This is a genomic window from uncultured Piscinibacter sp. (assembly GCF_937952055.1).
Classification (GTDB): domain Bacteria; phylum Pseudomonadota; class Gammaproteobacteria; order Burkholderiales; family Burkholderiaceae_C; genus Piscinibacter.
This window is the reverse complement of sequence record NZ_CALFYO010000018.1, coordinates 1-57,524: the sequence shown is the minus strand read 5'-3', so window position 1 is coordinate 57,524 and position 57,524 is coordinate 1. Positions and strand designations below refer to the sequence as shown.

At 67.3% G+C, this 57,524-nt stretch carries 48 protein-coding genes and 4 tRNA genes (1 of these 52 running past the window's edge); 15 read left to right on the top strand and 37 right to left on the bottom strand.

Annotated features, from left to right (window positions below):
* The 4 genes from ndk to Q0599_RS07125 all read right to left on the bottom strand — a co-directional run.
* Positions 1-289 carry the 5' portion of a nucleoside-diphosphate kinase gene (gene ndk, locus Q0599_RS07140; protein WP_298827675.1) on the bottom strand. 137 nt of this gene lie to the left of the window's left edge, so 289 of the gene's 426 nt are visible here — the first part of the coding sequence; it begins with the start codon at positions 287-289; its stop codon lies beyond the left edge, outside the window.
* A gap of 81 nt (positions 290-370) precedes the next feature.
* Positions 371-2,299, bottom strand: coding sequence for a pseudouridine synthase (locus Q0599_RS07135; protein ID WP_298827672.1), 1,929 nt, complete (start codon positions 2,297-2,299; stop codon positions 371-373).
* On the bottom strand, positions 2,296-3,111 hold the full coding sequence (gene scpB, locus Q0599_RS07130) for an SMC-Scp complex subunit ScpB (RefSeq protein WP_298827826.1): 816 nt from the start codon (positions 3,109-3,111) through the stop codon (positions 2,296-2,298). Before scpB ends, Q0599_RS07135 begins: the two co-directional genes overlap by 4 nt.
* 268 nt (positions 3,112-3,379) lie before the next feature.
* Positions 3,380-4,339, bottom strand: a complete 960-nt coding sequence (locus tag Q0599_RS07125; protein WP_298827669.1) for an RluA family pseudouridine synthase — start codon at positions 4,337-4,339, stop codon at positions 3,380-3,382.
* Between the two features lie 38 nt (positions 4,340-4,377).
* On the opposite strand from Q0599_RS07125, the gene Q0599_RS07120 reads away from it, so the two are divergent.
* On the top strand, positions 4,378-5,175 hold the full coding sequence (locus tag Q0599_RS07120; protein WP_298827667.1) for an outer membrane protein assembly factor BamD: 798 nt from the start codon (positions 4,378-4,380) through the stop codon (positions 5,173-5,175).
* 22 nt (positions 5,176-5,197) lie between these two features.
* On the opposite strand, the gene Q0599_RS07115 is transcribed toward Q0599_RS07120, so the two are convergent.
* Both Q0599_RS07115 and Q0599_RS07110 read right to left on the bottom strand, forming a co-directional pair.
* Complete coding sequence (locus tag Q0599_RS07115) at positions 5,198-7,198, bottom strand: ATP-dependent DNA helicase (RefSeq protein ID WP_298827664.1); 2,001 nt, start codon at positions 7,196-7,198, stop codon at positions 5,198-5,200.
* Positions 7,195-7,398 (bottom strand): YdcH family protein, encoded by a 204-nt coding sequence (locus tag Q0599_RS07110; protein WP_298827661.1) that lies wholly within the window; start codon positions 7,396-7,398, stop codon positions 7,195-7,197. Before Q0599_RS07110 ends, Q0599_RS07115 begins: the two co-directional genes overlap by 4 nt.
* Before the next feature lie 66 nt (positions 7,399-7,464).
* Between Q0599_RS07110 and Q0599_RS07105 the strand changes: the two genes are divergently transcribed.
* Positions 7,465-8,232: a protein phosphatase 2C domain-containing protein gene (locus Q0599_RS07105; protein ID WP_298827658.1), complete on the top strand. Its 768-nt coding sequence runs from the start codon at positions 7,465-7,467 to the stop codon at positions 8,230-8,232.
* A gap of 6 nt (positions 8,233-8,238) precedes the next feature.
* Here Q0599_RS07105 and Q0599_RS07100 read toward each other — a convergent pair whose 3' ends face one another.
* The 9 genes from Q0599_RS07100 to Q0599_RS07060 form a co-directional block, all read right to left on the bottom strand.
* Entirely contained in the window at positions 8,239-8,838 is a 600-nt protein-coding gene (locus tag Q0599_RS07100; protein ID WP_298827656.1) for a hypothetical protein, read from the bottom strand.
* Complete coding sequence (gene zapE / locus Q0599_RS07095; protein WP_298827655.1) at positions 8,835-9,932, bottom strand: cell division protein ZapE; 1,098 nt, start codon at positions 9,930-9,932, stop codon at positions 8,835-8,837. Before zapE ends, Q0599_RS07100 begins: the two co-directional genes overlap by 4 nt.
* 9 nt (positions 9,933-9,941) lie before the next feature.
* Positions 9,942-11,372, bottom strand: a complete 1,431-nt coding sequence (gene lpdA, locus Q0599_RS07090; RefSeq protein ID WP_298827652.1) for a dihydrolipoyl dehydrogenase — start codon at positions 11,370-11,372, stop codon at positions 9,942-9,944.
* 10 nt (positions 11,373-11,382) lie between these two features.
* Complete coding sequence (gene odhB, locus Q0599_RS07085) at positions 11,383-12,642, bottom strand: 2-oxoglutarate dehydrogenase complex dihydrolipoyllysine-residue succinyltransferase (RefSeq protein WP_298827650.1); 1,260 nt, start codon at positions 12,640-12,642, stop codon at positions 11,383-11,385.
* A 95-nt stretch (positions 12,643-12,737) separates the two neighbouring features.
* Positions 12,738-15,596 carry a 2-oxoglutarate dehydrogenase E1 component gene (locus tag Q0599_RS07080; RefSeq protein ID WP_298827648.1) on the bottom strand — a complete coding sequence of 953 codons (2,859 nt, stop codon included), beginning with the start codon at positions 15,594-15,596 and terminating at the stop codon, positions 12,738-12,740.
* 303 nt (positions 15,597-15,899) lie between these two features.
* Positions 15,900-16,862: a nitronate monooxygenase family protein gene (locus Q0599_RS07075; RefSeq protein ID WP_298827646.1), complete on the bottom strand. Its 963-nt coding sequence runs from the start codon at positions 16,860-16,862 to the stop codon at positions 15,900-15,902.
* A 16-nt stretch (positions 16,863-16,878) separates the two neighbouring features.
* Positions 16,879-18,672 (bottom strand): acyl-CoA dehydrogenase, encoded by a 1,794-nt coding sequence (locus tag Q0599_RS07070; protein ID WP_298827644.1) that lies wholly within the window; start codon positions 18,670-18,672, stop codon positions 16,879-16,881.
* 86 nt (positions 18,673-18,758) lie between these two features.
* A complete protein-coding gene (locus Q0599_RS07065; RefSeq protein WP_298827642.1) occupies positions 18,759-19,688 on the bottom strand; it encodes an electron transfer flavoprotein subunit alpha/FixB family protein in 930 nt (309 codons plus the stop codon).
* Between the two features lie 2 nt (positions 19,689-19,690).
* A complete protein-coding gene (locus Q0599_RS07060) occupies positions 19,691-20,440 on the bottom strand; it encodes an electron transfer flavoprotein subunit beta/FixA family protein (protein ID WP_298827640.1) in 750 nt (249 codons plus the stop codon).
* Between the two features lie 149 nt (positions 20,441-20,589).
* On the opposite strand from Q0599_RS07060, the gene murI reads away from it, so the two are divergent.
* The gene (murI, locus tag Q0599_RS07055; RefSeq protein ID WP_298827638.1) at positions 20,590-21,444 is read left to right on the top strand and encodes a glutamate racemase; all 855 of its coding nucleotides are present in this window, start codon (positions 20,590-20,592) and stop codon (positions 21,442-21,444) included.
* Here the strand turns inward: murI and Q0599_RS07050 are convergent.
* The 11 genes from Q0599_RS07050 to Q0599_RS07000 all read right to left on the bottom strand — a co-directional run bounded on the left by Q0599_RS07050 (position 21,441) and on the right by Q0599_RS07000 (position 33,575).
* Positions 21,441-22,742 (bottom strand): MFS transporter, encoded by a 1,302-nt coding sequence (locus Q0599_RS07050; RefSeq protein ID WP_298827636.1) that lies wholly within the window; start codon positions 22,740-22,742, stop codon positions 21,441-21,443. The two genes, murI and Q0599_RS07050, sit on opposite strands and share 4 nt — an antisense overlap.
* Before the next feature lie 15 nt (positions 22,743-22,757).
* Positions 22,758-22,849 (bottom strand) — tRNA-Leu (locus Q0599_RS07045).
* A gap of 68 nt (positions 22,850-22,917) precedes the next feature.
* Positions 22,918-22,991, bottom strand: a tRNA-Cys gene (locus tag Q0599_RS07040).
* A gap of 67 nt (positions 22,992-23,058) precedes the next feature.
* A tRNA-Gly gene (locus tag Q0599_RS07035) sits at positions 23,059-23,134 on the bottom strand.
* 59 nt (positions 23,135-23,193) lie between these two features.
* Positions 23,194-25,608: an endopeptidase La gene (gene lon, locus Q0599_RS07030; RefSeq protein WP_298827634.1), complete on the bottom strand. Its 2,415-nt coding sequence runs from the start codon at positions 25,606-25,608 to the stop codon at positions 23,194-23,196.
* Between the two features lie 88 nt (positions 25,609-25,696).
* The gene (gene clpX, locus Q0599_RS07025; protein WP_298827632.1) at positions 25,697-26,965 is read right to left on the bottom strand and encodes an ATP-dependent Clp protease ATP-binding subunit ClpX; all 1,269 of its coding nucleotides are present in this window, start codon (positions 26,963-26,965) and stop codon (positions 25,697-25,699) included.
* Between the two features lie 118 nt (positions 26,966-27,083).
* Positions 27,084-27,692 carry an ATP-dependent Clp endopeptidase proteolytic subunit ClpP gene (gene clpP, locus Q0599_RS07020; protein ID WP_298827630.1) on the bottom strand — a complete coding sequence of 203 codons (609 nt, stop codon included), beginning with the start codon at positions 27,690-27,692 and terminating at the stop codon, positions 27,084-27,086.
* 149 nt (positions 27,693-27,841) lie between these two features.
* The gene (tig, locus tag Q0599_RS07015) at positions 27,842-29,149 is read right to left on the bottom strand and encodes a trigger factor (protein ID WP_298827628.1); all 1,308 of its coding nucleotides are present in this window, start codon (positions 29,147-29,149) and stop codon (positions 27,842-27,844) included.
* A gap of 29 nt (positions 29,150-29,178) precedes the next feature.
* A tRNA-Leu gene (locus tag Q0599_RS07010) sits at positions 29,179-29,265 on the bottom strand.
* Between the two features lie 33 nt (positions 29,266-29,298).
* Entirely contained in the window at positions 29,299-32,436 is a 3,138-nt protein-coding gene (locus Q0599_RS07005; protein ID WP_298827625.1) for an efflux RND transporter permease subunit, read from the bottom strand.
* Between the two features lie 11 nt (positions 32,437-32,447).
* Complete coding sequence (locus Q0599_RS07000; protein WP_298827624.1) at positions 32,448-33,575, bottom strand: efflux RND transporter periplasmic adaptor subunit; 1,128 nt, start codon at positions 33,573-33,575, stop codon at positions 32,448-32,450.
* 146 nt (positions 33,576-33,721) lie between these two features.
* Between Q0599_RS07000 and hpnC the strand changes: the two genes are divergently transcribed.
* The 4 genes from hpnC to Q0599_RS06980 all read left to right on the top strand — a co-directional run bounded on the left by hpnC (position 33,722) and on the right by Q0599_RS06980 (position 37,516).
* The gene (gene hpnC, locus Q0599_RS06995) at positions 33,722-34,576 is read left to right on the top strand and encodes a squalene synthase HpnC (RefSeq protein WP_298827621.1); all 855 of its coding nucleotides are present in this window, start codon (positions 33,722-33,724) and stop codon (positions 34,574-34,576) included.
* On the top strand, positions 34,573-35,409 hold the full coding sequence (hpnD, locus tag Q0599_RS06990) for a presqualene diphosphate synthase HpnD (protein ID WP_298827618.1): 837 nt from the start codon (positions 34,573-34,575) through the stop codon (positions 35,407-35,409). Before hpnC ends, hpnD begins: the two co-directional genes overlap by 4 nt.
* On the top strand, positions 35,410-36,678 hold the full coding sequence (gene hpnE / locus Q0599_RS06985; RefSeq protein ID WP_298827616.1) for a hydroxysqualene dehydroxylase HpnE: 1,269 nt from the start codon (positions 35,410-35,412) through the stop codon (positions 36,676-36,678). It begins immediately after the preceding gene.
* Positions 36,679-36,748: 70 nt separating this feature from the next.
* Complete coding sequence (locus tag Q0599_RS06980) at positions 36,749-37,516, top strand: IclR family transcriptional regulator (protein WP_298827613.1); 768 nt, start codon at positions 36,749-36,751, stop codon at positions 37,514-37,516.
* A gap of 23 nt (positions 37,517-37,539) precedes the next feature.
* Here Q0599_RS06980 and pbpG read toward each other — a convergent pair whose 3' ends face one another.
* From pbpG to Q0599_RS06945, 7 genes are all read right to left on the bottom strand, one after another.
* A complete protein-coding gene (gene pbpG / locus Q0599_RS06975; RefSeq protein WP_298827824.1) occupies positions 37,540-38,439 on the bottom strand; it encodes a D-alanyl-D-alanine endopeptidase in 900 nt (299 codons plus the stop codon).
* 238 nt (positions 38,440-38,677) lie between these two features.
* Positions 38,678-40,219 carry a 2-isopropylmalate synthase gene (locus Q0599_RS06970; protein WP_298827611.1) on the bottom strand — a complete coding sequence of 514 codons (1,542 nt, stop codon included), beginning with the start codon at positions 40,217-40,219 and terminating at the stop codon, positions 38,678-38,680.
* Positions 40,220-40,246: 27 nt separating this feature from the next.
* A complete protein-coding gene (leuA, locus tag Q0599_RS06965) occupies positions 40,247-41,932 on the bottom strand; it encodes a 2-isopropylmalate synthase (RefSeq protein ID WP_298827821.1) in 1,686 nt (561 codons plus the stop codon).
* A gap of 194 nt (positions 41,933-42,126) precedes the next feature.
* Positions 42,127-42,951: a CDP-diacylglycerol--serine O-phosphatidyltransferase gene (pssA, locus tag Q0599_RS06960; RefSeq protein ID WP_298827609.1), complete on the bottom strand. Its 825-nt coding sequence runs from the start codon at positions 42,949-42,951 to the stop codon at positions 42,127-42,129.
* Positions 42,952-43,038: 87 nt separating this feature from the next.
* Positions 43,039-44,055, bottom strand: a complete 1,017-nt coding sequence (gene ilvC, locus Q0599_RS06955) for a ketol-acid reductoisomerase (protein ID WP_298827606.1) — start codon at positions 44,053-44,055, stop codon at positions 43,039-43,041.
* Positions 44,056-44,095: 40 nt separating this feature from the next.
* Positions 44,096-44,587, bottom strand: coding sequence for an acetolactate synthase small subunit (gene ilvN, locus Q0599_RS06950; RefSeq protein WP_298827604.1), 492 nt, complete (start codon positions 44,585-44,587; stop codon positions 44,096-44,098).
* A 158-nt stretch (positions 44,588-44,745) separates the two neighbouring features.
* Positions 44,746-46,521 (bottom strand): acetolactate synthase 3 catalytic subunit, encoded by a 1,776-nt coding sequence (locus Q0599_RS06945; RefSeq protein WP_298827600.1) that lies wholly within the window; start codon positions 46,519-46,521, stop codon positions 44,746-44,748.
* A gap of 252 nt (positions 46,522-46,773) precedes the next feature.
* Between Q0599_RS06945 and Q0599_RS06940 the strand changes: the two genes are divergently transcribed.
* The 6 genes from Q0599_RS06940 to Q0599_RS06915 are packed head-to-tail and all read left to right on the top strand — an operon-like array spanning position 46,774 to position 50,101.
* Positions 46,774-47,340: an RNA polymerase sigma factor gene (locus Q0599_RS06940; RefSeq protein WP_298827597.1), complete on the top strand. Its 567-nt coding sequence runs from the start codon at positions 46,774-46,776 to the stop codon at positions 47,338-47,340.
* Positions 47,337-47,774 (top strand): DUF3619 family protein, encoded by a 438-nt coding sequence (locus Q0599_RS06935; protein WP_298827594.1) that lies wholly within the window; start codon positions 47,337-47,339, stop codon positions 47,772-47,774. The genes Q0599_RS06940 and Q0599_RS06935 overlap by 4 nt, the downstream gene beginning before the upstream one ends.
* A 9-nt stretch (positions 47,775-47,783) precedes the next feature.
* Complete coding sequence (locus Q0599_RS06930; RefSeq protein WP_298827591.1) at positions 47,784-48,587, top strand: DUF3106 domain-containing protein; 804 nt, start codon at positions 47,784-47,786, stop codon at positions 48,585-48,587.
* Entirely contained in the window at positions 48,584-49,108 is a 525-nt protein-coding gene (locus Q0599_RS06925) for an RDD family protein (protein ID WP_298827588.1), read from the top strand. Before Q0599_RS06930 ends, Q0599_RS06925 begins: the two co-directional genes overlap by 4 nt.
* Positions 49,109-49,130: 22 nt before the next feature.
* The gene (locus Q0599_RS06920; RefSeq protein WP_298827585.1) at positions 49,131-49,517 is read left to right on the top strand and encodes a diacylglycerol kinase; all 387 of its coding nucleotides are present in this window, start codon (positions 49,131-49,133) and stop codon (positions 49,515-49,517) included.
* Complete coding sequence (locus Q0599_RS06915) at positions 49,514-50,101, top strand: TIGR00730 family Rossman fold protein (protein ID WP_298827581.1); 588 nt, start codon at positions 49,514-49,516, stop codon at positions 50,099-50,101. The genes Q0599_RS06920 and Q0599_RS06915 overlap by 4 nt, the downstream gene beginning before the upstream one ends.
* Positions 50,102-50,113: 12 nt before the next feature.
* Here Q0599_RS06915 and Q0599_RS06910 read toward each other — a convergent pair whose 3' ends face one another.
* Together Q0599_RS06910 and Q0599_RS06905 are read right to left on the bottom strand one after the other, a co-directional pair.
* Positions 50,114-50,452 (bottom strand): P-II family nitrogen regulator, encoded by a 339-nt coding sequence (locus Q0599_RS06910; protein WP_298827579.1) that lies wholly within the window; start codon positions 50,450-50,452, stop codon positions 50,114-50,116.
* A 33-nt stretch (positions 50,453-50,485) separates the two neighbouring features.
* Positions 50,486-52,159, bottom strand: a complete 1,674-nt coding sequence (locus tag Q0599_RS06905) for an NAD+ synthase (protein ID WP_298827577.1) — start codon at positions 52,157-52,159, stop codon at positions 50,486-50,488.
* On the opposite strand from Q0599_RS06905, the gene Q0599_RS06900 reads away from it, so the two are divergent.
* Positions 52,160-53,356 (top strand): GNAT family N-acetyltransferase, encoded by a 1,197-nt coding sequence (locus Q0599_RS06900; RefSeq protein ID WP_298827575.1) that lies wholly within the window; start codon positions 52,160-52,162, stop codon positions 53,354-53,356.
* Here Q0599_RS06900 and Q0599_RS06895 read toward each other — a convergent pair.
* Positions 53,343-56,063 (bottom strand): pitrilysin family protein, encoded by a 2,721-nt coding sequence (locus Q0599_RS06895; protein WP_298827573.1) that lies wholly within the window; start codon positions 56,061-56,063, stop codon positions 53,343-53,345. The genes Q0599_RS06900 and Q0599_RS06895 overlap by 14 nt on opposite strands.
* An 88-nt stretch (positions 56,064-56,151) precedes the next feature.
* Positions 56,152-56,694 (bottom strand): inorganic diphosphatase, encoded by a 543-nt coding sequence (gene ppa / locus Q0599_RS06890; RefSeq protein ID WP_298827570.1) that lies wholly within the window; start codon positions 56,692-56,694, stop codon positions 56,152-56,154.
* A gap of 234 nt (positions 56,695-56,928) precedes the next feature.
* Here ppa and Q0599_RS06885 point away from each other — a divergent pair.
* Positions 56,929-57,524, top strand: a 596-nt coding sequence (locus Q0599_RS06885; RefSeq protein ID WP_298827567.1) for a sodium/proton-translocating pyrophosphatase, incomplete at its 3' end; no start/stop codon positions are given.

Below are 57,524 nucleotides of genomic sequence, written 5' to 3'. Positions count from 1 at the left end.
TCTTCGGGTCGGTGGCGCCCATCAGTTCGCGGTTCTTCGCGATCGCGTTGTCGCCTTCGAGCACTTGGATCATCACCGGGCCGGAGATCATGAAGTCCACCAGGTCCTTGAAGAACGGACGCGCCTTGTGCACCGCATAGAACTGCTCGGCCTCGCCGCGCGACAGGTGAACCATCTTGGCCGCCACGATCTTCAGGCCGGCGCCCTCGAAGCGTGCGTAGATCTGGCCGATCACATTCTTCGCCACGGCATCGGGCTTGATGATCGAGAGGGTGCGTTCGAGCGCCATGAATTCTTCTCCTGAATCAATAACTTGGCAAAGTTTTGGATTGTAGCCCGCGAACTGCGGTAGTCCGCTCTCGACGGGGATTCAGCGGCCTCGCCGTCCGCCCCCGCCCCCGCCCCCGCCGCCACCGCCACCGCCACCAAATCCTCCGAAGCCGCCGCCGCCGCCGCCTCGTCCGCCGCGACCGCCACGGCCCTTGCGGTGAAAGGCGTCTGCGCCGATGTACCCCACCGAGGTCTGCATCGGATCGGGCTGCTTCGGTCCGCCCTTCTTCGCGCCGCCCGTGGGCTGGCCGCTGCCACCGGGGCCGAAACCGCCACCGCCACGCCCGAAGCCGCGGCCGCCGACGCCGCTGCGCGGGTTCTGCACGAAGCGCTTGTCGAAGGTCTGCTCGAGCGGGTTGGGGATCTTCATCGGATCGATGTCGAACTCCTCGTCGTCGTCGAACTCGCTGCGTTCGCGATCCTCCACCTGCGGCTCCTGCCGCCCGCGCTGCGGCTGGCCGCGATTGCCACGCTCGTTCGGATGGCCGCCACGCTCGTTGCGCGGCTTGTTGTTGCCGCGCGCCTCGCGGCGATCGTCACCGCGCGGCTGCTCGCGGCCGGCGCCGCTGGCCAGACGACGAATCGCGCGCACGTCTTCCGGGCCAAGGTCCACCCACACGCCGCGCTTCAGACCGCGCGGCAACACGACGTTGCCGTAGCGGATGCGGATCAGGCGGCTGACGGTCAGCCCCACCGCATCGAACAACTTGCGCACCTCGCGGTTGCGCCCCTCGGTGATGACGACGCGGTACCAGTGATTCGCGCCCTCGCCGCCGCCATCCTCGATGGAGCGGAAGCTGGCCGTCTGGCCCTCCACGTCTACGCCCTCGAGCAGTTGCGCCTTGGCGTCGGCATCCAGCGTGCCGAGCACGCGCACGGCGTACTCGCGCTCCACGCCGAAGCGCGGGTGCATCAGCTGGTTGGCCAGCTCTCCCGAGGTGGTGAAGAGCAGCAGCCCCTCGGTGTTGATGTCGAGACGGCCCACCGACTGCCACTTGCCCTGCTGCAGCCGGGGCAGACGGCGGAACACCGTCGGCCGCTGCTGCGGGTCGTCGTGGGTGACGACTTCGCCGACCGGCTTGTGGTAGGCGATCACGCGTGCCGGCGGCGGTTGGATGCGCACCTTCACGGGCTTGCCGTCGAGCGCAATGCGGTCGCCGAAGGAGATGCGCTGGCCGATGTGCGCCGGCTCGCCATTCACCGTGATGCGACCGTCGGTGATCATCTGCTCCATGTCGCGGCGTGAACCGACGCCGGACTGGGCGAGCACCTTCTGCAGTTTGGGCGCGTCGGGCTCCGCGGCGAGCACGCGCTTGTGCGCTTCTGTCTCGCCGGGCTCCGCGCCGTCGATCGCTTCGGGCGCTTCGGTCGGTGCAGCCTCGGCGGTGGCCGCCGGAGTGGCCTCGCCCTCGGCATCGAAGGCCCCCGAGACGACCTCGGCGAACACCTCGCCGGTGCGTTCGACCGCAGCGGCCAGAGCGGCCTCCGGCGAGAGCGCCTCGCCGCCCTGCCCGTCGCCGCGGCGCCGGTCACGCCGGCCGCGGCGCCGGCCGCGCCGGCCGGATTCGTCGGATTCGCCGGCCTCCGCCTCGGAAGGCGGAGTCCCGCTGGATTCGGCGACCGCGCTGTCGGCGTCGACATCGCCGGCACGCTGTTCCGCCACCGATGCGGCCTCCACGGCAGGCACCGCCACGGGAGCAATCTCCGCCGCCACGGCCGCGCCAGGCGCCACCGCGGGGACACTCTCCGCCACCGGGGCCTCGCCAGACGCAGGCGTCGCCGCAGCGGCCTTGCGGCGCCGCGGCTTCGGGGCATCGACCGCAGCGGCCTCGCCGACGTCGCCGCTCTGCGCTTCCACGGTCTTCACCGATGCGCGACGCTTGCGCGCCGGCTTGGGCGTCTCCTGCTCGGGCGATGACGCAAGCAGTTCTTCGGGGGTGTCGGGCCTGGACTCGGGAGGAAGGTTCATGCTTGGGGTTCCAGCGGAGCGGCGTCGGCCGCAGTCTCGGGATCGGGATCGGGATCGGGATCGGGATGATTTCGGTCGACGGCGACGTCTTGCGCGACCGGAGTGCTCGGCGCGTCGAACGGGCCGGCCTCGCCGGTGGCGACGGACTCCAGCGCCTCGGCGACCACATGCGCTTCACCTTCGGCCGGCAGCGCGCCGACCCCCGGCAGGTCGGCCGGTCCGTCCAGCGGCAACGCACCCTGCGCCTCGATCAGCGATGCCTGGTCAGGCAATGCCTCGGCAAGCAACGCGCCAGCCGCTGCAGCGCCCTCGAGGGTCGGCAACTGCTCGAGACTGGCCAGGCCCAGGTCGTCGAGGAACTGCTTCGTCGTGGCCAGCAGGGCCGGGCGACCGGGCGCCTCGCGATATCCGATCGCCTCGACCCAGCCGCGGTCTTCGAGCTGCTTGATGATCTGGCTGGCCACCGTGACGCCGCGGATGTCCTCGATGTCGCCACGCGTGACCGGTTGCCGATAGGCAATGATGGCCAGCGTCTCCATCACCGCGCGCGAGTACTTGGGCGGCTTCTCGGGGTTGAGGCGGTCGAGATACTCGCGCATCTCGGGCCTGCTCTGAAAGCGCCAGCCGTGAGCCAGCGCCACCAGTTCGACACCGCGGCCTTTCCAGTCGCGCATCAGTTCGTCGAGCAGCGCGCGCAGCGTATCTGCTCCCAGTTCGTCGTTGAACAGGGTGCGCATGTCGCGCAGAGGCATGGGCTGGCTGGCGCAGATGAGCGCGGTCTCGAGGACGCGCTTCGCATCCTGTGTGTTCATGGATCCTGTCAAATCCTCGGCCGGTGCATCCGGCAGGTCTTCGGGCTCGTGTCGAGCGTCACCGCTCGGGCGGTGACACGTTGCATCTGGCAAGTGGGCCGCGCACACATCGCAGCGGCATGGGCTGAGGCGCCTCCGGGCGCATCAGAAGGCCTGGCAGCCGGACTCCCGATGGGGCCGCGCATCGCGGCGGCTCGGGCAATCGGGCTGGGGGTCGGATTGCATTGTACCCAAGCGGGCGCCGCAGGTGTCTCATTCGCGCCGCAAATCAGCCTGCGCCGGTCACCAGCCCCCAGGCCGCGGCCAGATCGGGCGGCGGCGGCGCCTCGAAGCGCAGGTCTTCGCCGCTGACCGGATGCACGAAGCCGAGCCGAAAGGCATGCAGGGCCTGGCGCGCCATGCCCAGGGCAGGCGCGCCGCCGTAGAGTGCGTCGGCAACCAGCGGATGCCCGCGCGAGGCGAGGTGCACGCGGATCTGGTGCGTGCGTCCGGTGTGCAATGTGCACCGTACCGCGCTGAAGCCTCCGCTGGCAGCGACGCGCTCGACGTCCGTGCGCGCCGGCTTGCCGCCAGCCACCACGGCCATGCGCACGCGCGACTGGGGATCGCGGCCGATCGGCGCTTCGATGCTGAAAGCGCCCGTCGACAGCTCGCCGTGGCACAACGCCATGTACTGCCGATGCACCGCACGCCCTGCGATGGCGCGAACGAGCGCCGTCATCACGACGAGGGTCTTGGCCACCACCATCAGCCCGGAGGTGTCCTTGTCGAGCCGGTGCACGATGCCAGCGCGCGGCAGCGCGCTGGCGCCGGCATGGTGCGCAAGCAGGCCGTTGAGCAGCGTGCCCGACCAGTTGCCCGCCGCAGGATGCACCACCATGCCGGCCGGCTTGTCGATGACGAGGAGGTGCTCGTCCTCGTGGACGATCGCCAGCGCCATCGCCTCGGGGCGGAACGCGCGGCTCTCCTCGGTGCCAATCAACTCGATCTCGATGCGCTGGCCGCAGCGCACACGCTGCGACGCGGCACGCGCCTGCACCCCGCCCACCCACACATGGCCGCGCTCGAGCAGACCCTGTAGGTGGCTGCGCGAGAACTCGGGGGCCATTGCCACCAACGCCTTGTCGAGTCTCTGGCCATGCCAATCGACCGGCGCGACGCCGGCGCGACGCTCGCTCTCGCCACCGTCGTCCAGGGTCTCTTCCCTATAATCGCGCTCTCTTGTCATGACCGACGGCGCGCGACGCGCGCGAGGTGCCTCAGCCCATGGATGTGAAGCGTTTGACCGGCCCGCTGGGCATGCGTGCGGCCATGCTGGCCGCAGCCCTCGTGATCGCGGGATGCGGCACCGCGCCGCAGGACGAGAGCGTCTCGTGGTCGCCGGAGAAATTGTATGCAGAGGCCAAGGACGAGATGGCTGCCGGCGCTTACGACAAGGCCGCCAAGCTGCTCGAGCGGCTCGAGGGCCGCGCCGCCGGCACGCCGCTCGCCCAGCAAGCGCAGATCGAGCGGGCTTACGTGCTGTGGCGCGGGGGTGAGCGCGCCGAGGCACTGTCGGTCCTCGAGCGCTTCATCAAGCTGAATCCGTCCAGCCCCGGCATCGACTACGCGCTGTACCTGCAGGGCATCATCAACTTCAACGACAACCTCGGCATCCTCGGCCGCCTGGCGTCGCAGGACCTGTCCGAGCGCGACCAGCAGGCCGCGCGGGATTCGTACCAGTCGTTCAAGCAGCTCGTCGACCAGTTCCCGCGCTCGATCTACGCCGAAGACGCGCAGGTCCGTATGAACTACATCGTCAACTCGCTGGCCGCCTACGAGGTGCACGTGGCGCGCTACTACTTCCGGCGCGGCGCCTACGTCGCGGCCGCGAACCGCGCGCAGCATGCGGTGCAGGAGTTCCAGTACTCGCCGGCCACCGAGGAGGCCCTGCACATCCTGGCGCAGAGCTACGACCGCCTCGGACTGACCGAGTTGCGCGACGACGCTCAACGCGTGCTGGCGAAGAACTTCCCCGACAGCCGCTTCGCCAGCGAGGCACGCGGCACGCCGCAACGCCAGTGACGGCGCCTCTGCTGGCGCACGCTCAGTACGGCAGTGCCTCGCCGGCCAGCGACTCGAGCCAGGCCAGCGCCTCGGCCTCGCTGGCCACGCGTGTCATCGGAGGCAGCGCCTCACGCAGGCGCCGCCCGTAGTTCATGCCCGCCATGCGCGGGTCGCACACCACCAGCAGGCCGTGATCCGTCTCGCTGCGGATCAGCCGTCCGGCGCCCTGCTTCAGCGACACCGCCGCCTCGGCGACAAAGTAGTCGGCAAAGGCGTTGCGGCCCTGGGCCTCGAGCCGCTTGACGCGCGCCTCGACCAGCGGGTCGTTCGGCGGCGGAAACGGCAGCTTGTCGATCAGCACGCACTGCAGCGCGTCGCCCGGCACGTCGATGCCTTCCCAGAAGCTCTGCGAACCCACCAGCACCGAACGCGGCTCGGCGAGAAACTGCTGCATCAGCTGGCGCTTCGGCGCCTCACCCTGCTGCAGCACGCGCAACGTGTCGCCTTGCGCCTCGAACTCGGCGCGCAGGCGCTCGGCGATCGCCTGCAGCGCACGCAGCGTGGTCGTCAGCACGAAGGTGCGGCCACCCAGCGCGCGAGCGCAGCGTGCTGCCATCGTCGCCACCGCCGACGGATGCGTCGCCTCGTTCGGCTTGGGGAAGCCTGCGGGAATGTACAGGCGTGCGTGGGCCGCGTAGTCGAACGGGCTGCCCACGCGCAGGGTGCGCGCCTCGTTCAGCCCGGCCTGCTCGGTGAACCAGCTCAGCGCGTCGTCATCGCCCAGCGTCGCCGAGGTGAAGATCCAGGCCCTGCCCGCGGCGGCCATCTGTTCGGCCAACGCCTCGCGGATGTCCAGCGGCGACTCCACCAGGCGCGCCTGATGCGGCGAGATGTCGATCCAGCGAACGCGGCCTTCCGCAGCTCCGGCGACGAAGCGATCCGCGAGCACGGCGAGCTGACCGGCGCGTTCGGCGAGCTTGCCCAGGTCGGGTGACAGCTCCGACACCGTATCCAGGGCTGCGCCGGCCGCATCGGCCGCAAGGCCCAGCGCCCGCAGGGCTTCGACGAAGTCAGCGCGCGTCGCGCGCTCTTCCCAGCGCAGCTTCAGGCTGCCGCGCAGTTCGCGCAGCGGCCCGGCAGCGGCCAGGCGAAGTTCGCGCGCCGCCTTCTCGATGCCCGACTGCAGCTCCTGCCATGGCGCGAGCCCGCGCGCCTGCTGCAGGCCCACGGCGAGAAGGTCGCGGGCAAGGTCCAGTGCCTGCGCCGTGGACAGCGTGGTGCCGAGGAACTGCACGCCGGCCTCGGCAAGCTGGTGCGCCTCGTCGAACACCGCCACCTCGACGCTGGGCAGCAGTTCGGCCACGCCGGTGTCTCGCAATGCCATGTCGGCAAAGAACAGATGGTGATTGACCACCACGACGTCGGCCGCCATCGCCTCGCGTCTCGCCTTCACCACGTGGCAGACGCGGAAGTCGGCGCATTCGCTGCCCAGGCAGTTGTCACGCGTCGAGGTGACGAGCGGAATCACGCTGCTTCGCTCGTCCAGGCCGTCGAGCTCGGCGAGGTCGCCGCTGGCGGTGGTCTGCGACCACTGCTCGACCTTGGCCAGCGTGCGCACCGCCCAGCGGTCAGGCAGCGTGGCCGACTGGCGTGCCTGCTTCAGACGATGCAGGCAGAGGTAGCTGCCGCGGCCCTTCAGCAACGCAACGCTCACCGGCAGTTGCAGGGCATCGCGCAGGCGCGGGATGTCGCGCAGGAACAGCTGATCCTGCAGGCTCTTGGTGGCCGTGCTGACCAGCGCGCGGGCACCGCTGAGCAGGGTCGGCACGAGGTAGGCGAAGGTCTTGCCGACGCCGGTGCCGGCCTCGGCGACGAGTGCGCTGCGCGTCTCGATGGCCTCGGCCACCGCTTGAGCCATGGTCAGCTGCACGGCGCGTTCGACATGTCGCGCGTCGGCTTGCGCCAATGCGCCCTGCGCCGACAAGGCCTCGCGTGAAGCGGCCACCAAGGAGCCCGGAGGCGATGCGTGGTCCGGCGTCATGCCGGCTCGGGCGGTTCGAGCTGGGCTTCCAGCTTCGCGATCAGGTCGCGGAGCACCAGGCGGCGCTTCTTCAGGCGGCGCACCGTGAGCTCGTCGGTCGGATGTTCAATCACCGTGCGGTCGATCAGGTTGTCGAGGTCGGCATGCTCGATGCGCAGCTCGATCAGCCTTCGAGGCAGGGAATGCAGGTTGTCGTCCATCGGCGCGCGACTTAATCGCGGAAATCGCCCCGACGCCGGAGGCGGGAGGGATTATAGTTTTCGGCCATGAGCTCCACGACCGTCGGTTACCGCCTGTCCGCCGCCACCGGCATCCATCGCGGCGACCGGGCTTACCAGCAGGATCAGGTGCAGATCATTCCGCACCTTCGCGTGCCCGGCAGCGTGATGGCCGTGCTCGCCGACGGCATGGGCGGCAAGAGCGGCGGGCGCAAGGCGGCCGACCAGGTGATCCTCACGGCGCAGCAGATCTTCGAGCGCTTCGCGCCCTCTCGCGACGACACCGCCGAAGCCCTCAAGCAACTGGTGCTCGAGGCGCACCTGATGATCAAGCTGACGGCAATCACCTCGGAAGAAGAGCCGCACAGCACGGTCGCCGCCTACATCATCAGCCCCTCGCGCGAGTGCCACTATGTGCATGCTGGAGACTCGCGCATCTACCACTTCCGCGGCTCCGACTTGGTCTCGCGCACGGTGGATCACTCCTACGTCCAACGCCTCGTCTCCGAAGGCTCGATCAGCGAGGAAGAGGCCAACAACCACCCGCAGTCCAACCTGCTGACCGGCTGCCTGGGCACGCACCAGGACCCGCCGATCTCGGTGGGCCACATCGACTACCTCGAGGTCGGCGACAGCATGCTCGCCTGCAGCGACGGGCTGTGGCATTACTTCACCCCGCGCGAACTCGGCGCCATCGTGCACGCTTTGCCGCCGCGCGAAGCCAGCGAGATGCTCGTCAGCAAGGCGCGTCAGCGCGCGCGCGGAGGCGGCGACAACCTCTCGCTCGCACTGATCCGCGTCGATCCGCTCGGCTGAACGCCCTCAGCGTGCTGCCGCGTCAGGCAGCGGGGCCGAGGGCTTCTTGCCCGCCTTCTCGCGTTCCGCGCGCCGGCGCTGCACTTCGTCGCGATGCGCCTGGGCCTCGCGCTGCCGCGCCTCGAAGCGTTCGCGACTGCGCAGTTCCTCCGCGGAGCGGTCCGGCGCACTGGCAGGCCGATCCGTCGCCGCCGCTCGGCTGGCGGCCTGCGCGGCACGCGGCGGCTTCACCTGCAGCGGCGGCGGACGCCGCGTCGCGGGCGGCGCGGAGGCGCGGTCCTGCTCGGCACGGCGCTTCTCCTCGATCGCCCTGAGGCGCTGCTGCGCGCGCTGTTTGCGCTGCGCCTCGTCGAGCACGCCTTCCTCGCGGCGCAGCTGCAGCAGCGTCTGGCGATGGGTGGCACGCGCTTCGTCGACGCAGGCGGTCACGGCAAACTGCTGCATGCACTCCCGCTTGCGCTGCTCGAACTGCGCAGCGGCCTGGTCGCGCTCACGGGCGATGCGTGCGCGTTCCACGCTGTCTTCGGTGCGTGTCTCCGGCGCCGCCGGGGCCGCCGTGCCGCCGCACAGCAGCGCGGTCGCCAGCGGCCATCCGAGGAGCTTCATGTGAGAGAAGTGTCCACCGTGCGACGCGACAGCGCCAGGAACTCGGCAGACTGCATCTCCGCCAGCCGCGACACGGTGCGTGGGAACTCGTGCGCCAGCGGCCCTTCCGTGTAGAGCTGCTGCGGCGGCACCTCGGCGGACATGATCAGCTTGACGCGCCGGTCGTAGAGCACGTCGACCAGCCATGTGAAGCGCCGTGCCTCCGAGGCCATGCGCAGCGGCATGTGCGGCACGCCGGACAGCAGCAAGGTGTGGAATTGCGAGGCGAGTTCCAGGTAGTCGTTCTGTGACCGGGGTCCGCCACACAGCACCTTGAAGTCGAACCACACCACGCCGCCGGCACGCCGGCGCGCGCGCAACTCTCGGTGCTCGATGCGAAGCACAGGATCTTCGTCGCGCGCCTCGGCAAGCTGCTCGAAGGCTCGGGTCATCGCCGCGTCGGCCGCGGGCCCGAGCGGGCAGTGGTACATCTCCACCTTCTCGAGCGTGCGCTGGCGATAGTCGGTGCCATGCTCGACGTTGACCACCTCGAGCCTGGACTTCAGCAGCTCGATGGCCGGCAGGATACGGTCGCGGTGCAGACCGTTCGGGTACAGCTCGTCGGGATGGAAGTTCGAGGTGGTCACGATGCTCACGCGATGCTCGAACATCGATTCGAGCAGGCGGTGCAGGATCATCGCATCGGTGACATCGGCGACATGAAACTCGTCGAAGCAGATCAGCCGGTGCCGCCGCGCGATGCGCGCGCCGAGCTCCTGCAGCGGATTGACCGTACCCTTGAGGTCCTGCAACTCGCGGTGCACCTCGCGCATGAACTCGTGGAAGTGCAGGCGCGTCTTGCGGGTCAGCGGCACCGAGTTGAAGAAGCAGTCCATCAGGAAGCTCTTGCCCCGGCCGACGCCGCCGTACATGTACACGCCCCGCGGGATCGGCGGGCGCGCGATCAGCTTGGTCAGCGCGTTGCTCCGCCTGGCCTTGTAGTCGGCCCACTCGTTCTCACAGCGCTCCAGCGCGGCGACTGCGCGCAGCTGCGCGGGGTCGGCCGCGTAGCCGCGCTCGGCGAGCGTCTGCTCGTACAGCTGGCGGACGCCCATGCAGGCTCTTCAGAAGTTCAGCGTGCGCTTGTCGACCGCAAGGGCCGCTTCCTTGGTGGCCTCGGAAAGCGACGGGTGTGCGTGGCAAATGCGTGCGATGTCCTCGGCGCTGGCCTTGAACTCCATCGCCACCACCGCCTCGGAGATCAGTTCCGAGGCGAACGGGCCGACGATGTGCACGCCGAGGATCTCGTCCGTCGCCGCATCGGCGAGGAACTTGACGAAGCCGGTGGTGTCGCCCAACGCGCGCGCTCGGCCGTTGGCCATGAACGGGAAGCTGCCGGCCTTGTAGGCTCGCCCGGCGGCCTTGAGCTGCTGCTCGGTCTGGCCGACCCAGGCGATCTCCGGGCTGGTGTAGATCACCCAGGGAATGGTGTTGAAATTGACGTGGCCGTGCTGTCCGGCGATTCGCTCCGCCACCGCGACGCCCTCCTCCTCGGCCTTGTGCGCCAGCATCGGACCGCGCACCACGTCGCCCACCGCCCAGACGCCCGGCAGGTTGGTGCGGCATTCGTCGTCGACGACGATGGCACCGCGCTCGTCGAGCTTCAGGCCGACGCCCTCCGCGTTCAGGCCGACAGTGTTGGGCACGCGGCCGATCGAGACGATCAGCTTGTCGACGGCGAGCGTCTGCGCCTCGCCCTTGGCGTTCGCGTAGGCAACGCTGACACCCTTCTTGTCGGCCTTGACCGACTCGATCTTCACGCCCAACTCGATCTTCAGGCCCTGCTTGGTGAAGGCCTTGTGCGCCTCCTTGGCAACCTGCTCGTCGACGGCACCGAGGAATACCGGAAGTGCTTCCAGCACGACCACTTCGGCCCCGAGACGACGCCACACGGAGCCCATCTCAAGGCCGATCACGCCCGAGCCGATCACGCCCAGCGTCTTCGGCACCGCGCCGATGCGCAGCGCGCCGTCATTGCTGAGGATTCTGTCCTCGTCGAAGGCGGCGCCGGGCAGCCCCCGCGCATTGGAGCCGGTGGCGACGATGACCTGCTTCGCCAGCAGGCTGGCCGGCTTGTCGCCGGCCACGGCGATCTCGTAGGCACCGGCGTCGGCCTTCACGAACGAGCCGCGGCCATGGAAGAAGCTCACCTTGTTCTTCTTGAACAGGTAGAGGATGCCGTCGTTGTTCTGCTTGACGACGGTGTCCTTGCGCTTGAGCATCTTCGGGACGTCGATGCTCAGATCCTTCAGGCCGATGCCGTGGTCGGCGAAGGCGTGGCCGGCGTGTTCGAAGTGCTCGCTGGACTGCAGCAGCGCCTTGCTCGGGATGCAGCCGACGTTGGTGCAGGTGCCGCCCGGCGCCGGGCCGCCCTTCTCGTTCTTCCACTCGTCGATGCAGGCGGTGTTGAAGCCGAGCTGCGCCGCGCGGATCGCCGCGATGTAGCCGCCGGGGCCGCCGCCGATGACGACGACGTCGAATTGCTGTGCGCTCATCGTGCCGTCCTCAGATGTCGAACAGAAGGCGAGCCGGGTCTTCCAGCGCTTCCTTCATGGCCACGAGGCCGAGCACTGCTTCACGGCCGTCGATGATGCGGTGGTCGTAGCTCATCGCGAGGTAGTTGATCGGGCGGACCACGACCTGACCGTTCTCCACCACGGCGCGGTCCTTCGTCGCGTGAACCCCGAGAATGGCGCTTTGCGGCGGATTGATGATGGGCGTCGACAGCATCGAGCCGAACACGCCGCCGTTGCTGATCGAGAAGGTGCCGCCCGACAGGTCGTCGAGCGACAGCTTGCCGTCCTTGGCCTTCTGGCCGAACTCGGCGATCTTCTTCTCGATGTCGGCGAAGCTCATCTGGTCGGCATTGCGCAGGATCGGCACCACCAGGCCGCGCGGCGAGCCGACCGCAATGCCGATGTCGAAGTAGCCGTGGTAGACGATGTCGTTGCCGTCCACCGAGGCGTTGAGCACCGGGTACTTCTTCAGCGCGGCGACCGCGGCCTTCACGAAGAAGCTCATGAAGCCGATCTTGACGCCGTGCTCCTTCTCGAACTTCTCTTGGAAGCGCTTGCGCATCTCCATCACCGGCGCCATGTTCACCTCGTTGAAGGTGGTGAGGATCGCGTTGGTGGCCTGCGATTGCAGCAGTCGCTCGGCGACGCGCGCGCGCAGCCGGCTCATCGGCACGCGCTGCTCGGGGCGATCACCCAGGTTCACCGACACCGGCGCGGCGACCGCCGGCAGCACCTTGGCAACGGCCGGAGCAGCCGGCACCGACACCGGCGCAGGCACTGCCGCCGCCGCTGCGCCGGCCACGGCTGACAGCACGTCGCCCTTGGTCACGCGACCGTCCTTGCCGGTGCCCGGCACCGAACCGGCCGCAAGCTGGTTGTCGGCCATCAGCTTGGCAGCGGCAGGCATCGCCACGCCGGCCTTGGCGGCAGCGGCCGGCGCAGCGGCAGGCACCGCAGGCGCGGAAGCCACCACCGGCTTGACCTCCAGCGGGCTCGCCGTGGCCTGGCCCTCGGTGTCGATGCGCGCGATGACCTCGTCGCTGACGCAGCTCTCGCCGTCGCCCTTCACGATCTGCGCCATCACGCCGGCGGACGGAGCCGGCACTTCGAGCACCACCTTGTCGGTTTCGATCTCGACGAGGATCTCGTCCTGCGCCACCGGCTCGCCGGGCTTCTTCTTCCACTGCAGCAGGGTGGCTTCGGCCACCGATTCCGACAGCTGAGGGACCTTGACTTCTACGATTGCCATGACAGTTCTTTCTGGTATCCGGTTTCACGCCGCGCGTGCGTGCGAGGGCACGCCGGGGCGGCGCCGCGCAGCGCGCGCCGCCCTTGGCCGCGGAATCACTTGCTGAGAACGAAGCCCTTGAGCTTGCCGAACGCCTGGTCGAGCAAGGCCTTCTGCTGCTCCTGGTGCAGGTGGGCGTAACCCACCGCCGGGGAGGCCGAAGCCGGTCGGCCGGCATACCCGAGACGCTGGCCGTCGAGCATGTTCTCGTGGATGTAGTGCTGCACGAAGAACCAGGCCCCCTGGTTCTGCGGCTCGTCCTGGCACCACACGACATCGGTCGCATTCGGGTACTTCTTCATCTCCGCCGCGAAGGCCTTGTGCGGGAACGGATAGAGCTGCTCGACGCGCAGGATGGCCACGTCCTGGTTCTTCTTCTCCGCGCGCGCCTTCACGAGGTCGTAGTACACCTTGCCGGAGCAGGCGATGACACGCTTGACCTTGTCGGCAACGATCTCGGCACTGACCTCGCCGATCACCGTCTTGAAGTCGCCGCGCGTGAACTCGGTCAGCGGCGAGGTGGCATCCTTGTTGCGCAGCAGGCTCTTGGGCGTCATCAGCACCAGCGGCTTGCGGAACATGCGCACCATCTGCCGGCGCAGCACATGGAAGATCTGGCTCGCCGAGGTCGGCTGAACGACCTGCATGTTGTTGTCGGCGGCCAACTGCATGAAGCGCTCGAGGCGCGCCGAGCTGTGCTCGGGGCCCTGACCTTCGTAGCCGTGCGGCAGCATCAGCGTGAGGCCGTTGGCGCGACCCCACTTGACCTCGCCCGAGGCGATGAACTGATCGATCACGACCTGTGCACCGTTGGCGAAGTCGCCGAACTGGGCCTCCCAGATCACCAGCGTGTTCGGCTCGGCCGAGGCGTAGCCGTACTCGAAGCCGAGCACTGCCTCTTCCGACAGCAAGGAGTCGATGACCACGAAGGGTGCCTGGCCCTCGGCAACGTTCTGCAGCGGCACGTAGGTGCCCTCGTCCCAGCGTTCACGGTTCTGGTCGTGCAACACCGCATGGCGGTGCGTGAAGGTGCCCCGGCCGCAGTCCTCGCCGGACAGTCGCACGGCATAGCCGCTGGCCACCAGCGAGGCGAAGGCGAGATGCTCACCCATGCCCCAGTCGACGTTGATCTCGCCGCGGCCCATGGCCGCGCGGTCGGCGAGCACCTTCTCGACCAGGGGATGGGCCTTGAACTTCTCCGGCAGCGTGGTGATCCGCTCCGCCAGGCGCTTGATCTCGGTGAGCGGCAACGCCGTATCGGCGGCGTCGGTCCACTTCTTGTTGAGGAAGGGCGCCCAGTCGACCGCGTACTTGCTCTTGTAGTTGGTCAGCACCGGGTCGACGGTGTGCTTGCCGGCATCCATCGCCGCGCGGAAGCCCTTGACCATCTCGTCCGGTCCCTCCGCCGGGAGCAGGCCCTGGGCCACCAGCTTGTCGCCGTATAGCCTGCGGGTGCCCGGGTGCGCACCGATCTTCTTGTACATCAGCGGCTGCGTCAGCGCCGGCGTGTCCTGTTCGTTGTGGCCGAGCTTGCGGAAGCAGACGATGTCGACCACCACGTCCTTGTTGAACTCCTGGCGGTAATCGAGCGCCAGCTGGGTGCACAGCACCACGGCCTCGGGGTCGTCGCCGTTCACGTGCAGCACCGGCGCCTCGATCATCTTGACCACGTCGGTGCAGTACAGCGTCGAGCGCGTGTCGCGCGGGTCGCTGGTGGTGAAGCCGATCTGGTTGTTGATGACCAGATGCACCGTGCCGCCGGTGTAGTAGCCGCGCGTCTGCGCCAGCGCCAGCGTCTCCATCACCACGCCCTGGCCAGCGAAGGCAGCGTCGCCATGCACCAGCACCGGCAGCACCGTGTCGCCGTCCTTGTCACCGCGACGGTCGAGCCGCGCCTTCACGGAGCCCTCGACGACCGGGTTGACGATCTCGAGATGCGAGGGGTTGAACGCGAGGCTCAGGTGCACCGGGCCGCCCGGGGTCGTGACGTCGCTGGAAAACCCCTGGTGGTACTTCACGTCGCCGGCCGGCAGATCTTCCTTGGCGGTGTGGTCGAACTCCGCGAACAGGTCCTTGGGCATCTTGCCCAGCGTGTTGACCAGCACGTTGAGGCGGCCGCGGTGGGCCATGCCGATGACGATCTCCTGCACGCCGCGCTCGCCGCCGCGCTGCACCACCTCGTCCATCGCGGCGATGAAGCTCTCCCCGCCTTCCAGCGAGAAGCGTTTCTGGCCGACGTACTTGGTGTGCAGGTAGCGCTCCAGGCCTTCGGCCGCGGTGAGGCGGTCGAGGATGTGCTTCTTCTCCTCGGCACTGAAGTTCGGCTTGCTGCGGATCGATTCGAGCTTCTGTTGCCACCAGCGCTTCTCGCCCGGCTCGGTGATGTGCATGAACTCGGCACCGATGGTGCCGCAGTAGGTCTCGCGCAGCGCCTGCAGGATCTCGCGCAGCGTCTGCTGTTCGGCGGTGGTGAAGTAGGTGTTCGTCGCGCTGAACGTGATGTCCATGTCGGACTCGCTCAGGTCGTAGAAGCCCGGCTCCAACTCGGGGATCTTCGGGCGCTCCTGGCGCTTGAGCGGGTCGAGGTCGGCCCAGCGCGCGCCGAGCGATCGGTAGGCGGCGATCAGCGACTGGACATGGACCTGCTTGCGCGCGACGGCGAGTTCGCTGGCGCTGGCCTTGACGGCGAAGGCGTTGGCCTTGGCGCGCTGGGCGAAGGATTCGATGACCGGCGCATGCGCCACGTCGCGGGCATTGGAACCGTCGGTGGCCGGGACATGCTGGAGGGCGTCGAAGTACGCGCGCCAGTTGTCGGGCACGGAACCCGGGTTGTCGAGGTAGGCCTCGTACATCTCTTCGACGTAGGGCGCATTGCCTCCGAACAGGTACGAGTTCGACCTGTATTGCTGCATCATCTTCGCTCACCTCTCGCGCCGGTTTCCAGCGCTGTAGTGGGTTAAAAAACCTTCCGCGACACGGCTTAACCGGCTGGCGGACTAGCGACCCGCCTTGGCTGTTACCAGCAAAGGGGACGGGAAGGACCTTTCAAGTCTCGGGCGCGACTGTAACACCGCGGCTGTCGGTCATCAAATCGGCACATGGATGAACCGGGGGCCGCCACAGACTGCAGCCGGACTTGAGTTGACCACGACGGTGATCATCCGCATCCATGCTGACGCGCTGCTGAAACCGGCGCGCGGCACGAGCGCCGGGGGGCGTCAGTTGAGGCAGAGACGCCGCCGCGCGGCCTGATACTCGCGCGCGAGACGGGCCACCAGTTCACGCGCCGGCACCACCCCATCGACCACGCCGATGCCCTGGCCGCAGCCCCAGATGTCCTTCCAGGCCTTGGACTTCGAGCCTTCGCCGCCGCCGAAGCTCATCTTGCTCGGGTCGCTCTCGGGCAGGTTGTCCGGGTCGAGGCCCGCAGCGCGGATGGACGGTTTCAGGTAGTTGCCGTGCACGCCGGTGAAGAGGCTGGAGTACACGATGTCGTCCGAGCTGCAATCCACGATGGCCTGCTTGTACGCCTCGCTGGCGCGCGCCTCCTCGGTGGCGATGAAGGCCGAGCCGATGTAGGCGAGGTCCGCGCCCATCGCCTGCGCGGCGAGTACCGCGCCGCCCGTGGCCATCGAGCCCGACAGCGCCAGCGGCCCGTCGAACCACGTGCGGATCTCCTGGACCAGCGCGAACGGGCTCTTCACGCCCGCATGGCCGCCGGCGCCCGCCGCCACGGCGATCAGGCCGTCGGCGCCCTTCTCGATCGCCTTCTTCGCGAACGTGTTGTTGATGACGTCGTGCAGCACGATGCCGCCCCAGCCGTGCACCGCCTCGTTGATGTCGGTTCGCGCGCCCAGCGAGGTGATGACGATCGGCACCTTGTACCGCGCGCAGACCTGCATGTCGTGCTCCAGCCGGTCGTTGGTCTTGTGCACGATCTGGTTGATGGCGAACGGCGCCGCTGGCCGGTCCGGGTTGGCGCGGTCGTGCGCGGCAAGAGTCTCGGTGATCTCGGCGAGCCACTCGTCGAGTTGATCGGCCGGCCGCGCGTTCAGCGCCGGCATGGCGCCGACGATGCCGGCCTTGCACTGCTCGATCACGAGCTTGGGGTTGCTGATGATGAACAGCGGCGAGCCGATGACCGGCAGCGGCAGCTTGGCGAGAAGGGGTGGCAGGGACACGGTTGGGACTCCAGGTTCAGAACGCTTCGGCCGGCAGTGCGGTGACGCTGTCGCCACCCTCGACGATGGCGTCACGCAGGCCCGGCACCTTGCTCAGGATGTGCTCGGCGTAGAAGCGCGCGGTGGCCACCTTGGCAGCGAGGAAAGGCCTGTCGGCTTCGCCCTGCGCCAGTTGCCGCTCCGCGGCGAGCAGCGCGCGCGCCATCTGCCAGCCGGCCATCAGGTTGCCGGCGAGCATCAGGTAGGGCACAGAGCCGGCGAACACCGCATTCGGGCTCGCCTTGGTGTTGCCGGCCACGAAGTCGACCACCTGCACGAAGGCCTCGCGCGCGGCGCGCAGGCGCTTCAGCATCGACTGCGAGGCGGCGCTCGCACTGCCGGCCAGCGCGTCTTCGGTGTGCCCGATCTGGCGGGCAATGGCCTTGGCCGTCTGGCCACCATCACGAGCGGTCTTGCGGCCGACCAGGTCGTTCGCCTGGATCGCCGTCGTGCCTTCGTAGATCGTCAGGATCTTGGCATCGCGGTAGTACTGCGCGGCGCCGGTTTCCTCGATGAAGCCCATGCCGCCGTGCACCTGCACGCCCAAGCTGGTGACCTCGAGGCTCATCTCGGTCGAGTAGCCCTTCACCAGCGGCACCATGAACTCGTAGAAGGCCTGGTTCTGCGCGCGAACGTCCTTGTCCGGATGGTGGTGTGACGCATCGAAGGCGGCGGCGGCGGTCAGCGCCATGGCGCGGCAGCCTTCGGTGTAGGCGCGCATCGTCATCAGCATGCGCTTCACGTCGGGGTGGTGAATGATGGCCGCGCTGCCGGGCATCGAGCCGTCGACCGGCCGCGACTGCACACGATCCTTCGCGTAGGCTGCGGCCTTCTGGTAGGCGCGCTCGGCGATCGCGATGCCTTGCATGCCCACCGCATAGCGGGCCGCGTTCATCATGATGAACATGTACTCGAGGCCGCGGTTCTCGTGGCCGATCAGCTGCCCGATGGCGCCGCCGTGGTCGCCGAACTGCAGCACCGCGGTCGGGCTCGCCTTGATGCCCAGCTTGTGCTCGATGCTGACGCAGTGCGCGTCGTTGCGCGCCCCGAGCGAGCCGTCGGCATTGACGAGGAACTTCGGCACGATGAACAGGCTGATGCCCTTCACACCCTCCGGGGCGCCGACCACGCGCGCCAGCACCAGGTGCACGATGTTCTCCGCCATGTCGTGCTCGCCGTAGGTGATGAAGATCTTCGTGCCGAAGATTCTGTAGCTGCCGTCGGGCTGTGGCTCGGCACGCGTGCGCACCAGCGCGAGGTCCGAGCCGGCCTGCGGCTCGGTGAGGTTCATCGTGCCTGTCCACTCGCCGCTGATCATCTTCGGGATGAAGGTCGCCTGCTGTTCGGGCGAGCCGGCGGTCAGCAGCGCCTCGATCGCGCCGTCGGTGAGCAGCGGGCACAGCGCGAAGCTCAGGTTGGCGCTGTTGAGCATCTCGCCGCAGGCGGCGCCGATGGTCTTGGGCAGGCCCTGGCCGCCGAAGTCGGCCGGGTGCTGCAGGCCCTGCCAGCCGCCCTCGGCGAACTGCCGAAACGCGTCCTTGAAGCCCGGCGTGGTCGTCACCTTGCCGTCGTGCCAGGAGGAGGGGTACTTGTCGCCCTCCCAGTTCAGCGGCGCAATGACATCCTGGTTCAGCTTGGCGCATTCCTCCAGGACCGCCTGCGCGGTGTCGAGACCGGCCTCCTCGAAGCCGGGCAGCTTGGCCACCTCCTCCAGGGAGGCGAGTTCCTTCATGCAGAACAGCATGTCCTTGATCGGCGCGACGTAGCTCACGGTGTCATCCTCGAAATTGTCCAGGCAAGAAAAAAGCCCGTCGGCCTGGGACATCGGCGAACGGGCTGGTCGGGGTGGTCAGCGGGTCAGAGCGCTGCGACCAGTTCCGGCACGGCGGTGAAGAGATCGGCCTCGAGGCCGAAGTCGGCGACGCTGAAGATCGGCGCTTCGGGATCCTTGTTGATCGCCACGATCACCTTGGAGTCCTTCATGCCGGCCAGGTGCTGGATCGCGCCGCTGATGCCGCAGGCGATGTACAACTGCGGCGCGACGATCTTGCCAGTCTGACCCACCTGCCAGTCGTTGGGCGCGTAACCTGCGTCGACTGCGGCGCGACTGGCCCCCAGCGCGGCGCCGAGCTTGTCGGCCAGCGGCGTGAGGACCTCGTTGAACTTGTCGCTGCTGCCCATCGCACGGCCCCCGCTGACGATGATCTTCGCGGCCGTCAGTTCGGGACGGTCGCTCTTGGCGATCTCGCTGCCGACGTAGGCACTCTTGCCGCTGTCGGCGGCGGCGGCAATCGTCTCGACCGCGGCGTTGCCACCCTGGCCCGCGGCGTCGAAGCCGGTGGTGCGCACGGTGATGACCTTGATCGCGTCCAGGCTCTGCACCGTGGCGATGGCGTTGCCGGCGTAGATCGGGCGCTCGAAGGTGTCGGCGGCGAGCACCTTGGTGATGTCGCTGATCTGGCCGGCGTCGAGCCGGGCGGCCACGCGCGGCGCCACGTTCTTGCCGTGCGCGGTGGCCGGGAAGAGGATGTGGCTGTAGTTCGGCGCGATCGCGAGCACCTGGGCGGCAACGTTCTCGGCGAGTTGCTCGGCCAGGCTCGCGCCGTCGGCGTGCAGCACCTTGGCGACGCCCTGCAGTTGCGCAGCGGCCTGCGCCGCGCCGGCGGCGTTCTGGCCGGCGATCAGCACGTGCACTTCGCCAGCGCATTGCAGCGCGGCGGTGACGGTGTTCAGCGTCGCACCCTTGAGGGTGCCATGGTCGTGTTCGGCAATGACGAGTGCGGGCATGTTCAGATCACCTTGGCGTCGTTCTTGAGCTTGGCCACGAGCGTGGCCACATCGGGCACCTTGATGCCGGCGCTGCGCTTGGGCGGCTCGCTGACCTTCAGCGTCTTGATGCGCGGAGCGACATCCACGCCGAGGTCGGCGGGCTTGAGGACGTCGAGTTGCTTCTTCTTCGCCTTCATGATGTTCGGCAGCGTCACGTAGCGCGGCTCGTTCAGGCGCAGGTCGGTGGTGATCACCGCCGGCAGAGCGATCGACAGGGTCTCGAGGCCGCCGTCGACCTCGCGGGTGACCTTCGCCTTGCCGTCGGCCACTTCGACCTTGCTGGCGAACGTGGCCTGCGGCAGGTCGGCCAGCGCGGCGAGCATCTGGCCGGTCTGGTTGCAGTCGTCGTCGATCGCCTGCTTGCCGAGGATCACCAGGCCCGGCTGCTCCTTGTCGACCAGCGCCTTGAGCAGCTTGGCGACGGCCAGCGGCTGCAGTTCGGCATCGGACTCGACGAGGATGGCACGGTCGGCACCGATGGCCATCGCGGTGCGCAGCGTTTCCTGGCACTGCGTGACGCCGCAGGACACGGCGATCACCTCGGTGGCCACCCCCTTCTCCTTCAGTCGCACCGCCTCTTCGACGGCGATCTCGTCGAAGGGGTTCATGCTCATCTTGACGTTGGCGATGTCCACACCGCTGCCGTCGCTCTTGACGCGCACCTTGACGTTGTAGTCGACGACACGCTTGACCGGGACCAGGATCTTCATCCGGCGGGCTCCTGCTGAATTGACGTTTACGTTAATGGGATTCTAGTGTTGCGCCAGCGTCCGACGCCCCCGGGATTCCGTCCGTGGCGGGGTCAAAATCGAACGATCGTGCTATTTTAGACCGGACTCATCGTTCGCTGCAATGCAGCATGAACCGCCAGCTAGACTGCGCAGCCCATTGCCCTCCACCCCGCTTCGTGCCCGCTGCCCCGACTGGTCCGTCCATTGGCATCTTCGACTCAGGCGTCGGCGGGCTGTCGATCCTGACCGCGATCCGCCGGCAACTCCCCGCCGCGCCGCTGCGCTACGTCGCGGATTCGGGCCACGCCCCTTACGGCGAGCGATCAGACACCGAAATTCGCGACCGCGCCTCACGCATCAGTGACCATCTGCTTGCTGCAGGGGCGAAGGTCATCGTCATCGCCTGCAACACGGCCACGGCAGTAGCCATCGACTCGCTGCGGGCGGAGCATCCCGGAATCGCCTTCGTCGGGGTCGAACCCGGCGTGAGACCGGCGGTGGCCGCCACGCGCACCGGCCATGTGGGGGTGTTAGCCACCGAGGCGACCTTGCGCAGCGAACGGTTCGCGTCGCTCGCGGCGCGAGAGTCGGCCGGCTGCCACCTCCACCTGCAAGCCTGCACCGGTCTGGCAGCGGCCATCGAGCACGGGCAGTTCGACGACCCGGCACTGCATGGGCTGCTTGAGCGATATGCCGGAGCGCTCCGCCGGCTGGACGTCGACGTGGTCACACTCGGCTGCACGCACTATTCGTTCGTGCGCGGCGGCATCGAGCGCGTGCTCGGCGCCGGCGTCAGCGTGCTCGACACCGGCGAGGCCGTCGCCGCGCAGGTCGCCCGCGTCTGGCGACATGGCGGTGAGAGGGGGCAAGAATTGCCGTGCCTGCTCGAGACCACGGGCGACGCCGAGCAACTCCTGCGCTTCGCCCGAACCTGGTTGGAGGGCATGGCCCTTCAAATCGCCGCACAGCGGCTGACCGTCTAGGGCCTGACGCCTGCCGCCGCCATGCCGCGGTGCACGTTCACAGGGATCAGCAGCAACAGGCCGATCACGAAGAACGCCGCAGTCGACAGGATGGCGAGCCGATGGTTGCCGCTGGTCCACCAGGTCACGAGGCCGTAGGTCACCGGTCCGACGATCGCCGACAACCGCGTCGCGAAGGTCCACAAGCCGTAGAACTCCGCGGTCTGCGCCGGTGGCGCGAACACCCCCGCCATGGCTCGACCGGCCGACTGACTCGAGCCCATGCACAGCCCGGCGAGTACCGCGGCGCCCCAGAACAGGCCCGGTCCGCTGGCCAGAACAGCGAGGACGGTCATGACGATCCAACCGGCCAGCGTGACACCCAGCGCGCGCTTGTGTCCGATGCGGTCCTGCCAGTACCCGAATGCGAAAGCACCGAGCGCCGCGGCGATGTTGACGAGGAAGATGAGCATCATCGTCTGCGCCTGCTTGAAGCCCAGCACCTGCTCGGCATAGACGGCCGCCAGCGCGATCACTACCGAGATGCCGGCCTGGTAGAACGCGGCACAAGCAAGCAGCCAGCTGAAGTCGCGAAACGCTCGGGCACGCCGTGCCGTGCTGGCGAGTTGGCGCAAGGCGCTGCCGAGGCTGGCCTCGGCCGCCGTCGCCGCGTTGGGCAGCGCCCGTTCGCGCAGCAAGGCGAAGGTGGCCAACGAGGCTGTGCCGTAGACGCCTGCGGTGATCAGCATGGTCACCGGTACGAACTCGGTGGCCGGGATGCCGCGCGACTGTGCCGACATGACGTAGGCCAAGCACAGGCCGAGAGAGAGCATGCCCCCCAGGTAACCAAAGCTCCAGCCCCACCCGGAGACGCGCCCCATCGAATCGGACTTCGCCAGTTCCGGCAGGAAGGCCGCGGTGAGCGACTCGCCGTAGGAGTAGCAGACGTTCGAAACGAGCATCGCCGCGACCGCGATCCACAGGTCACCGCCGCCGGCCAGGGCCAGCGCCGCCGTGCCCGCCACGCATGCGGCCGTGCTCATCGCGAGCAGCGCCTTCTTGCGCGCGTGCAGGTCGGCATAGGCACCGATCGCCGGCATGGTGAACATCACGACCAAGCTCGAAGCGGCGATCACCAGCGTCCAGGCCAGGGTGGCCCAATCGGCCCCCCCTGCCACCACGCCGACGAAGTAGGTGTTGAACACCGCCGTCAACACCACCGTCGTGTAGCCGGAGTTGGCGAAGTCGTACATCGCCCAGCCGAAGACCTCGCGCTTGCGCACGCCGTCGTTGAGCGCGTCCTGCGGAAAGAGGGCCATGCGATCTCCGCTGCGTGGTACCCGGGGCGGGCATCGAACCCGCAAGCCCTCTTGCGAGAGGCGGCGGATTTTAAGTCCGCTGTGTTTACCTGTTTCACCACCCGGGCGGGGCTGCGCGCGATTATCGGCGGTGCAAACAAGAGGGCCTCGCGCGTGCGAGGCCCAAGGGAGAGACTGGAGGCGCGGCCCGGAGTCGAACCGGGCTGAACGGATTTGCAATCCGGTGCATAACCGCTTTGCTACCGCGCCGTGGCGTCGATTCTGACAAAAAAGGGAAGCCTGGGCTTCCCTTTTGCGATCAGACCGCTGCTGAACCTGGAGCGGGAGACGAGTCTCGAACTCGCGACCTCAACCTTGGCAAGGTTGCGCTCTACCAACTGAGCTACTCCCGCGTGAGCCTCGCATTATAGACGAGAAATCGGCCGGTCCGCAAACCCGACGATGTCCGTCTTCAGTGCGTCACGACTTCGCCGGCCGTGCCCGCGGGCTTCGCGGCGTCGCCCGCCTTGGCCGGCTCCTCCTCGGGCAGCGGCTGCGGCGCGGACTGCAGAGCCACCTCGAGCACGCGGTCGATCCACTTGACCGGAACGATCTCGAGATGGTTCTTCACGTTCTCGGGAATGTCCTGCAGGTCCTTCACGTTCTCTTCCGGGATCAGCACCGTCTTGATGCCGCCGCGGTGCGCCGCGAGCAACTTTTCCTTCAGGCCGCCGATCGCGGTGACCTCGCCACGCAGCGTGATCTCGCCGGTCATCGCCACGTCGGCGCGCACCGGGATGCCAGTGAGCGCCGAAACGAAGGCCGTCGTCATCGCGATGCCCGCGCTCGGACCATCCTTGGGCGTCGCGCCGTCCGGCACGTGGATGTGCACGTCGCGCTTCTCGAACAACTCGTCCTTGATGCCCAGGCGTCGAGCGCGGCTGCGCACGACGGACCGAGCCGCCTCGACCGACTCCTTCATCACGTCGCCGAGCTGGCCGGTTCGGATGATGTTGCCCTTGCCGGACATCACCGCCGCCTCGATGGTCAGCAGGTCACCGCCCACCTCGGTCCACGCCAGACCGACCACTTGGCCGACCTGGTTCTGCTTCTCGGCCTGGCCGTAGCTGTACTTGCGCACGCCGAGGTAGTCGTTGAGGTTCTCCTCGATGACGACGACCTTATCGGTGACCTGCTTGAGCTGGATCGCCTTCACCACCTTGCGGCAGATCTTGCTGATCTCGCGCTCCAGCGAGCGCACGCCGGCCTCGCGGGTGTAGTAGCGGATGATGCCGCGCACCGCGGACTCGGTGACTTCCATCTCCTCGTCCTTGACGCCGTTGTTCTTCCGCTGCTTGGGCAGCAGGTAGCGCAGGGCAATGTTGACCTTCTCGTCTTCGGTGTAGCCCGACAGTCGGATGACCTCCATGCGATCGAGCAGCGCCGGCGGGATGTTCATCGAGTTGGAGGTGGCGATGAACATCGTGTCGCTGAGGTCGAAGTCGACCTCGACGTAGTGGTCGCCGAAGGTATGGTTCTGCTCGGGGTCGAGCACCTCCAGCAGCGCCGACGACGGGTCGCCGCGAAAGTCCATGCCCAGCTTGTCGATCTCGTCGAGAAGGAACAGCGGATTGCGCGTACCCACCTTGGTCAGGCTCTGCAGCACCTTGCCCGGCATCGAGCCGATGTAGGTACGGCGGTGACCGCGGATCTCCGCCTCGTCGCGCACGCCGCCGAGCGCCATGCGCACGAACTTGCGCCCGGTCGCACGAGCCACTGACTGGCCCAACGAGGTCTTGCCGACACCCGGGGGGCCCACGAGGCACAGGATCGGCGCCTTCACCTTGTCCACACGCTGCTGCACTGCGAGGTACTCGAGGATGCGGTCCTTGACCTTTTCCAGGCCGTAGTGGTCCTCGTTGAGCACCTGTTCGGCGAAGGTCAGGTCATGCTTGATCTTGGTCTTCTTCGCCCAGGGCAAGTTGATCAGCGTGTCGATGTAGTTGCGCACCACCGTCGCTTCGGCCGACATCGGCGACATCAGCTTGAGCTTCTTCAGCTCCGATTCGGCCTTCTTGCGCGCCTCCTTGGGCATCTTGGCGGCGATGATCTTCTTCTCGAGTTCCTCGAGATCGGCACCCTCCTCGCCGTCGCCCAGCTCCTTCTGGATCGCCTTGACCTGCTCGTTGAGGTAGTACTCGCGCTGACTCTTTTCCATCTGCCGCTTCACGCGGCCGCGGATGCGCTTTTCCACCTGCAGGATGTCGACCTCGTGCTCGAGCTGCTCGAGCAGCTTCTCCAGCCGCTTGTCGACCGCGAACAGGTCGAGCACCGATTGTTTGTTCTCGAGCTTGAGCGGCAGGTGTGCGGCGATCGTGTCGGCCAGTCGGCCCGCATCGTCGATGCCGGCGATGGAGGTGAGGATTTCCGGCGGAATCTTCTTGTTCAGCTTGACGTACTGGTCGAACTGCTGGGTAACCGCGCGGCGCAACGCCTCGATCTCGGGCTTGGTGTCGGCCTCGGGCGGCACAGGCGTCACGTCGGCGACGAAGTACTCGCCGTTGTCGCTGATCTGGTGCGTGTTGGCGCGCTGGATGCCCTCGACCAGCACCTTTACCGTGCCGTCGGGCAGCTTGAGCATCTGCAGGATGCTGGACACGCAGCCGACCTCGAACATGTCGTCGGGCTTGGGCTCGTCCTTGCCAGCCGCCTTCTGCGCCACCAGCATGATCTGGCGCCCGGCCTCCATGGCGACCTCGAGCGCCTTGATGGACTTCGGGCGGCCCACGAACAGCGGGATCACCATGTGCGGGAAGACCACCACATCGCGCAGCGGCAGCAGCGGCAGGTTGATCTTCTCGGCGGGGAGTACGGGATGTCCGGACATTGGAAACCTCTCTTTCTCAGGCCGATCTGAGGCCCGAGCCGTCAATTGCAAGGAGCCGCCACCACCTCCCGCAGCGGCACACCGGACGTCAGGCGCTCGCCTTTGCCTGCTCGCGGTAGACGAGCAGCGGCTTTGCCTCTTCTTCGATCGTGTGTTCGTCGAGCACCACCTTGGCCACGCCATCCAGGTTCGGCAGGTCGAACATGGTGTCGATCAGCGAATGCTCCATGATGGATCTCAAGCCGCGCGCGCCGGTCTTGCGTGCCAGCGCCTTGCGGGCGATCGCCGCCAGCGCCGAGGGGCGGATCTCGAGCTCGACACCATCCATGGCGAACAGCTTCTGGTACTGCTTCACCAGCGCGTTCTTCGGCTCGGTGAGGATCTGCACCAGTGCGTCCTCGGTCAGCTCGCCCAGCGTCGCCACCACCGGCAGGCGGCCGACCAGTTCCGGGATCAGACCGAACTTGATCAGGTCCTCAGGCTCCACCTCGCGGAACACCTCGGAAACGCGCCGCTCCGACTTGCCATGCACCGACGCACCGAAACCGATGCCCGAGCGCTCGGTGCGGTTCTGGATGACTTTCTCCAGGCCGTCGAATGCGCCGCCGCAGATGAACAGGATGTTCGTCGTGTCGATCTGCAGGAAATCCTGATTCGGGTGCTTGCGCCCGCCCTGCGGCGGCACGCTGGCCATCGTTCCTTCGACGAGCTTGAGCAACGCCTGCTGCACGCCCTCTCCGGACACGTCGCGGGTGATCGACGGGTTGTCGGCCTTGCGCGAGATCTTGTCGATCTCGTCGATGTAGACGATGCCGCGCTGCGCCTTCTCGACGTCGTAGCCGCAGTTCTGCAACAGCTTCTGGATGATGTTCTCGACGTCCTCGCCCACGTACCCGGCTTCGGTCAGCGTGGTGGCGTCGGCGATGACGAAGGGCACGTTGAGCAGACGGGCGAGCGTCTGGGCGAGGAGCGTCTTGCCCGAGCCAGTGGGCCCGATGAGCAGGATGTTGCTCTTGGCGAGCTCGACCTCGTCCTTCGTGCGGCTCATGTGCTTGAGCCGCTTGTAGTGGTTGTAGACCGCCACGGCGAGGGTGCGCTTGGCAGCGTCCTGCCCGATCACGTACTGGTCGAGGATGGACTTGATCTCGGTCGGGATCGGCAGGTCCGACTTGGCAGCGCGAGCTTCCGCGCCTTCGGCCGGCACTTCATCGCGGATGATGTCGTTGCACAGCTCGATGCACTCGTCGCAGATGAACACCGACGGGCCGGCGATCAGCTTCTTGACTTCGTGCTGGCTCTTGCCGCAGAAGGAGCAATACAGAACCTTCTCGGTCGCGGAGCCTTTCTTGTCGGCCATGGATGGATTGCCTGGTTGGGTGGCGCTGCGCCAATGATAGTGGAAACGGCAACCCGGACTTCCCTGTGGATAAGGACCGAAAACGGCCCTTCTCCGCGCCAGGCCGCAGCGGCGCCGCTCAGGGACGCTTGGTGATCACCTGGTCGATCAGCCCATAGGCCTTGGCTTCTTCCGCATCGAGAAAGAAGTCACGCTCCATGTCGGCCTGGATCTTGGCCAGCGACTGGCCCGTGCGCTCCGCGTAGATCTTGTTCAGTTGCTCGCGTGTCTTGAGGATCTCGCGCGCGTGGATCTCGATGTCGGTGGCCTGCCCCTGGGCACCGCCGGACGGCTGGTGGATCATCACGCGCGAGTTCGGCAGCGCCACCCGCTTGCCCTTGGCGCCGGCCATCAGCAGGAAGGAACCCATGCTCGCCGCCATGCCCAGGCACATGGTCGAGACGTCCGGCTTGACGAACTGCATGGTGTCGTAGATCGACATGCCTGCGGTCACCGAGCCGCCCGGCGAGTTGATGTACAGATAGATGTCCTTGTCGGGGTTCTCGCTCTCCAGGAACAGCATCTGCGCCACCACGAGGTTGGCCGACTGGTCGGTCACCGGGCCGACGAGGAAGATGATGCGCTCGCGCAGCAGGCGGCTGTAGATGTCGTAGGCGCGCTCGCCGCGGCCGGAAGTCTCGATGACGATGGGCACCATGCCCAGGCTGGTGGTGTCGAGCGCGCTCATGACGATCCTTGGAAAGTGAGTTCTGCGGGGAAGTTGGGGCTGATTATGTCGCCACAAGAGCGGCCTCGCAGAAGCGGCGCGGGGCACCGGCCTCGCGGCCCGGTGCCCCGTGCGAGCGGCTGTGCGCCGCGCTTCGCGACCTTCGTCGCTCAGCCGACCATCAACTCGTCGAAGGGAACGGCCTTGTCGGTGACCTTGGCCTTGCCAAGCACGAACGCAGCGACGTTGTTCTCGATCACCACCGCCTCGACCTCGGCCATGCGGTTGCGATCGCCCAGGTACCAGCGCACCACCTCGGCGGGACGCTCGTAGCTTTGCGCCATTTCCTCGATGTGCGCCTGCAACTGTTCGGGCTTGGCCTGCAGGTTGTTGGCGCGCACCAGCTCGCCCACCACCAGCCCGAGGCGCACGCGGCGCTCGGCCTGAGGCTGGAAGATCTCGGCCGGGATCGGTGCATTGTCCGCATCCTTGACGCCGCGCTTCTTCAGGTCGGCACGAGCCGCTTCGGTCATGCGGTCCACCTCGCCGGCGACCAGCGCCTTGGGCACGTCGAGCTCGGCCACCTTGATCAGCGCTTCCATCACGCTGGACTTGTTGCGCGCCAGCACACGGAACTTGACCTCGCGCTCGAGGTTCTTCTTGATGTCGGCACGCAGCGCCTCGACCGAACCTTCCTTGATGCCGAGCGACTTGGCCAGTGCCTCGTTGACCTCGGGCAGGTGCTGCGCCTCGATCTTCTTGAGCGTCACCAGGAAGTCGGCTTCCTTCCCTGCCACGTCCTTGCCGTGGTAGTCGGCCGGGAACTGCAGCGGGAAGGTCTTGCTCTCACCGGCCTTCATGCCGCGCACCGCAGCGTCGAACTGCTCGAGCATCTGGCCTTCGCCGACGATGAACTGGAAGCCCTCGGCCTTGCCGCCTTCGAAGGGCACGCCGTCGATCTTTCCTTCGAAGTCGATCGTCACGCGGTCGCCCTCGGCAGCCCCTTCCGAGGCGGCGCGCTGCTGAAAGGTGCGACGTTGCTTGCGCAGGATGTCCAGGGTCTTGTCGATCGCAGCCTCGGTCACCTCCGTGCTGACGCGCTCGACCTCGGCGCTGGCGAGGTCGCCGATCTTCACCTCAGGATAGACCTCGAACGTGGCGTCGAAGGCCACTTCCCCCTCGGCCGCGCCCTCCTTCTCGGTGATGCGGGGCGCACCGGCGACGCGCAGCTTGGCCTCGTTGACGGCCTCGTTGAACTTCTCGCCGACCTTGTCGTTCATCACCTCGTAGTGCACAGAGTAGCCGTAGCGCTGGGCGACCACGCTCATCGGCACCTTGCCCGGGCGGAAGCCATCGGCCTTGACCGTGCGAGCCAGGCGCTTCAGGCGCGACTCGACCTCCGACTTGATGGTGTCGGTGGGCAGCGTCAGCGTGATGCGGCGCTCGAGCTTCTCGAGGGTTTCGACTTGAACGGACATGGTGTTCTCGGACTGGAGGGTTGAATGTCTGGTGCGCGGGGGGGGACTCGAACCCCCACACCATCGCTGGCGTCAGGACCTAAACCTGGTGCGTCTACCAATTTCGCCACCCGCGCAAGGGGGACGGCCTCGACGGCAAACCCGAGATTTTAGCGGGATGCGGCGAGCCGCTCCTCACGGGCCGGTTTGACGCGGAACCAGGCCGCGTACATGGCCGGCAGGGCGAGCAGCGTCAGCGCCGTGGCGACGATCAGTCCGCCCATGATGGCCACGGCCATCGGCCCCCAGAACACGCTGCGCGACAAGGGGATCATCGCCAGCACCGCCGCCGCCGCCGTCAGGATGATTGGCCGGAAACGCCTCACAGCCGCCTCGACGATCGCATCCCAGGTCGCCACGCCGCGCTCGCGGTCGTGCTCGATCTGGTCGATCAGGATCACCGAGTTGCGCATGATCATGCCCATCAGCGCGATCACGCCGAGCAGCGCGACGAAGCCGAACGGCCGGTCGAGCAGCAGCAGTGCGGCGGCCACGCCGGCGATACCCATCGGACCGGTCAGGAACACCAGCACCGCGCGGCTGAAGCTGTGCAGTTGCAGCATCAGGAGCGTGAACATGATGAACAGCATCAGCGGCGCGCCGGCGGCAATGGAGCCCTGGCCCTTGCTGCTTTCCTCCACCGCGCCGGCCACCTCGATGCGGTAGCCCGGCAGCATGCGGTCGCGCACCGGCTTGAACAGCGGATCGAGCTGCGCCGTCACCGTGGCGCCCTGCAGGCCCTCGACGATGTCGCCCTGCACCGTGGCCGCGTAGTCGCGTCCTTCGCGCCACAGCACGCCCGGCTCCCAGCTGAAGCTCGCCTTGGCGATCTGCGACAGCGGGATGCTGCGGCCGCTGGCGGTCGGCACATAGCCACTGGCCAGCGCGGTCAGAGTGTCGCGCTCCTCCAGCGGTTGGCGCAGCACGATGTCGATCAGCTTGTCTCCCTCGCGAAACTGGCCGATCGTCGAGCCGCTGTTGAAGGTGCGCGCTGCCTGCGCGATGGACTGGCTGGTCACGCCCAGCGCGCGCGCCTTGTCCTGGTCCACCTCCAGCCGCAGCACCTTGACCGATTCGTTCCAGTTGTCGTTGATGCCGCGCAGGTTCGGGTTGCCGCGCATGATCGCCTTGACCTCGTCGGCGTAGGCGCGCACCTTGCGCGGGTCGGGCCCGACGACGCGGAACTGCACCGGGTAAGGCACCGGCGGCCCGTTGGGCAGCAGCTTGGCGCGGCCGCGAGCCTCCGGGAACTCGCTGGCCAGCACCTCGGGCAGCATCCTGCGCAGCCGCTCGCGAGAAGCCAAGTCCCTGGGCAGCACGATCAGCTGGCTGACGTTGCTTTGCGGAAAGATCTGATCGAGTACCAGAGCGAAGCGCTCGGCGCCGCTGCCCACCCAGGTGGTGACGTGGTCCACGCCTTCCAGCGTCATGATGCGGGCCTCGACGCGCCTGGTCACCTCCTCGTTGGCGCTGTAGGACGTGCCTTCCGGGTACCAGAGGTCGACCAGGATCTCCAGCCGGCTCGAGTCCGGGAAGAACTGGTTCTGCACCTTGCCCATGCCCAACAGGCCGAGCACCAGTGTGCCGATGGTCAGGGCGATGGTGATCCAGCGGTGCTGGACGCACCAGTTCACCAGCGCACGGAAGCGCGTGTAGAACGGCGTGTCGAACAGCTCGTGCGGCTCGCCGGCGACATTGCCGTTGGCCTTGTGCTTCAGGATCAGCGTGCCCAGGTAAGGCACGAAGTAGACCGACACACCCCATGAGATCAGCAGCGCCGCCGCGGTGACGGCGAAGATCGCGAAGGTGTACTCGCCGACCGTCGACTTGGCCATGCCGATGGGCAGAAACCCGACCGCGGTGATCAAGGTGCCGGTCAGCATGGGCATCGCCGTCGCCTCGTAGGCAAAGGTCGCGGCGCGCACCTTGTCGTAGCCCTCTTCGAGCTTGCGCACCATCATCTCGACCGCGATGATCGCGTCGTCGACCAGCAGGCCGAGTGCGATGATCAGCGACCCCAGCGAGATCTTGTGCAGGCCCACGCCCCAGTAGTACATCGTGACGAAGGTGATGGCCAGCACCAGGGGGATGGTGATGCCCACCACCAGACCCGGCCGCCAGTCGATGCGGAAGGGCTTGAAATGCAGACCCAGGCTGATGAAGCTGACGGCCAGCACGATCACCACCGCCTCGATCAGCACCTTGACGAACTCGCCCACCGAGCGCGACACGACGGCCGACTGGTCCTGGAACTGGTGCAGCTCGATGCCCACCGGCAGGTCGGCGCGGATCGCCTCGGTGGCCACCCGCAGCGACTTGCCCAGCTCGATGATGTCTCCACCCTTGGCCATCGAGATGCCCAGCGCGATCACCTCTCGTCCCTGGTGGCGCACCTTGACCTGCGGCGGATCGACGTAGGCGCGGCGGATCTCGGCGATGTCCCCGAGCTTGAAGCTCGCGCCATTGGCGCGGATCGGGAAGAGCCTCAGCTCATCGACGCTGTTGAACTGGCCGGCCACGCGCACCTGCACGTAGTCGGTCGGGGCATTCACCGTGCCGGCAGACTCCACCGCGTTCTGCTGGCCGATCTGCGCCAGCACCTGGCTGAAGTCGAGGCCGAGTTGCGCGAGGCGCTTCTGTGGAATCTCGATGAAGACCTTCTCGTCCTGCGCGCCGAACACCTGCACTTTGTTGACGTCCTTCACCTTCAGCAGGCGCTGGCGCACGAAGTCGGCCTGGTCCTTGAGCTCCTGGTAGCTGAAGCCGTCGGCGGACAGCGCATAGATCGAGCCGTAGACATCGCCGAACTCGTCGTTGAAGAACGGGCCGACCACCCCGGCCGGAAGGGTGCCGCGCATGTCGCCGATCTTCTTGCGCACCGTGTACCAGATCTGCGCCATCTCGCGCGGCGGCGAGTGGTCCTTCACCTGAAAGAGGATCAGCGCCTCGCCCGGCTTGGAGTAGCTGCGGATCTTGTCCGAGTACGGCACTTCCTGCAGGGTGCGCTCGAGCTTGTCGGTCACCTGGTCGGCCACCTGCTGAGCGGTAGCCCCCGGCCAGAAGACCCGGATCGCCATGGCGCGGAAGGTGAACGGCGGATCTTCGTCCTGGCCGAGCTGGAAGTACGCCGCGAAGCCCAGCAGCAGCAGCACCACGAGCAGGTAGCGGGTCAGCGCCGGGTGGTCCAACGCCCAGCGCGAGATGTTGAAGCGCGAGAGCGCTGCGCCGGCGATCGCAGGGTGGTCCACGTGCACCCCGCTCACTTGATGGACACCGCGGTGGCGCTGGTGGCAGCGGAGGCCGAGGGCGCCCCGGGGTCGACGTAGAACTTCACCAACTGCCCCGGGTTCAGCACGTGCACGCCGGCGGTCACGACCACCTGACCGCTCTGCAGCCCGCCGGTGATCACCGCATCGTTGCCGTCGGCGCCGGCCACCTGCACCGGTTGGGCGCGCACGGTCATGCTCTGGCGGTCGACCAGCCAGACCACGGTCCTGCCCTGCTCCTCCTTCAGCGCCGACAGGGGCAGCTTGGTCACACCGGCGGTCTGCGGCAGTTCGACGAGCACGGTGGCGGTCTGCCCGAGCCTCACCGCGGCATGGCCGATATCGGCCTTGACGAGAAAGGTGCGCGTGACCGGATCGGCAGCCGCCGAGATCTCGCGGATGGTGGCGGGCAGCGGCTCACCGCTGCTGCCCCACAGCCGCACCTTGAAGCGGCCGGGCACGCCGGCGAGCTGCTTGATCAGCGACACCTTGTCCTCCGGCACCGCGAAGACCACGTCGCGCGGGCCGTCGTGTGCCAGGCGCAGCACCGGCGATCCCGCGGCGACCACCATGCCGGGCTCGGCCTCGACAGCGGTGATCACCCCTTTTGCATCGGCCAGCAGCGACGCGTAGGTCGCCTGATTGCCCTGCACGCTGTTCTGCGCCCGCGCCTGCTCGAACTGGGCCTGTGCGGACTTCAGCGCCGTCTCGCGCCGTTCGAGCTCCGCCGAACTGATGAAGCCCTGGTCACGCAGTTCCTTGAAGCGCACGAAGTCGGCGGCAGCCTGGTCGAGATTGACCTGGGCCGCCGAGAGCGCCGCCCGGGCGGCCTCCTGCCCGAGCCGCAGATCCTGCGGGTCCAGCTGGGCCAGCAGCTGGCCGGCCTTCACGCTCTCGCCAGGATCGGCGTCCCGACGCACGATCTTGCCGCTGACGCGGAACCCCAGACGCGACTCCGTGCGTGCCTTCACCTCCCCGGCATATTCGTGGCCCCCACCGGCGGTCTGCGGGGCCACGGTGACAGTGCGCACCGCGCGGATCGGGGCAGCGGCCGGCTCAGGCTTGGAGCAGGCCGAAAGCGTGGCGAGGCTGGCGAGCGCGAGGGCATACAGCGGCTTCATTCGGGTCCTGGCGTGGGAGTTGATGGGCGGCGCGGTCTAACTGACTGACTGGTCAGTAATGTATTGGGACCCTTGTGCGATGTCAAACCCCATCCATCGAACGCCTGCCCGCTCTGCCACTCACTCAGCCGTGGACAATCGGGCCCGTGAGCGTCGACCACTACGAGAATTTTCCCGTCGCGTCCTGGCTGTGCCCGCCGGCCCTGCGCCCACCAATCGCGGCGATCTACTGGTTTGCACGCACGGCGGACGACCTCGCCGACGAAGGCGATGCCACGCCATCGACGCGCCTCGCCGACCTCGCGGTCTACCGGCGCGACCTGCAGGCGGCGGTCAAGGGCGAGCCGACTTCCGGCCGCTGGTCGGGGGTGTTCGAGGCGCTGGGCCGCGAGGCGCGAGCCTATGCACTGCCCCTGCCCCTGCTGCACGACTTGCTCGACGCGTTCGAGCAGGACGTGATCAAGCACCGCTACGCCGACCGCGACGAACTGCTGGACTACTGCCGACGCTCGGCCAATCCGGTGGGGCGACTGCTGCTGCACCTGTACGGAATCAGCGACGAGGATTCACTGCGTCGCTCGGACGCGATCTGCTCCGCGCTTCAGCTGATCAACTTCTGGCAGGACCTGGCCATCGACACCCGGCGCGGCCGGCTCTACCTACCGCTGGACGAATGCTCGCGGCACGCAGCGTCGCCGGAGGTACTGCTCGCCGGCAGTGACTCGCCCGAGGCTCGTGCAGCCTTGCGAGCGCAGTGCGATTGGGCACGTGCCCTGATGTGCGAAGGCGCGCCACTGGTGCACCGCGTGCCGGGACGCGCGGGATGGGAATTGCGCCTGGTGGTGCAAGGCGGGCTGCGCATTCTCGACACGATCGCCGCGATCGACTACGCCACCCTGAGCCGGCGGCCGACGGTGCGTGCGGCGGACCTGCCCGTCATCGTCTGGCGCGCGCTGCGCATGCGCCCGGTCTCGCCGGCGCTTGCCGGGAGCGCCGCATGACGCCACAGCAGTACGTGCAGGACAAGGCGGCGACAAGCGGGTCGAGCTTCTACTATGCCTTCCTGTTCCTGCCGCCGCCCCGCCGAATGGCGATCACCGCCTTCTACGCGTTCTGCCGCGAGGTCGACGACGTCGTCGACGAGGTCAGCGACCCCGCCGTGGCCGCGACCAAGCTGGCCTGGTGGCGCCGCGAGGTCCATGCCGCCTTCGAAGGAGGGCCCAGCCATCCGGTGATGCAGGCCCTGCAGCCGATCGCCGAGGACTATGGCATCCGCGCCGACCATCTGCAGGCGGTGATCGACGGTTGCCAGATGGACCTCGATCAGTCGCGCTACCTCGACTTCGCGGGACTCGCACGCTATTGCCATCTCGTCGCCGGAATCGTCGGCGAAGTCGCGGCCAATGTCTTCGGTCGGACGCACGACGACACCGTGAGCTATGCCCACCGACTCGGGCTCGCGATGCAACTCACCAACATCATTCGCGACGTCGGCGACGACGCACGGCGTGGCCGCATTTACCTGCCGATGACCGAGTTGAAGCAGTTCGAGGTGACGGCACAGGAGATCCTCGATCGCGCTTACAGCGATCGCTTCGCGGCGCTGATGCGCTTCCAGGCCGAGCGAGCGCATCGGTGCTACGACGAAGCCCTGGCCCTGCTGCCCGACGCAGACCGCACGGCGCAGAAGCCGGGGCTGATGATGGCCAACATCTACCGCTCGCTGCTGCGCGAGATCGAGGCCGATGGCTTCCAGGTGCTGCACCAGCGCACCTCTCTCACGCCTATTCGCAAGCTCTGGATCGCGATGCAGACACACTGGCGGGGTCGCTAGGTGCCGCGCTCGCTGGCGGTGATCGGCGCGGGCTGGGCCGGCTTGGCTGCGGCCGTGGAGGCGACGCGTGCCGGTCACGCGGTGACGCTCTTCGAGATGGCTGCGCAGGCCGGTGGCCGCGCGCGCGAGGTCCGCCACGAAGGCATCGCGCTGGACAACGGCCAGCACATCCTGATCGGCGCCTACGTGCAGACGCTGCGCTTGATGCGCGAGGTCGGCGTCGACATCGACACCGCCCTGTTGCGCACGCCGCTGCGGCTGACCGAGGCCGATGGTCGTGGCCTGCATCTGCCGGCGGGCTCGCCGACGCTGGCCTTCGCGGCCGGCGTATGGCGCCGCGCGGGCTGGACGCTGCGCGACCGACTCGCGCTGCTCGCGGCCGCATCCGGCTGGGCGCTGCACGGATTTCGCTGCCCGCCGTCGCTGACCGTCGAGTCCCTCACCATCCGCCTGGGCACGACACTGGCACGCGACCTGATCGAGCCGCTGTGCGTCGCAGCGCTGAACACGCCCGCATGCGAGGCAAGCGCCGCCGTGTTCCTTCGCGTGCTGCGCGACGCGTTGTTCAGCGGACCCGGTTCCGCCGACCTGCTGCTGCCTCGCGTCAGCCTGGGCGACTTGTTCCCCGCGCCCGCGCTGGCCAGGCTGCGAGATCGCGGTGCGGACACGAGGTTGTCGTCACGCGTGCAGCGTCTCGAACGGGACGGCACCTCATGGCGCGTGGACGGCGAGTGCTTCGACGCCGTCATCCTGGCCACCCCACCGGAGGAGGCCGCCCGTCTGGTGGCGCAGCACGCCGAGGCTTGGTCACTCAACGCTTCGGCCCTCGCCTACGAGCCGATCATCACCGTCTACCTCGATGCAGGCATCACCCGCCTGTCCGAACCCATGATCGCGCTGCGCAGTGGCGCGGATGAGCCTGCCCAGTTCGTCTTCGACCGAGGCCAGCTTGGCGGTCCCATCGGATTGCTGGCCTTCGTCATCAGCGGCGCGCGGCGCTGGGTGAATGCCGGCCGCGAGGCCACGCTGGCAGCGACCCTCGCTCAGGCGCGCCGGTCTCTCGGCCCACAACTGCGCGGTGAGCCGGTACTCAAGCTGCAGATCATCGAGAAGCGCGCCACGTTCCGCTGTGTGCCGGGCCTCGTTCGGCCAACCATGACCATTGCCCCAGGCCTGCTCGCCGTCGGCGATCACGTCGATGGCCCCTACCCGGCGACCATCGAGGGAGCTGTGCTCAGCGCCGTCCAGGCGGTCGCTGCGTTGAGTTGACTCAGCATTCCGGATCGGCCAATCTTCTTTCGCCATACAAAATCAACCGGGGATGAGCGAGAATTCGCGCATGCCACAGACCGAAGCCAAGAAGCCCACGATCCAGGTGCTCGAGCGGGCGTTCGACCTGCTGGAGGTGCTGGCCTCCTTCCCCGACCCGGTCTCCCTAAAGGTGATCGCAGAGCGCTCCGGCCTCCACCCGTCGACCGCTCACCGCATCCTGAACGACCTGACCATCGGCCGTTTCGTCGACCGACCGGAGGCTGGCAGCTACCGGCTCGGCATGCGGCTGCTCGAACTGGGCAATCTGGTGAAGGCACGTCTGGACGTGCGGGACGCCGCGCTCGGTCCGATGCGCGAACTGCACAAGCTGACGCACCAGCCGGTGAATCTGTCGATGCGCCAGGGCGACGAGATCGTCTACATCGAGCGCGCCTACAGCGAGCGATCGGGCATGCAGGTGGTGCGCGCGATCGGCGGCCGTGCGCCGCTGCACCTCACCTCCGTCGGCAAGCTGTTCCTCGCCAACGATGATCCTCAGCGCGTGCGTGCATACGCGATGCGCACCGGCCTGGCCGGCCACACCCGCAACAGCATCACGGACCTGCCCGCGCTGGAGCGCGAACTGGCGCGCGTGAATCAACTGGGCTGCGCGCGCGACGACGAGGAACTGGAGCTTGGGGTGCGCTGCATGGCCGCGGGCATCCGCGACGACCAGGGCCACCTCGTCGCGGGCCTGTCGATCTCGGCACCCGCCGACCGCCTGGAGGAGTCGTGGCTGGAGCGGCTGAAGGCAACCGCGGCGCAGATCTCGGCGTCGCTCGGGTATCGCAGCTGAGCGTCAGGCCCCGCTGCGCACGCTCAGGTGGCGGGATCGACGATGCCGGCGGCGGATGGCGCCGAAGGCGCCAGTTCGGTGACCCATCGACGGACGCGTTCCGCGTCACCCAGCCGCGAGTACTTTCCGGCCGAGTCGAGGAACACCATGATCAGTTGCCGCCCCGCCAGCGTTGCCTGCATCACGAGGCAGCGACCCGCCTCGGCGATGTAGCCAGTCTTCTGCAGACCGATCTCCCAGGTGGGGCTGCGCACCAGCGCGTTGGTGGTGCGGAAATGCATCTCGCGTTTGCCCACGGCGACGCTGTACTCCGGCGAAGTCGACAGGTCGCGGATGATCTGATGCTCGTGCGCCGCCTTGACCAGCGTGGCCAGATCCTTGGCGCTCGACTGATTCTTGCTCGACAAGCCTGTCGGTTCGACATAGTGCGTGTCGGACATGCCAAGCAGAGCCGCCTTCGCATTCATCGCCTCAACGAAGGATCCCAGCCCGCCTGGATAGTGGCGCCCCAGCGCGTGGGCTGCACGATTCTCGGACGCCATCAGCGCCAGGTGGAGCATCTCTTCGCGGGTCAGCTTCGTTCCGACGCGCAGGCGCGAGCGGCTGCCCTTCTCGGTGTCGACATCTTCCTGAGTGATGGTCAGCGTCTCATCCAGCGGCAGCTTCGCCTCGGCGACGACCAGCGCCGTCATCAGCTTGGTGATGGATGCGATGGGCAGCACCGCGTCCGGATTCTTGCTCAGGAGAACCTCGTTGGTGTCCTGGTCCATCACCAGGGCCACGCTGGACTTCAGATCGAGTGCGTCGTCGGTGGCGCGCAGCCCGGCAAGTTGGCCGAAGGATGGCCGCTCCGGCACGGCGCGAGCCACGCGCTTGCTGCGCCGCTGCTTCTGGGCCTTGATCGTCTTCTGCGTGGCCGCGATCTTCTTGCGGGCCTGCTTCTGGGCAGCCTCCACCGGTGGCGACAGGGTCAGCGTGATCGCCGCCACCAGGGCTGCGATCGCCGTTGTCACAACCTTGCTGATCAATCCCACGACAGTCCTCTCGACTCCGGTTTCGCTGAAGTCTACGTGATCCGAAAAAATCACGCAAGATCATGACCTTACGTGTTTTTCCTAAAGTCAGTCCTCGGACTGTCAGGAATGTGACCGAATTGGCAGTTCAACCCTGCGCAGCCACTCGCTCGATCTTGCTGTGCAGCTTGTTCAACGCCGCCAGATAGGCCTTGGCTGACGCCACGACGATGTCCGGATCGGCCCCCACGCCGTTGACCACGCGCCCCCCGTGCTGGAGACGAACCGTCACCTCCCCCTGGGATTCCGTGCTGCCGGAGGTGATGGCATTGACTGAATAGAGGAGCATTTCGGCACCAGTCTGAAGCTTCGACTCGATGGCCTTGAGGCTCGCGTCGACCGGTCCGTTGCCGTCGCTCTCGGCGTGCATCTCGACATTGCCGGCGGAGAACGCCACCTTCGCATGCGGCCGCTCGCCCATTTCGGAGTGCTGCGACAGAGCGAGCAGCCGGTAGTGTTCGCTCTCGGCGGTGACGGCCTCGTCCATCACCAGCGCCACGATGTCCTCGTCGAAGATGTCGCTCTTGCGATCGGCGAGTTCCTTGAACTTGGCGAAGGCGGCATTGACCTCGGCCTCCGACTCCATTTCGATGCCGAGTTCCTGCAGACGCTGCTTGAATGCATTGCGACCTGAGAGCTTGCCCAGCACGATCTTGTTGGCGGCCCAACCGACGTCCTCGGCGCGCATGATCTCGTAGGTGTCGCGCGCCTTCAGCACGCCGTCCTGATGGATGCCCGAGGCGTGCGCGAACGCGTTGGCGCCGACCACCGCCTTGTTGGGTTGCACCACGAAGCCGGTCGTCTGCGCCACCAAGCGCGATGCCGGCACGATCTGCGTGGTGTCGACGCCGACCTCGAGCCCGAAGTAGTCGCGTCGCGTCTTCACCGACATCACGACCTCTTCCAGCGAACAGTTGCCGGCGCGCTCGCCCAGCCCGTTGATCGTGCACTCGACCTGCCGCGCGCCGCCGAGCTTCACGCCGGCCAGCGAATTGGCCACCGCCATGCCCAGGTCGTTGTGGCAGTGCACCGACCAAATCGCCTTGTCGGAGTTCGGCACGCGCTCGCGCAACTGGCGGATGAAGCTGCCGTACAGCTCCGGGACCGCATAGCCGACGGTATCGGGGATATTGATCGTCGTCGCTCCCTCGGCGATCACGGCCTCGAGCACGCGGCAAAGGAAGTCGGGATCGGACCGGTATCCATCCTCGGGCGAGAACTCCACGTCGGCAGTCAGATTCCGGGCGAAGCGAACGGCGAGCCTGGCCTGCTCGTACACCTGCTCCGGCGTCATGCGCAACTTCTTTTCCATGTGCAGTGCACTGGTCGCGATGAAGGTATGGATGCGCGAGCGCGCCGCGCCCCGCAACGCCTCGGCGGCACGCGAGATGTCGCGGTCGTTGGCGCGGGCCAGCGAGCACACCGTCGACTCCTTCACGTGGTCGGCGATGGCCTTGACGGCCTCGAAGTCTCCGTTGGATGAGGCCGCGAAGCCGGCCTCGATGACGTCCACCCGCAGCCGCTCGAGTTGGCGCGCGATGCGCAGCTTCTCGTCCTTGGTCATCGAGGCGCCGGGCGATTGCTCGCCGTCGCGCAGGGTGGTGTCGAAGATGATCAGCTTGTCGGCCATGGGGCTCTCCTCTAATTGGCGTCAATGTTAGGCGGTCACGGCGTGGTCCAGGCGAACCGCGCCGCGCGCGACGGCACGCCGCAGGCCCGACACGATCGCCTGCAAGGACGCGTTGACGATGTTGCGGTCCATGCCGACGCCGAACAGCGTCTGCTCGCCGATGCGCAGCTCGAGGTAGGCCACCGCCCTTGCGTCGGCACCCTCGCCGACCGCGTGCTCGTGATAGTCGAGCACACGCAGGTCGACGCCGCTGCACTGGGCCAGCCCGGCGACGAAGGCATCGATCGGGCCGTTGCCCTCGCCGCTCACGGTCTGCACCGCGCCGTCGATCTGCACGCGGGCCTCGACGGTCACCCGCCCCGGCCCCGCCTCGCGCACCGCGACCTGCGAAACGCCGGGCCGGTCGACGCCGTACTCGCGGTCGAAGATGGCGCGGATGTGTGCCGCGTCGACTTCCTTGCCGCTGTCGTCGGTCACCGCCTGGACGACCTGGCTGAACTCGATCTGCAGGCGTCGCGGCAGTTCGAGCCCGAACTCGGTCTCGAGCAGGTAGGCGATGCCGCCCTTGCCCGACTGGCTGTTGACGCGGATCACTGCGTCGTAGCTGCGGCCCAGGTCCTTGGGGTCGATAGGCAGGTAGGGCATGTCCCAGACCTCGTCGCCGCGGCGCGCCGCGAAAGCCTTGCGGATCGCGTCCTGGTGCGAGCCTGAGAACGAGGTGTAGACCAGATCGCCGACGTACGGATGGCGCGGGGGCACCGGCAGCTGGTTGCAGTGCTCGACGCAGCGGCGCACCTCGTCGATGTCGGAGAAGTCGAGCCCGGGCGCCACCCCTTGCGTATACAGGTTCAGCGCGATGTTGACCAGGTCGACGTTGCCGGTGCGCTCGCCGTTGCCGAACAGGCAACCCTCGATGCGGTCGGCACCGGCCATCAGCGCCAGTTCGCCGGCCGCCGTGCCGGTGCCGCGGTCGTTGTGCGGATGCACCGACAGCACCACGCCCTCGCGCCGGGCGATGTGGCGGTGCATCCACTCGATCATGTCGGCGAACACGTTCGGCGTGCTGTGCTCGACGGTCGACGGCAGGTTGACGATCACCTTGTGCGTCGGCGAGGCCTGCCACACCTCGGTGACCGCATCGACGACACGCTTGGCAAACGGCAACTCGGTACCGGAGAACATCTCCGGCGAGTATTCGAAGGTCCAGGCAGTCTCCGGCTGTGCGCGCGACAGTTCGCGGATCAGCCGTGCATGCATGGCCGCCAGTTCGACGATGCCGTCCTCGTCCAGGCCGAGCACGACACGGCGCATCACCGGCGCGGTCGCGTTGTAGACATGCACGATGGCACGCCGGGCACCGCGCAGCGCCTCGAAGGTGCGCCGGATCAGTGGCTCGCGAGCCTGGGTCAGCACCTGGATGGTGACGTCGTCGGGCACCAGGCTGCGTTCGATCAGCAGCCGCACGAAGTCGAAGTCGGTCTGCGAGGCCGACGGAAAGCCGACCTCGATCTCCTTGAAGCCGATCTTCAGCAGCATCTGGAACAGGCGCAGCTTGCGCTGCGCGTCCATCGGCTCGATCAGCGCCTGGTTGCCGTCGCGCAGGTCGACGCTGCACCAGCGCGGCGCGCGCTCCAGCACGGCATCCGGCCAGCGGCGGTCGGCCAGGGCGACAGGCTTGAACGCCCGGTACTTGTGCTGCGGTTGCTTCAACATCATCGGTGCCTCGTTGGTGAACGTTGGGCAACCCGCGCATCGAATCAGAAAGACAAACGGCCCGCTGCGGGTTGCATACGGGCCGTTGGATCGGAAACGGAGGGACGTGGACGATCAGCGAGCCCGTGAAACTCCTAGAGGCGCTAGCGTGAACGCAGGACCGAACGTCATGCGCGCAATGTAGCACAGGCCGTTCATTGATGCAGACCCTGCTCGTCCGGCTCGTCGGTCGAGGTGGCGATCACGCTGACCGGCCTGCCCTTGGCCTTGCGATACACGTACATCGCGTAGCCGGACAGGCCGTAAACGACGAACAACGCGAACAGCACGGTGGGCGGGTGGTAGGCGACCAGGGCGAAGGCGAGCGCGATGGCGACGATCACGATGAACGGCACGGTGCGCTTGAAGCTCACGTCCTTGAAGCTGTAGAAGGGGACGTTGGTGACCATCGTCAGCCCGGCGAACAGCGTGAATCCCATCGCCACCCAGCCGAGCCACGGTCCTTCCCGGAATCCCTTGTAGCCGCTGTCGTCCATCAACCAGATGAAACCGATCACCAGGGCTGCCGCGGCGGGGCTGGGCAGCCCCTGGAAGAAGCGCTTGTCGACCACCCCGGTGTTGACGTTGAAGCGCGCCAGGCGCAGCGCAGCGGCCGCACAGTAGACAAAGGCTGCGATCCAGCCCAGCTTGCCCATCCCCTTGAGCGCCCACTCGTAGACGATCAGCGCAGGCGCGGCGCCGAAGGACACCATGTCCGACAGGCTGTCCATCTGCTCGCCGAAAGCGCTCTGCGTGTTCGTCATGCGAGCCACCCGACCGTCGAGACTGTCGAGGACCATCGCACAGAACACGCCGATGGCCGCGTTCTCGAAACGCTGGTTCATCGCCATCACGATGGCATAGAAGCCCCCGAACAGCGCCGCCAGCGTGAAGAGGTTCGGCAGGATGTAGATGCCCTTGCGGCGAGGACGCGGCGGGGGCTCCGCGTCGTCGCCAGCCAGGTCGGGTGTGTCGCTCATGGCCGCGAGGATACCCCAGCGGACATGAGAAGGGCCGTGCGAACGCCCGCACGCCTCCCGCAGGAACTGATCGGAATCAGTGCGCGCTCAGTTGCGTGACTGATCGACCAGGCGGTTCTTCTTGATCCACGGCATCATCGCACGCAGCTTCTCGCCGACCTGCTCGATCGAGTGCTCGGCAGTGAGGCGACGGCGCGACTGCAGCGTCGGTGCGCCGGCGCGGTTCTCGAGGATGAAGCTCTTAGCGTACTCGCCGGTCTGGATGTCCTTCAGCACCTGCTGCATTGCCTTCTTCGTCTCCTCGGTGACGATTTTCGGCCCCGTCACGTACTCGCCGTACTCCGCGTTGTTCGAGATCGAGTAGTTCATGTTCGCGATGCCGCCTTCGTAGATCAGGTCGACGATCAGCTTCAGTTCATGCAGGCACTCGAAGTAGGCCATCTCGGGTGCATAACCGGCCTCGACCAGCGTCTCATAGCCCGCCTTGATCAGTTCGACAGTGCCGCCGCACAGCACGGCTTGTTCGCCGAACAGGTCGGTTTCGGTCTCCTCGCGGAAGTTGGTCTCGATGATGCCCGCCTTGCCACCGCCGTTGGCCACGGCATACGACAGCGCCAGGTCGCGCGCCTTGCCCGACTTGTCGGCGTAGACGGCGATCAGGTGCGGCACGCCGCCGCCTTGTGTGTAGGTCGAGCGAACAGTGTGGCCCGGGGCCTTCGGCGCAACCATCCAGACGTCGAGGTCGGCGCGCGGCACGACCTGCCCATAGTGCACGTTGAAGCCGTGCGCGAAGGCGAGCGACGCTCCCTGCTTGATGAACGGCTCGACGTCGTTCTTGTAGACGGTGGCAATCTGCTCGTCGGGCAGCAGGATCATCACCACGTCTGCGGTCTTCACCGCTTCCGATACCTCGGCGACCTTCAGCCCCGCCTTCTCGGCCTTGGACCAGGACGCCCCACCCTTGCGCAGGCCGACAGTGACCTTCACACCGCTGTCGTTGAGGTTCTGGGCGTGCGCATGGCCCTGCGAGCCGTACCCGATGATCGTGACGTTCTTGCCCTTCACCAGGCTCAGATCCGCGTCCTTGTCGTAATAGACCTTCATGCTGTTCTCCTTCAGTTCTTTCGTTCAGTGAGGGCGGGATTCAGACGCGCAGGATGCGCTCGCCGCGACCGATCCCGCTGGTGCCGGTACGCACGGTTTCGAGGATGGCGGCACGGTCGATGGCCTCGATGAAAGCATCGAGCTTGCTCGCGTCGCCGGTGAGTTCGATGGTGTAGCTCTTCTCGGTCACGTCGATGATGCGGCCGCGGAAGATGTCGGCCATGCGCTTCATCTCCTCCCGCTCCTTGCCGACGGCGCGCACCTTGATGAGCATGAGCTCGCGTTCGGTGTAGGCGCCTTCGGTCAGGTCGACGACCTTGACGACCTCGATCAGCCGGTTCAAGTGCTTGGTGATCTGCTCGATCACCTCGTCCGAGCCGGTGGTGACGATGGTCATGCGCGACAGCGACGGATCTTCCGTCGGCGCCACCGTGAGGCTTTCGATGTTGTAGCCGCGGGCGGAGAACAAGGCGACCACGCGCGAGAGCGCGCCAGGCTCGTTCTCGAGCAGCAAAGCGATGATGTGTTTCATGGTGGTGTTCAGCGCGCTCTTCAGACCGGCGGCGGTAACCGACGGCCCTTGGCCACGCTCTTCATTGACAGGAACGATCGATCCGAGGCGTTCGCCACGTCCCGCCGGCTCCTGGCGCACGCCCGGTCAGACGCGCACCCTCGTCGGCGTTTCGCGGATCACAGGTCCTCGGAGCCCAGCAGCATCTCCGTGATGCCCTTGCCCGCCTTGACCATCGGCCAGACGTTCTCGGTCGGGTCGGTGCGCACGTCGAGGAACACCGTGCGGTCCTTCAACCGGATGGCCTCGCGCAGCGCCGGCTCGACGTCGCCCGGCTTCTCGATCTTCAGCCCCACGTGGCCATACGCCTCGGCGAGCTTGACGAAGTCAGGCAGCGCATCCATGTAGCTGTGCGAGTAGCGGCCCTGGTAATCCAGTTCCTGCCACTGTCGCACCATGCCCAAGTAGCGGTTGTTCAGCGAGATGATCTTGACCGGCGTCTTGTACTGCGAGCAGGTCGAGAGCTCCTGGATGCACATCTGGATCGAGCCCTCGCCGGTGATGCAGAACACGTCCGATTCCGGCTTGGCCAGCTTGATGCCCATCGCGTAGGGCAGTCCCACACCCATCGTGCCCAGGCCCCCGGAGTTGATCCAGCGTCGCGGCTCGTCGAAGCGGTAGTACTGTGCCGCCCACATCTGGTGCTGGCCGACGTCCGATGTGATGTAGCAGTCGCTGTCCTTGGTCAGCTCCCAGAGCTTGTCGACCACGTACTGCGGCTTGATGACCTCGCTGCTGTTCTTGTACTTGAGGCACTCGCGCTTGCGCCACTCGTTGATCTGACCCCACCAGGCCGACAGCGTCTGCACGTCGGGCTTGGCCTGCGCCTCCTTGATCTGGGCGATCAGTTCCTGCAGCACATCCTTGACGTCGCCGACGATCGGAATGTCGACCTTGACGCGCTTGGAGATCGACGACGGGTCGATGTCGATGTGCACGATCTTGCGCTGCACCGTCGCGAAGTGCGCCGGATTACCGATGACACGGTCGTCGAAGCGCGCGCCCACGGCCAGCAGGACGTCGCAGTTCTGCATCGTCATGTTGGCTTCATAGGTGCCGTGCATGCCCAGCATGCCGAGGAACTTCGGGTCACCGGCCGGGAAGGCGCCCAGGCCCATCAGTGTGTTGGTGCACGGGTAGCCGAGCAAATCGACCAGCTCGCGCAGTTCCGCCGAGGCATTGCCCAGGATCACGCCCCCGCCGGTGTAGATGTAGGGCCGCTTGGCCGTCAGCAGCAGTTGCACCGCCTTGCGGATCTGCCCCCCGTGACCCTTGCGCACCGGGTTGTACGAGCGCATCTCCACCGTCTGCGGATAGTGGAACGGCGTGGTCTTCAGCGACACGTCCTTCGGGATGTCGACCACCACGGGTCCAGGCCGGCCAGTGCGGGCGATGTGGAAGGCCTTCTTCAGCGTCGTCGCCAAGTCGCGCACGTCCTTGACCAGGAAGTTGTGCTTGACGATCGGGCGGGTGATACCGACGGTGTCGCACTCCTGGAAGGCGTCGAGGCCGATCGCCGGCGTGGGGACCTGCCCGGTGATGATGACCATCGGGATCGAGTCCATGTAGGCCGTCGCGATGCCGGTGACGGCATTGGTGACGCCCGGTCCCGAGGTGACGAGAGCCACGCCGACTTCCCCGGTGGCGCGCGCGTAGCCATCGGCCGCGTGGATGGCCGCCTGCTCGTGGCGCACCAGTACGTGCTCGATGGTGTTCTGCTTGTACAGCGCGTCGTAGATGTAGAGCACCGCTCCGCCGGGGTAGCCCCAGAGGAACTTGACGCCCTCGGCCTGCAGACTGCGGACCAAGATTTCCGATCCGTTCGGGTCGGCGTGGGGGGGAGTTTGCGGTTGTGCCGAAGCGGCACGCTTGATATCCGCGGCAGACATGTCCATGTAGAACCTCTGTGAATTTCTCTGACGAAAAACCATCGGTGCACCTCTCCGCATCCTCGTGAGACGGGTGTGGTACCTGCGCGGTCAGGAAAACGAGGCGTCCGGGTCGGACGTCCAGCTCATGACCCAGCTGTTGTGCAAAGCAGCATTATGACATCTGTTTGCACACCGGCCCGCGCGCCAGCCGTGGCAAATGGGTGCGATGACATAATCCCGCGCGTCCCTTCGGGCCCCCCATCGAGGCGCCTGCCCTTGGCATCCGACACCGAACTCGCCGACTTCCTCAAGAGCGCAGAGAAGCGCGCCTTCAAGCGCGTCGCCTATGCCGTTCGGGATGACGATGCCGCGCTCGACATCGTCCAGGACTCGATGATCCGCCTGGCGGAAAAGTACATCGACCGGCCGGCCGCCGAACTGCCCCTGCTCTTCCAGCGCATCCTGTCCAACGCCACGATGGACTGGTTTCGGCGCCAGAAGGTGCGCAACGCCTATGTGCGGAATTTCTCGGATTTCGAGGGCGCCGATGAGGACGCAGACTTCAACATCCTGGATACCCTGGAGGCGCTCGACGGCTCCAGCCGGACGGAGAGCGCTGCCGACTCGGTGTCCCGGGCTCAGATCCTGCTGCTCATCGAAGAGGAAGTCCAGCAGTTGCCCGGCCGTCAACGAGAGGCATTCGTGCTGCGTTACTGGGAGGAGCTCGATGTCGCCGAAACCGCCCAGGTGATGGGTTGTTCGGAGGGAAGCGTCAAGACACATTGCTCCAGAGCAGTGCACGCCTTGGCCAAGTCCCTGCAGGCAAAGGGAATTACACCGTGAAGAACTCGAACACCAGCGTCTATCAGACCGCCCAGGAGGCCCGGGAAGCCCGCGTCGCCTTCCGGATCGCCGCCCGACTGAGCGAGCGTGCCGAAGCCCTCGACGCCGACATCGCTGAGCGGTTGCGTTTCGCGCGAGAGAAGGCCGTCGCGCGAGCCCAGGCCGTCCGCACGGCCGACGAACGTCCGGTCGTCGCCGTGAGTGCTTCCGGCTCGGCGCTGCTGGGAGGCGACGGTGGCTGGTGGGTTCGGCTCGGCTCGCTGCTGCCGCTGATTGCCCTGGCGGGAGGCCTGCTGTTGATCAGCCAGTGGCACACCGAAGCGCAGATCTCGGCAGCGGCCCAGATCGACGCGGAACTGCTGGCAGACGACCTGCCACCGGCCGCCTACAACGACGCCGGCTTCGTCGAGTTCCTCAAGACACCTCGGGACTGAGGGTCGGCGGTGAGCCCTCTGCGCCATCATTGCACTTGGTCGGTACCTCGCGCGCTGCTCCTGTGCGTCTTCGCGGCCGTCGGCGCGTGGGCAGCAGGCGCCGCGCAGGCACAACACAAGGTGGCCGGACGGGTGCCCGTCGTGGCTGGCGCGGAAAGTGGCCCCGGTTGGCAGGATCTCTCGCCGTCGCAGCGTGCAGCGCTCAAGCCGCTCGAACGTGAGTGGTCGAGCATCGACGCGTCCGGCAAGCAGAAGTGGCTGGAGATCGTGGCGCGCTACCCGAGCCTGCCGCCTGCCGAGCAGCAGCGCATCTCGGGGCGCATGGCCGAGTGGGTGAAGATGTCACCCAGCCAGCGTGGTCAAGCCCGGATGAACTTCCAGTCTGCCCGCCAGTTGACGGCCGAGGAACGTCAGGCACGATGGAAGGCCTACCAGGCGTTGACGCCCGAGCAGCGCAGCCGACTGGCGGCGCGCGCCGCCCCCGGAGCAGCACCGGCCGCCCGCAGTGCCGAGAGTTCCCGGCGCCCGCCGCCATCGTCGCGCGACGCCGTGCAGTCCAAGTCCAACATCGTGCCGAATCCATCCTACGCCGGATCACCCAGGCCCATCGGGCCGTCGGTGGTTCAGGGCGCACCCGGCGCCACCACGTCCCTGATCTCGAAGCGGCCCGCACCGCCGACGCACCAGCAGCCCGGCCTGCCGAAGATTGCGGCGACGCCCGGCTTCGTGGACAAGCAGACGCTGTTGCCGCAGCGGGGCGCGCAGGGCGCGGCCGCAATCACGCCGCCCTCGTCGCCGGCAAGCCGGCGGTGAGCGCAACGGAATCGGACCCCCCGGGCGAGTTGCATGCACCGGGCCTGTGGCGGCGCATGGCCTGCTTCCTCTACGAAGGCGTGCTGCTGTTCGGGGTGGTGATGATCGCGGGCTACCTGTTCTCCAGCCTGACCCAGCAACGCCACGCCCTGAGCGGTCGGCACGGATTGCAGGCATTCCTGTTTGTCGTCCTCGGCATCTATTTCGTATGGTTCTGGTCGCACGGCGGCCAGACGGTGGCGATGAAAGCCTGGCACATTCGGCTCGTCGATCGACGTGGCCAGCCCGTCACCGAGGCGCGCGCGCTGCTGCGCTACCTGCTGAGCTGGTTGTGGTTCGTGCCTGCCCTGCTCGCTCTGTGGATGGGTGACCTGAAGAGCGGCGCTGCCATCACCATCGTGCTGCTCACCGGCGTGGTCGGCTATGCCATGCTCGCGCTGCTTCATCCGCAGCGGCAGTTCTGGCACGACGCCGCCTGCGGGACGCAGTTGGTGCACTGGAAACCGCCGCCGAAACGCTGAGCCCGAGGCAGAATCCGCCTCCATGACCAATCCTCACAAGGGGCGCACAGGACTGCATCGCATCGTGCGCGCCACCGTGTATTCGCTTGACGGACTCCTTGCGGCCTACCGGGGCGAAAGCGCATTCCGCCAGGAGTTCTGGCTCGCCGCCGTGATGTTGCCCGCAGCGCTCTGGCTGGGGCGCAGCTGGATCGAAGTGGCGATGCTCGCCGGCTCGGTGATGCTGGTGCTGATCGTCGAATTGCTCAATTCCGGCATCGAGTCGGCCATCGACCGCATTTCCTACGAGATGCACGATCTGTCCAAGCGTGCCAAGGACCTCGCCAGCGCGGCCGTCATGCTGTCGCTGCTGCTGTGCGGTGGCATCTGGGTCGCGGCGTTGTGGCAGCGCTTCGGGCCGGCAGCATGACCGCGCGCCTGTCGCTGTGCGTCTACTGCGGCTCGCGCGAGGGCGGCAGCCCTGCCTACGCTGAAGCCGCCGCAGCCATCGGCACGGCCATCGGACAGCGCGGCTGGCAGCTGGTCTATGGCGGCGGTCGCGCCGGGCTGATGGGCCGGGTGGCCGATGCCGCGTTGGCCGCGGGCGCGCGAGTCGTCGGTGTCATTCCACGCTCGCTGATGGAGCGAGAAGTCGGGCATGCCGGCCTGACCGAGCTGCATGTGGTGGAGACGATGCACCAGCGCAAGCTGCTGATGGCCGAACGCAGCGATGCCTTTGTCGCCCTGCCCGGCGGCATCGGCACCTTCGAAGAGCTTTTCGAGGTCTGGACCTGGCGACAACTCGGTTATCACGACAAGCCAGTCGGACTGCTCAACGTCGACGGCTACTACGACGGCCTGCTCGGATTCCTGGAGCAGACCGTGGCCCAGGGCTTCGTGTCGGATCCGCAGCATGCATTGCTGCAGATCGCTACTCGGCCCGCCGACCTGCTCGATGCCGTGGCACGGCTTGCCCCGCAGGCCACCGCACCGGACGATTACGGTCGCATTTGACGGGGCACCGGCTCAGACTGCGTCTTCGTTGAGCTCGCCGGTGCGGATGCGCACCACCTGCTCGACCGCGGTGACGAAGATCTTGCCGTCGCCGATCTTGCCGGTCTTCGCGGCCCGGACGATCGCCTCGATGCAGCGCTCGACGTCGGCATCCTTGACGACCACCTCGACTTTCACCTTGGGAAGGAAGTCGACCACGTACTCGGCGCCGCGGTAGAGCTCGGTGTGGCCCTTCTGGCGGCCGAAGCCCTTGACCTCGGTGACGGTGAGGCCGGTCACGCCCACCTCGGCCAGCCCCTCACGCACCTCTTCGAGCTTGAACGGTTTGACGACGGCGGTGATCTGCTTCATGGCCAGCTCCGAGAGGTTTGAGTTGCGTCTAGTTTAAGCGCGGAACTTCGACGTGATGGGATAGCGCCAGTCCCTCCCGAAGGCGCGGTGGGTGATGCGAATTCCCACCGGGGCTTGGCGGCGCTTGTACTCGTTGACCTTGATGAGCCGGGTGACGCGCTCGACGTCGGCCGGATCGAAACCCGCCGCGACGATCTGCTCGATCGACTGGTCGTCCTCCATGTAGCGTTCCAGGATGGCGTCGAGCACCTCGTAGGGGGGCAGGCTGTCCTGGTCGACCTGGTCCGGCCGCAGTTCCGCCGACGGCGGACGCGTGATGATGCGGCTGGGAATCACCTCCGAACCCTGCGCGTTCTTCCAGTTCGCCAAGCGGTACACCAACGTCTTCGCCACGTCTTTGATGACGGCGAAGCCGCCGGCCATGTCGCCGTAGAGCGTGCAGTAGCCGGTGGCCATCTCGCTCTTGTTGCCGGTGGTCAGCACGATGGCGCCGAACTTGTTGGACAGCGCCATCAGCAGCGTGCCGCGGATGCGCGCCTGGATATTCTCTTCGGTAGCGTCCTCGGGTAGACCGGCGAACTCCGCGGCGAGGCTGGCGCGGAAGGCATCGAACATCGGCACGATGGAAATCTCGTCGTAGCGCACGCCCAGACGTCGCGCCATGTCTTTCGCATCGATCACCGAGATGTCCGCGGTGTACGGCGACGGCATCATCACCGCACGCACCTTCTCCGCACCGAGCGCATCGACCGCGAGCGCCAGCACGAGCGCCGAATCGATGCCGCCGGACAGGCCGATGATCGCGCCGGGAAAGCCGTTCTTGCCGAGATAGTCGCGCACGCCGGTGACCAGTGCCGACCAGGCCTGCGCCTCGAGGCATGGGACTTCGGCCATGGTGCCGCGCACCTGCGCGCCCGCGACCTCGACGAGGGTGAGCGCCTCCTCGAACATCGGCGCGCGCGCGCCCACGGCGCCCCGGGCGTCGAGCGCAAACGACGCGCCGTCGAACACCACCTCGTCCTGCGCACCGGTCAGGTGCGAGTAGAGCAGGGGCAAGCCGACACTGCGGGCACGCTCGGCCATGCGCTCTTGGCGCTCGGCGAGCTTGCCGAGGTGGAACGGCGAGGCATTGAGCACGCACAGCGTCTGGGCACCGGCAGCCTTGGCTGCAGCCGCCGGCTCGTCGAACCAGGCGTCCTCGCAGATCAGCAGCGCGAAGCGCGTGCCGCCGACCTCGAACACCACCGGCGGCTGCGCCGCGTCGCGGCCGGAGGCGAAGTAGCGTCGCTCGTCGAAGACTTGGTAGTTGGGCAGTTCGCGCTTGCAGTAGGTGGCGGCGACCCGTCCCCCTGCGAGCACCGAGGCGGCGTTGTAGCGCTTCTGCACGGCCACCGACTTCGACCTAACATCCCCCCGATCGCCGAACTGATGCGGATGCCCCACCACCACGTGCAAGCCCTCGAGATCCGCCAGCGCCTTCGCGCAGGCCGACAGCGCCTCGGCGCAGGACCGCATGAACGCCGGGCGCAGCAGCAGGTCCTCCGGCGGGTATCCGCACAGGCTCAGCTCCGGGAACAGCACCAACTGCGCCCCTTCGGCGTGGGCGCGACGCGAAAAGTCGACGATGCGCTGCGCGTTGCCGGCGATGTCGCCCACCGTCACGTTGATCTGTGCGAGTGCCACCTTCACCGGGGGTTGGACTGACATATGCGGGGCAGAACGCAGGAGGACGCGGGCCTCGACGAGGGCTCGGGAGATTATGTCATTCGGGTCCTCGACGGGCCGGACCGCATCGATGCCACGGCATGGAATGGGTTGCTCGAAACACAGCGCGGCGCGAACCCTTTTCTCCGGCACGAGTACCTGCACGCGCTGCACGCCTCCGGCAGTGCAACGGCCGCCACCGGCTGGCAGCCCTGCTTCATCGTGGTGCAGCGGCGCGGCGAGCTCGTCGCCGCCTGCCCGCTCTACCTGAAGTCGCACTCCTACGGCGAGTACGTGTTTGACTGGGCCTGGGCCGACGCCTACCAGCGCCATGGCCTCGTGTATTACCCGAAGTTGCTCGATGCCGTGCCGTTCACGCCGGTGCCGGGCGCCCGACTGCTCGCGCGCGAGCCGGCCGACCGCCGACTCCTGCTGCGCGCCATTCAGCAATTGGCGCGCCGGCAGGACTTGTCGTCGGCGCACCTGCTCTTCTTCGACGAACCCGACCGCGAGGCGGCGGCGCACGAGGGCTGGATGTTGCGCAGTTCCATCCAGTTCCACTGGTGCAATCCGGCCGAGGCCCCGTACTGCGACTTCGCCGCCTTCCTCGCCAGCCTGCAGCGCGAGAAGCGCAAGAAGATCCAGCAGGAACGGCGCCGCGTCGCGGAGGCTGGCATCGTCTTCGAGACCCTGCAGGGCGAGGCGATCGGCAGCGCGGACTGGGACTACTTCTACCGCTGCTACACGCTCACATATCGCGCCCACCACTCCACGCCCTACCTGACGCGCGACTTCTTCTCCCGCATGGCCGCCACCATGGCACGGCACTGGATGCTGTTCGTCGCGCGGCGAGGCGCCGAGCGCGTCGCCTGCTCGCTGATCGCTGTCGACCCCGAGCGGCGCATCGCCTTCGGCCGCTACTGGGGTTGCACCGAGCACGTGCCCTGTCTGCACTTCGAGGCCTGCTACTACCAGCCGCTGCAATGGTGCATCGCGCAGGGCTACCGCCGATTCGAGGGTGGCGCCCAGGGGGAGCACAAGATGGCGCGCGGCCTGCTGCCGGTGCAGACGTTCTCGGCGCACTGGCTCGCCCAGCCGCAGTTCGCACGTGCGGTGGCCGACTTCCTGGCGCGAGAGGGCGCCGGCGTCGAGGGCTACCTCGACGAACTCAACGAACGCAGTCCCTTCAAGGCTGCTTGAAGTCGCCGGCGAGCACGACGACGAAGTCGTCGGGCTTCAAGTACTTGCGCAGCGCTGCGTTGACCTGCGAAAGCGTGAGCTTGGCGATCGCCGCGTCGATCTTCGCCGCGTGGGCGTAGCTGCGATCGAGATCGAGGTTGCTCGCCAGCGTGGCGGCCATGCTGCCGTCCTGCGCGCGCGACAGGCGGCGGAAGTTCAGCAGGCCCCGCTGGCCCTCGGCCAGTTCCTGCGCCGTGAAGCCGTCGCGCAGCGCTCGCGCCAGTTCCTCTCGGAACGCCTGCTCGACCTTGGCGCCGTTCTGCGGCGCGAAGATCGCGCTGGCCAGCCACACCGAATGCGGCTCGTGCGGGTTCCATGAGACACGGCTGTTGACGTCGTAGGACAGCCCCTCCTTCTCGCGGATGCGCTTCCAAAGCCGCGAGTTGCCTCCCAGGCCGAGCAGGTAGTTGGCCATCGCCAGCGCCGGGTAGTCGGCATCACGGTCCGACAGCGGCAGCGGCAGTCTTGCCAGCATCGTGGCGTTCTGCTTGTCGGGCGTGGCCAGCACGAGTCGCTGCGGTGCAACCGCGACGAAAGGCCTCGGCACGCGCGTGTAGTCCGCGCCGGCGCGCCAGTCACCGAAGGCGGACTGCAGCGCGGCGCGCACCTCCGCCACGTCGAGGTCGCCCGCCGCCGCGAACTCGCCACGCGCGGCACCGTAAAAGCGCGTGTGGAAGTCCCGCACCTTCTCCAGCGAGACCGCATTGACGTCCTCCACCATCTCGTCGAAGGTCCGCGCGTAACGCACGTCGCCGCGCGGGTACGGGTTGCCAATGCGGGCGAGCACATTCTCGGCCAACGCGTCGGGCTCCTTGCGCTGCGACTCGATCGAGGTCAACGCCTGGCGCTGCAGTTCGCCAAAGGCCTCCGCCGGGAAGGCCGGCCTGCGCAACAGCTCTCCGGCGAGCGCGATGGCGGCCGACAGGTGCGGCCGGCGCGAGGAGATCGTCACTCTGACCTGTCCGGGCGACGCACGGAAGGCCATCTCCGTCTTCAGCTGGTCGAGGCGGTCCTGCACCTGCTCGCGCGTCATCGTCGCCGTGCCCTTGTCGAGCAGTGCCGCGGTGAAGTCGGGCACCTCGCCGAGGCCCGCAAGGGTAGCCGCATCGCCGAAGCGCAGCGTCAGCACGGCGCGCACGGCCTGGCCGCGCGTGCCCTTGGGCACCACGGCGGCGCGCAAGCCGCCGACCTCGAAGCGCTTCGTGCGGGCGTCGATGTTGGCCGGCGTGGCAGCGAACGCCTCGACCTTCGCCGCGGCCTGGGCGGGCTTGAAGTCGCGCATCACCTCGGCCATGTCGACGCGCCGTGGCGCCGGCGCGCGCAGCGGCTTCTCGGTGGGCAGGTAGGTGGCCACGGTGCGGTTGTCGGCGACCAGGCGCTGCGTGGCGACGCGCTGCACGTCCGCGAGCGTCGCTTCGCGCACGCGATCGCGCGCGAGGAAGAACATGCGCCAGTCGCCCTGCGCCACCGACTCCGACAGCACCATGCCGACGGCCTCGGGGTTGCTGAAGGTCTGTTCCCAGTGCTTCAGCCACTTGGCACGCGCGCGCTCGAGCTCGGTCTCGGTGAGCGGCTCGGCGGCGAAGGACTCGATCGTGCCGAGCATTGCCGCCCTGGCCGCGTCGGGTGTCGACGCGGGCGGCAGTTGGGCACCGAGCAGCAGCACCGAGGGCTCGGCCAGGTCGAACGATTCGCCGAAGGTGGCTGCGGCGAGCTGCTTCTCGGTCAGGCTCTTGTGCAACCGGCCCGATGGCGCGTCGCCGAGCACCAGCGCGAGCAGGTCGGCCGCCGCCGCGTCCGGGTCGCCGGCGGGCGGCATGTGGTAGCCAGCAAAGATCAGCGGCGCGCCGCCCACGCGGCGCAAGGTCACGCTGCGCTCGCCGTCCTGCGCCGGATCGAGGGTGTACTGCCCGGGCAGCACGCGCTTGGGCTTCGGCAGTCGGCCGAAGGTCGCTGCCACGCGCTGCAGCACGCGCTGCGTGACGAAGCTGCCCGACACGATGAGCGTGGCATTGTCCGGCTGGTAGTAGTTCCTGTAGAACGCCTTCAGCCGACCGATGTCGACATTCTCGACATCGCTGCGCGCACCGATCACGTCCTTGCCGTAGTTGTGCCAGTCGTACATCAGCGCCAGAGTGCGCTGGTAAAGGATGCGCTGCGGGCTGTTCTCGCCCATCTCCATCTCGTTGCGCACCACCGTCATCTCGGTGTCGAGGTCGCGCCGGGCGATGAAGCTGTTGACCATGGAGTCGGCCAGCCACCCGATGTACCAGTCGAGGTTGCCCTCGTCGGCGGAGAAGCTGGCGGTGTAGTTGGTGCGATCGAAGCTGGTCGAGCCGTTTGCGCGCAGGCCGCGCTTCTCGAACTCGGCCCACACCTTGGGATGCTTCGGCGTGCCCTTGAAGATCAGATGCTCGAGCAGGTGGGCCATGCCCGTCTCGCCATAGTTCTCATGGCGAGAACCGACGTGATAGGTCAGGTTGACCGTGGTGGTCGGCTTCGAATCGTCGGCGACCAGCAGCAGTTGCAGCCCATTGTCGAGGCGGTACTCTGCGATGCCCTCGACCGAGGTGACGGCGCGCACGCCGGCCGGCAGGGCCTGCGCCTGGGCCAGGCCCAGTTGCAGGCTGACGAACAGAAGGACAAGACCGCGTAGGAGTCGGAGCATGGTCGGCACGGGAACTTCGGGGTGACGGCAGTGTAGGAGCACGCCGCGTCCAAAAAGATCCGCGGCCCGTGCCGGCCGCCAGACGGTCTCAGGCGCCCGGCTGGATCTTCTTGTAGGCCGCGATGCCGCCGGTCACCTCGGCCTTGGCCGACTCCGGGCCTTCCCAGCCCTTCACCTTGACCCACTTGCCCGCCTCGAGGTCCTTGTAGTGCTCGAAGAAGTGCTGGATGGCCTTCAGGCGCATCTGATTGATGTCTTCCGGCTTGTGCCAGTGGCTGTAGATCGGGCAGACCTTGTCGATCGGCACGGCGAGAAGTTTGGCATCGCCGCCGGCCTCGTCGTCCATCTTCAGCACCCCGAGCGGCCGGCAGGTGACGACCACGCCAGGCGTCAGTGCGTAGGGCGTGATCACCAGCACATCCACCGGGTCGCCGTCGTCGGACAGCGTCATCGGGATGTAGCCGTAGTTGCACGGGTAGTGCATCGCGGTGGTCATGAAGCGGTCGACGAACATGGCCCCCGACTCCTTGTCGACCTCGTACTTGATCGGATCGGCGTTCATCGGGATCTCGATGATCACGTTGAACTGCTCGGGTGCCTTGGGGCCGGGGGTGACGTTGTGCAGGCTCATGAGGATCTCGCGGAACTCCGGAAAAACCCGAATTCTACGCAGAGCACTGTCGGCGACCTGACACATTGATCCCGGGCACGGAACGGTGGAAAACACCGTCACGCCGTCGTTGCCTTGGCCAGGGCCATCCCGTAGCATCCCGCGAGCCCTGGAGCGGGCCGTCGCTCGCGCATGCGCGAACGCTTTGCAGGTCCAAACAATCAAGAGCCAAGCAATGAGGAAGGAGATCCCTTGATGTCCACCACCGTGGCGCTATATGTAGCGCTCGCCTGCGGTCTGGCCGCTGTCGTCTACGGCTTCGTGCAGCGAAGCTGGATCCTGGCGCAGAGCCCCGGCAACGCCCGTATGCAGGAGATCGCCGGCGCGATCCAGCAAGGCGCTGCCGCCTATCTCGCCAGGCAGTACAAGACCATCGCCATCGTCGGCGTGGTGCTGGCCGTCCTGATCGGGGTCTTCCTCGACGGCACGACCGCCGTTGGCTTCGTCGTCGGCGCCGTGCTGTCGGGCGCCTGCGGATTCATCGGTATGAACGTCTCGGTGCGCGCCAACGTGCGCACCGCGCAGGCCGCCACGCAGGGCATCGGGCCTGCGCTGAACGTCGCCTTCAAGGGCGGCGCCATCACCGGCATGCTGGTGGTCGGCCTGGGCCTGCTGGGCGTCGGCATCTTCTTCCTGTTCATCACCGGCAACGGCAACCTCACACCGGACAAGAGCCTGTCGTCGGTGCTCAAGCCGCTGCTCGGCCTGGCCTTCGGCTCGTCGCTGATCTCGATCTTCGCGCGACTCGGCGGCGGCATCTTCACCAAGGGCGCCGACGTCGGCGCCGACCT

Excerpts from the sequence above, each read along its gene's own strand:
- Q0599_RS07135 (WP_298827672.1), bottom strand. The coding sequence starts at position 2,299 with ATGAACCTTCCTCCCGAGTCCAGGCCCGACACCCCCGAAGAACTGCTT.
- scpB (WP_298827826.1), bottom strand. The coding sequence starts at position 3,111 with ATGAACACACAGGATGCGAAGCGCGTCCTCGAGACCGCGCTCATCTGC.
- Q0599_RS07125 (WP_298827669.1), bottom strand. The coding sequence starts at position 4,339 with ATGACAAGAGAGCGCGATTATAGGGAAGAGACCCTGGACGACGGTGGC.
- Q0599_RS07120 (WP_298827667.1), top strand. The coding sequence starts at position 4,378 with ATGGATGTGAAGCGTTTGACCGGCCCGCTGGGCATGCGTGCGGCCATG.
- Q0599_RS07115 (WP_298827664.1), bottom strand. The coding sequence starts at position 7,198 with ATGACGCCGGACCACGCATCGCCTCCGGGCTCCTTGGTGGCCGCTTCA.
- Q0599_RS07110 (WP_298827661.1), bottom strand. The coding sequence starts at position 7,398 with ATGGACGACAACCTGCATTCCCTGCCTCGAAGGCTGATCGAGCTGCGC.
- Q0599_RS07105 (WP_298827658.1), top strand. The coding sequence starts at position 7,465 with ATGAGCTCCACGACCGTCGGTTACCGCCTGTCCGCCGCCACCGGCATC.
- Q0599_RS07100 (WP_298827656.1), bottom strand. The coding sequence starts at position 8,838 with ATGAAGCTCCTCGGATGGCCGCTGGCGACCGCGCTGCTGTGCGGCGGC.
- zapE (WP_298827655.1), bottom strand. The coding sequence starts at position 9,932 with ATGGGCGTCCGCCAGCTGTACGAGCAGACGCTCGCCGAGCGCGGCTAC.
- lpdA (WP_298827652.1), bottom strand. The coding sequence starts at position 11,372 with ATGAGCGCACAGCAATTCGACGTCGTCGTCATCGGCGGCGGCCCCGGC.
- odhB (WP_298827650.1), bottom strand. The coding sequence starts at position 12,642 with ATGGCAATCGTAGAAGTCAAGGTCCCTCAGCTGTCGGAATCGGTGGCC.
- Q0599_RS07080 (WP_298827648.1), bottom strand. The coding sequence starts at position 15,596 with ATGATGCAGCAATACAGGTCGAACTCGTACCTGTTCGGAGGCAATGCG.
- Q0599_RS07065 (WP_298827642.1), bottom strand. The coding sequence starts at position 19,688 with ATGCCCGCACTCGTCATTGCCGAACACGACCATGGCACCCTCAAGGGT.
- Q0599_RS07060 (WP_298827640.1), bottom strand. The coding sequence starts at position 20,440 with ATGAAGATCCTGGTCCCGGTCAAGCGTGTCGTCGACTACAACGTCAAG.
- murI (WP_298827638.1), top strand. The coding sequence starts at position 20,590 with ATGAACCGCCAGCTAGACTGCGCAGCCCATTGCCCTCCACCCCGCTTC.
- Q0599_RS07050 (WP_298827636.1), bottom strand. The coding sequence starts at position 22,742 with ATGGCCCTCTTTCCGCAGGACGCGCTCAACGACGGCGTGCGCAAGCGC.
- lon (WP_298827634.1), bottom strand. The coding sequence starts at position 25,608 with ATGTCCGGACATCCCGTACTCCCCGCCGAGAAGATCAACCTGCCGCTG.
- clpX (WP_298827632.1), bottom strand. The coding sequence starts at position 26,965 with ATGGCCGACAAGAAAGGCTCCGCGACCGAGAAGGTTCTGTATTGCTCC.
- clpP (WP_298827630.1), bottom strand. The coding sequence starts at position 27,692 with ATGAGCGCGCTCGACACCACCAGCCTGGGCATGGTGCCCATCGTCATC.
- tig (WP_298827628.1), bottom strand. The coding sequence starts at position 29,149 with ATGTCCGTTCAAGTCGAAACCCTCGAGAAGCTCGAGCGCCGCATCACG.
- Q0599_RS07000 (WP_298827624.1), bottom strand. The coding sequence starts at position 33,575 with ATGAAGCCGCTGTATGCCCTCGCGCTCGCCAGCCTCGCCACGCTTTCG.
- hpnD (WP_298827618.1), top strand. The coding sequence starts at position 34,573 with ATGACGCCACAGCAGTACGTGCAGGACAAGGCGGCGACAAGCGGGTCG.
- Q0599_RS06980 (WP_298827613.1), top strand. The coding sequence starts at position 36,749 with ATGCCACAGACCGAAGCCAAGAAGCCCACGATCCAGGTGCTCGAGCGG.
- Q0599_RS06970 (WP_298827611.1), bottom strand. The coding sequence starts at position 40,219 with ATGGCCGACAAGCTGATCATCTTCGACACCACCCTGCGCGACGGCGAG.
- leuA (WP_298827821.1), bottom strand. The coding sequence starts at position 41,932 with ATGTTGAAGCAACCGCAGCACAAGTACCGGGCGTTCAAGCCTGTCGCC.
- pssA (WP_298827609.1), bottom strand. The coding sequence starts at position 42,951 with ATGAGCGACACACCCGACCTGGCTGGCGACGACGCGGAGCCCCCGCCG.
- ilvC (WP_298827606.1), bottom strand. The coding sequence starts at position 44,055 with ATGAAGGTCTATTACGACAAGGACGCGGATCTGAGCCTGGTGAAGGGC.
- ilvN (WP_298827604.1), bottom strand. The coding sequence starts at position 44,587 with ATGAAACACATCATCGCTTTGCTGCTCGAGAACGAGCCTGGCGCGCTC.
- Q0599_RS06945 (WP_298827600.1), bottom strand. The coding sequence starts at position 46,521 with ATGGACATGTCTGCCGCGGATATCAAGCGTGCCGCTTCGGCACAACCG.
- Q0599_RS06920 (WP_298827585.1), top strand. The coding sequence starts at position 49,131 with ATGACCAATCCTCACAAGGGGCGCACAGGACTGCATCGCATCGTGCGC.
- Q0599_RS06915 (WP_298827581.1), top strand. The coding sequence starts at position 49,514 with ATGACCGCGCGCCTGTCGCTGTGCGTCTACTGCGGCTCGCGCGAGGGC.
- Q0599_RS06910 (WP_298827579.1), bottom strand. The coding sequence starts at position 50,452 with ATGAAGCAGATCACCGCCGTCGTCAAACCGTTCAAGCTCGAAGAGGTG.
- Q0599_RS06905 (WP_298827577.1), bottom strand. The coding sequence starts at position 52,159 with ATGTCAGTCCAACCCCCGGTGAAGGTGGCACTCGCACAGATCAACGTG.
- Q0599_RS06900 (WP_298827575.1), top strand. The coding sequence starts at position 52,160 with ATGCGGGGCAGAACGCAGGAGGACGCGGGCCTCGACGAGGGCTCGGGA.
- Q0599_RS06895 (WP_298827573.1), bottom strand. The coding sequence starts at position 56,063 with ATGCTCCGACTCCTACGCGGTCTTGTCCTTCTGTTCGTCAGCCTGCAA.
- ppa (WP_298827570.1), bottom strand. The coding sequence starts at position 56,694 with ATGAGCCTGCACAACGTCACCCCCGGCCCCAAGGCACCCGAGCAGTTC.